Source organism: Secundilactobacillus oryzae JCM 18671, from assembly GCF_000740055.1.
GTDB classification, from domain to species: domain Bacteria; phylum Bacillota; class Bacilli; order Lactobacillales; family Lactobacillaceae; genus Secundilactobacillus; species Secundilactobacillus oryzae.
The window spans coordinates 57,672-115,342 of sequence record NZ_BBJM01000001.1; the positions used below are offsets into that span (position 1 = coordinate 57,672).

The following is a 57,671-nucleotide window of genomic DNA, read 5'->3' on the forward strand; positions in this document are numbered from 1 at the left end:
CGTACGCATCTGAGGTATCATTGTCCGGGGTCATTGCTAGGGAGAAACCATCGTGAACTGGCGTCTTGCCATAAACTTTGCCATAAAAGCGCAAAGATTGACCATCGGATAAGCCCATTTCATTTTTGAACCACTTGCTAGCTTTATTTGTCACTGTTATTTTCATATTCACATGCTCCCTTGTAATAAATATAAAGCGCTTACATTCTATTCTATTTATAACACTTTCTTACCCTAAGGAGCAAGTTTTTTTCATTGCTAAATCTACGATTAATGAAAATTTTACCCTCAAACAAAAAAACCAGCCAAGTTCATGGCTGGTTACTACTTATTAAACGGCTTCGACACTGATAATTTGCACTTTCATGTCGCCACCTGGCGTTGCAATCGCAACTTCATCGTTAACCTTGTGATGGAGCAATGCCTTTGCAATTGGAGAATCGTTCGAGATTTTGCCTGACATCGGATCTGCTTCAACAGCCCCAACAATCGTATACTCTTCTGGTTCTTCATCTGGTAATTCTTTAAAAGTTACTTTTTTACCAATCGTAACTTCATCTTCATCGGTATTATTGCTATCAATAATTTCAGCATATTGTAGCATGTGCTCAACAGTACTAATCCGACTTTCTAGCATACTTTGCTCATCTTTAGCTGACTCGTATTCGGAGTTTTCCGAAAGGTCTCCATATGAACGGGCAATTTTGATACGATCAATCACTTGGGGACGCTTATTTGTTTTTAAATCTTCAAGTTCCTCTTGAAGTTTAACTTTACCTTCTGCGGTCATTGGAAATGTTTCATGTTCTGCCACTTCTTTGCCACCCTTTCTGACTCATAATTGGAATTACCGTACCATTTAATAAATTCGTTGGCAAGGCTAAATTGTTGTATCTTGATTATTGAAAATTTGATCGTTACCATTGGCGATTAAAATTGAACGAATTTTAGTCGTTAAAAGATCAATCGCAACCTGGTTAGCACCGCCTTCCGGCACGATAATGTCGGCGTAGCGTTTCGTTGGCTCAACGAATTGGTGGTACATCGGTTTAACGGTTGCTAAATACTGTTGAATGACGGAATCAAGGGTCCGACCCCGTTCCTTCACATCTCGCTCAATTCGACGAATAATACGAATATCGTCATCCGTATCAACAAAAACCTTGATATCCATCAAATCGCGCAACCGTTTATCATCTAGAATTAGGATTCCTTCCAGAATGATTACATCACGAGGCTCTTGATGAATCGTTTCACTACTTCGTGTAAATTGTTCGTAATCATATACGGGCTTTTCAATTGCTTCATACCGTCGTAACTTTTCAAGATGTTCGGCCAATAAATCCGTATCAAATGCAAGGGGGTGGTCATAATTAACTGCTCGCCGCTCCTCCATTGTCATCTCATCTTGATTATTATAGTACGAATCCTGTTGCAGAATCATGAGCGAGTGTCCCGCCAACTGGTTAAAAACTGCCCGGCTAACTGTTGTCTTTCCACTACCTGATCCACCTGTCACACCAATTACAACAGGACGCTTTGGTTCCTCATTCCCCATTCTCAAACTGCCTCACTTTATGAATTAACTTTTTCTAACTTTTTAACGTACTTCAGATGTTGATCATACGTACTTGAGAAGTAAATTTTGCCAGTTTTTGTATTAGCTACAAAGTACAAGTAATTTTTACTTCGGTCAAGTGGATTCAATACTGCTTTAATTGAATCCAGACTTGGACTTGAGAACGGACCTGGTCCGTATCCCGTATGCAAGTAAAGATTATATGGTGATTTGGTCTTCAAGTCTTTGTTAGTGACCACTTTCTTGTGCGTATTCAATGCATAGAGCACCGAGATATCAGATTCAATTGGCATATCAACATCTAAGCGGTTCAAGAATACCCCCGCAATTTGACGACGTGCGCTTCCAGAACCACCTTCATTTTCGGTTAGTGAAGCTAAAGTCATTAGTTCCTGGATTGACATATCTTCCTTTTTAATCTTAGCAAAATACGGCTTCAGCACTTGGTTCGTCTGGCTAACCATTTGCTTTACCAGGCTCTTAAGTGAATCCTTCTTGCCAACATCGTAAGTTGCAGGTGCAAGATAACCTTCTAATCGGTAACGAACGTTTTTAGCAGCCATCGCTGATTTCAAAAGTGTTGGGTATTCGGTAGCGACTTCTTTAACAAAGACTTCATCCTTCATGAGATTTAAGAAATCCTGTCTCGAGTACTTCGTTCTTGCTGCAACCATATCTGCAATTTGAGAAATGCCATCCCCTTCACGAACAAGTACTTTTCCATACTGGTTCTTTTCGGAGACACTAGCGCCACCCTTTTGAAGATTCTTAGCAATTTGTGAAAGCGTCATTGATGGTTTTAATTCATAATACCCGGCTCTGAAATCAGAATAATTATGAGATTGAACATAGTAGTTAAAAACAGTTCCTGATTTGACGACGCCCTTATCCTGTAAAATCGAAGCAATCTTTTTATTTGATGCGCCCATCGGAATGTGCACTTCCACAACTTTTTTGCTCGTCGCATCCAGTGGTTTCAAGGAAGTTTGTACATAATGATACCCCAAAAGTCCCATCGCAATTAACAGCAAAATTAAAACTGAAACCACTCCGAAAATGATGCGTTTTCCAAATTTTGAGCCCTGGGCCTTCTTATTTGGATTCATTTTTGGATTTGGTGTTTGATTATTATCCAACAAAGTACCTCCGTTCGTCCATATATTGCTGTTTATTATAACTGATATTCTATCAGTTTGCATTATTGCATATGGCAATTATGCTAGTTACACAAAAAAACCCGAAGAATCGGGTTTTTTTAGTTAACGAACTTCAACACTAAATTCTTTTTCTAGAGACGTGATAACTTTGTCAAATGCCTTGTTAACTGTCTCATCAGTTAAAGTAGCTTCTTTGTCTAAGAATGTTAGTGAATAAGCTAATGAACGCTTACCTTCAGGAACATGCTCGCCTTCATAAACATCAAACAAGTGAACACTATTTAAGTAAGCACCCCCACGTTTCTCAATAACGTCAACAATTTGCTGGTTTGTAATGTTACGATCAACTAAAAGTGCCATATCGCGTGAAACGGCTGGATATTTTGAAATGACTTCATATTGTTGATCGTCCTTTGGCATATCAATCAGCATTTGGAGGTTCAATTCGAATGCGTAAGTTTCATTAATTTTAAATTCTGAAGCAATTTGAGGATGAACCTGACCAACAAATCCGACTTCATGACCGTGAACACTAACAGCAGCTGTGCGGCCAGGATGCATTTCAGGATACTTGTCAATTGCTTCAAAGGTGATATCGCCCGCCAGACCAAGTGTTTCAAGGTATGCAGCGACAATTCCTTTTAACTCGTAGAAGTCAGTTGGCTCGGCTTGGACATTCCAAGCTGTTGAACGTAGTGAGCCACTGATTACACCAGCGATGTGTTCTTCCTCATCCGGACGAACCTGATTGTCATCAGTACGGTAGAAAACTCGTCCTTGCTCATAAAGCGCCACATTTTCAACTTTACGGGCGTTGTTATAGGCAACGTCTTTGAGCAGCCCGCTAATCAAGTTCATTCGAATAACAGCATGATCAACCGTCATTGGCCAATTCAAACGAGTTGGCAAACTATCCTTCATTAAGAAGAGCCCTGCTGCACGCTCATTGAGCAATGAATATGAAATTGCTTGGGATAGACCAAGGCCTTCCAATGTTTCGCGAGAACTGCGAATTAACCGTTGCTTTGGCGTCAAAGTTCCAACTGTCATGCGACCAGTTGGCAATGTTGATGGAATGTTGTCGTAACCATAGATTCGGGCAACTTCTTCAATTAAGTCGGCTTCAATATGGATGTCCCAACGACGAGGTGGAATGGAGACCGTAAATAGGTCATCAGCAAATTGAACACCGAAGCCGAGTCGTTCAAAAATTGCCGTGACGTCATCGGCGCTCATATCAGTTCCAATAACGTGATTAATGCGTGAGAGCGTTACCGTAACTGATTCATTTTCAACGGGTGCATTCGCGGCAGTTAAAATGCCACTTGTGACTTCCCCACCTGCAAGTTCGTTAATCATTTGCGCAGCAGCGTCGAGTGCTTCCTCTACACCACCACGATTGACCCCACGTTCAAAGTGTTGGGCAGCATCCGTGTGCAAATTATGACGTTGGGCTGTCTTCCGGATCATAGTTGGTTCGAATACGGCAGCTTCTAGGGCAACTGTCTGAGTCCCTTCATCAATTTCAGAGTCCAGGCCACCCATGACACCTGCAACACCAATAGGCCCTTTTTCATCAGCAATCACGATATCCTGTGGATCTAAATCTAATTCGTCTTCATTCAGTGCAGTGATTTTTTCACCCGCTTTAGCTAAACGAGCTTCAATCTTATTGCCACTAACCTTACCAAAATCAAAGGCATGCATTGGTTGGCCATACGCCGTCAGAATGTAGTTCGTTACGTCAACCACATTGTTGATTGGCCGGAAGCCTGCATTCCAAAGCTTAATTTGGAGCCAAAGGGGACTTGGTCCAATTTTAACGTCCTTCACGAGGCGCATTTTATAAATTGGTGCCACCGCTTCATCTGCGGCAACTGTAATCAAATCATCAGTTGCAGTTTGACCTTCTTGTACCGTCGTTGAAGGAAAATGAGGCTTTAAATCATACATGGCAGCTACATCATAAGTTGTACCACGAACACTCAACATATCCCCACGGTTTGGTGTTACATCGATGTCAATCAAGGCGTCGTTCATACCCAGATAATCATAAACTGGAGCCCCAATTTCAGCATTCTCAGGCAGCACATAAATGCCATCTGCCCATTCCTTTGGGATAACATCTTTTGCAAAACCAATTTCTTCAAGAGAACAAATCATACCGTTTGATACGATTCCTCGCATCTTTGAACGCTTAATTTTCACATTGTCTGCAATTCGTGCCCCAGGTAAGGAAACGATAACCTTTTGGCCCACTGCAACATTAGGGGCGCCACAAACAATTTGTGATAATTCGTCTTCACCGATGTTCACCTGACAGACGTTTAAGTGGTCTGATTCAGGATGAGGCTCCATTGAGTCAACGTAACCCACCACAATCTTCTTCAAACCATCGCTAGGCGCACTCACGCTATCAACTTCGACAGATGATCGTTCAATTTTCTCAGCTAAGTCGGTAGCTGGTACATCGATGTCTAAATATTCTTTTAACCAGTTGTAAGAAATTTTCATTTTTACTACCCTTTCATAGAAAATTGATTGAGGAACCGTACATCATCTAAGTAGAAGTTTCGGATGTCATCCACCCCGTACTTCAACATAGCAAAACGATCAGGTCCCATTCCGAAAGCAAATCCGCCGTAAACGTCTGGATCAACACCGGCCATTTTCAAGACATTCGGATGAACCATTCCGGCACCAAGTACTTCAATCCATCCAGTACATTTACATACTGAACAGCCCTTACCATCACAATTGAAACAAGTGATATCAGCTTCAACTGAAGGCTCCGTAAATGGGAAATAACTTGGGCGGAGACGCACATTGAATCGGTCGCCAAATAATTCGTGCGCAACTAATTCCAGCGTTCCCTTCAAATCAGCCATAGTGATGTGCTTATCAATCACTAACCCTTCTACCTGATGGAACTGGTGAGAATGGGTTGGATCATCAGTATCACGACGATAAACAACACCTGGTGAGATCATCTTAAGTGGTCCTTGACTAAAGTCATGCTTCTCCATCGCTCTTGCTTGCATTGGTGAAGTTTGAGTTCTCATCAAAATTTCGTTAGTGATATAGAACGTATCTTGCATATCACGGGCCGGATGATCCTTTGGTAGGTTCATCATTTCAAAGTTATAACGGTCCTCTTCAACTTCTGGCCCTGTCAAAACTTGATAACCCATCCCCAAGAACAGATCTTCTAACTGATCGATGATTTGTTGAATCACATGTGCATTACCACGAGTCGTTGGCTTTCCTGGTAGTGTGACATCGATTTTCTCTTCTTCAAGCTGACGTGCCAACTTAGCAGCATCAAGTGCTTTTTTGCGATCATCAATGGCCGCTTGTAACTGGTCACGAACTTCGTTGGCGAAACTTCCGACGACAGGACGTTCTTCAGCACTTAAAGCCCCCATTCCACGAAGCACCTTGGTGATTGGCCCTTTTTTACCTAATAAACTGACACGCAAGTCGTTTAATGCAGCTTGATCATTAATCTTTTTCAGATCAGCTAATCCCTGGTTCAATAAATCTGACAATTCATCTTTCAGTGACATACTTTCCAGCCTCCTATATTTTTGAACACAAAAAAACTCCGCCCCCAGAAGGGACGAAGCATCGCGGTACCACCCTTGTTTACTCATAAAACGAGTACACTTAGCATACTTAACGGGTATGAACCGGAATATTTTTGAATTATGTTCAATATTCTGTTCAGGAACGAATTCGATTTGTATAAGTTGAGTAATCTTTCAGCTGATGATTACCTCTCTAGCAACTTACCGATAAAATCTACTGCTTTCCCTCATCACTTTAATTATCTTCTAACAGTTTAACGATTAATCTGAGTTTGGTCAACCACTGTTTCACCTTCGACGTCGTACCACTTCTCAGACCAATCATGGATATTTGCCATTGTATTGGCCAAATCTAGTCCCTTTTCTGTAAGGGAGTAGTCGATTAAGGATGAATCAACATGAGTATTTCGGGTTATAATCCCCTCGTCTTCAAGCTCTTTCAAACGCTCAACTAAGACGCGGTCACTACAAGCAACCACCTTTTCTGCTAGTGTCTTAAATCGTTGAGGTCCCAAATTCAATAAGACATCAATGATTAACCCGTTCCACTTCTTACCTAGAATGGCAAAAGTCTTGGCAAATCGGGGACAGAGTTCAAAGTCAACTGGATTTTGGTATTGCATAGTCTCAGACATATCAATTTCTCCTTCAAATAATCCTAATTCTCAAATTTACGTAATTGGCGTTCGAACCGTGCCCGAACTGGGCTGAAGAATTCGTGGGCCGCCTCATAATCGTCAACAAGTGACACAATCATGCTCTCTCTATACTTGGGAAGTGCTAAGGTAGCACCCCACATATGCTTTAAAATAATATCTTTTTCCATTGGTGACAATGTTGTAATTTTTTCTGCATTTCGCAAAGCGACTCGCGGATGAATAAAAGCGTGTGAGCCTAAATCAAACTTTGTTGTTCGCCAATCGTAGTAGAACAGGTCATGCAAGAGGCCTGCTCGTGCAACAGCGCGCGTATTTAAATGCATGCGCTTCGCAATGACATAACTATCGTATGAAACTGACAACGAATGTTCCAAACGCGTTGAGTGATGATGCTGCGTATAGTTAGCTAATTTTTGAACTGCTTCTGTTTCCAGCAAATCCGCAATCAGGTTAACGTATTCACTGTCTTGACGCCAAGCCTCATTTTTCATGCAAAGATCCTTTTCTATTTAGTATTTTACAGTTATCACTATACTTCGTTTTTGTGAAAAAGCAAAAGGAAATGGCCTTTTACTTCTAAAAAATAAGTAAAATTAATAATTTCTAAAAATTACTGTAACAATTGAAACATGATAACCCCTGCTGCAACGGCAACATTGAGTGATTCGGCCTGTCCTTTAATCGGAATATACAGGTTTGCTGTCGTCTTTTTTAATAATTCGGCCGACATGCCATTTCCTTCATTCCCCATGATCAATCCGAAGTTGGGTTGAGGATCAATCGCCCGAAACGGCTTAGCTTCCGGATTTAGTTCCGTCCCGTAAACGGGTAAATTATGTGCCGTGAACAGATCAATCACTTCATTTAGGTCAGCGTCGATTAGTTTGATATGAAACTGACTCCCCTGCATCGAACGAACGACCTTAGGCGTATACCGGCTAGAAGCACCCGTTCCAAAGATGACACCTTCAAATCCGGCAGCGTCTGCTGTTCTAACCATTGTACCAATGTTACCTGGATCCTGAACCTGGTCCAACATCAGCCAGGCACCCTTCAGCGTCTCCGCCGTTAAAGGGGTGGCAGTTGGCGTCCGTAACACGGCAAATACGCCTTGTGGGGTCACCGTGCTAGCAATATGCTTTGCAATGTCATCCGTAATGATGACCACTTCATAAGTCTTGGGCAAGTCAATATTGTTCAATTCAGTTTCGGTAACCAGAATAGCTTGGATGGGTTCATGATTAAGAATAGCTTCATGAACCAAGTGCCAACCTTCAAGCAGATAGTTTCCTGATTGGCTTCGACCTTTTTTAGTTTTTAGTTTGGCCCATTCTTTGACCTTTGTGTTTTGTTTCGAAGTGATCTTTTCCATTTTTTACTCTACCGCCTTCAAATTTCTTCATTTATTCTAACACATGTCACCCATTCGTTAATCATCATTCATGATAGAATAAAATCAAAGGATGTGATGATATGAGTGCTTATCAATTAACCGTATATGGTCGTGTACAAGGCGTTGGCTTTCGTTGGTCAACACTTAGGTTGGCTACAGAAATGAAAATGGCTGGAACCGTCAAAAACCTTTTAGATGGGTCAGTTCAGATTGTTATTGAAGGCCCAGAAGAAAAAATTGCCGTATTCATTGAAAAACTAGAGCATAATCTAACGCCATTTGCTAAAGTGTCCAGCATCGATAAGCAACCCATTCCCAATCAAAATCTCACTGATTTTCAGATAATCGATTGAAAAAGACCACACAATCAAGTAGTATTTATCTGTTATTATCTTTTAAATCAGAGAGGGTTCAATGAAATGAAAAATATAAAAAGGGCAAGTCTATTCAGTTTGCTCGCGGGACTTGCCATTTTCTTAAGTGGTTGTGTAAGAACCACTAAAAGTGGTAAACCTTATGGCTTCATCTATGATTATTTAGCAAAACCGGGTCAAAACGTGATGGAATGGCTCGCTCAGTTCTTCAACGGATCATATGGCTGGGCAATTATTGCCCTCACTGTTCTGGTTCGCTTGGTCCTTTTGCCAGTCATGATTAGCCAAATGAAGAAAGCCACCATTCAGCAAGAAAAGATGTCAATGATTCGGCCGCAAATGATGGAAATTCAGAAACGGCAAAAAAATGCTAAGACACCTGAAGAACGAAACCAGATTGGTCAAGAAATGATGGCGTTATACCGCGAAAATGGCGTCAGCTTGACTGGCGGAATCGGTTGTTTACCACTACTGATTCAAATGCCAATCTTTGCCGGCTTATACGCTGCAATCCGTTACTCACCAGAATTATCTAAATCAGTGTTCTTAGGAATTCCACTCGGTCATGCTTCAATCGTGCTTGCTATTCTTGCCGGGCTGTCTTATCTCGGTCAAAGTTACCTTTCGATGCTTGGCATGCCAGAGGATCAAAAGAAGCAGATGCGGATGACGCTTGTTATTAGTCCCGCCATGATTCTTTTCATCTCGATTAGTGCACCAGCAGGATTAGGACTATACTTCTTTGTCGGTGGAATTTTCGCTTGTATCCAAACCCTCATCATTAACCTATATCGCCCACGGATTCGGAAGCAAATTGAAGCTGAGAATGCCAACCGCCCAGTTAAAAAAGTAGTCGTTGAAGAAACACCAGTTAACCGCCCAGAAAATGAAACACCTAAAAAAACAGCTTCTGCAGTTCACGAAAAAAATCGTAACCGTAATGCTGGTAAACAGCGACATCATTAAAGAATAGAAAAGGAACGGAGAAAATTCTCCGTTCCTTTTTATTTTGGCTCCGAATCTGAATCGGTTGTTTTCCCTTCCGATGTCGGATTAGCTCCTAAGTTAGTTTCAAGACTATGATGATGCATAGCTTTATTATCCTCAGCTGCCAATTTTTCCAATTTTGCTCGTTTTTCAGGCGTCAAAATTGGTAATGTGATTCTGAAAACCGATCCATGACCTTCTGCACTCTCGATTGAAATCTGACCATGATACGATTCAATTAAGCGTTGGGCAATAGAAAGGCCTAACCCATTACCTCCCTTATTACGACTTCGCGCCTTGTCCACTCGATAAAAGCGGTTAAACACTCTCGCCATATTATCTTGAGAAATTCCCTCTCCGAAGTCTTGTACGGCAATTTCTACGCTGCGACTGCCTAAAGCAAACGACATGTGAATTTCTTTTCGATTAACCGAGTATTTTACGGCATTATCCAATAGGATGATCAATACTTGTTCCAAGTGATTGCGATAGATTTGCACATAAGTCTCTCGTCTAACGTCATCATCCAACGTAAACGTAAAGTCTGGGTGAATCATCTTGAAATCATTGAACACGCGGTTCACAAGTTCTTTGACTTCGGTTACTTGGTTGTTATAGTTAATTTCAACTTGCTCAGCACGAGACAGATCTAACATTTCCTGCACAAGACTTTGCATTCGTTGGGTCTCTTGCAGTGAAGCCTTTAATGACTCATCTAAGACCTCTGGATCATCTTTTCCCCAACGATTGAGTAATTCCATATGACCTTGAATAACGGCAACAGGAGTTCTAAGCTCATGCGAAACATCCTCCACAAATTGTTGTTGCTGTTCGATATAACGCTGCATTCGGTCCAACATATCGTTAAACAAGTCTGCTAAGTCTGATAATTCATCATTGCGGTTCAAATTAGGTACCCGCTTGGTAGATTGCGGTTCGACATTAATTTCATTAATTGTCTCACTAATTTCATCAATCGGTCGTAGCTGATAATAAGCCAAAATGTAACTTAAAACAGTCGAGGCAAAGACTGCAATGAGACCTAAGACTAGTAAGATTGTCGCAAGTTGTCGCGTTGTCGCGTGATAATTGGAAAGTTCGTTAGTCACTTGTACATAGCCAATGATTTTATGGCTCTTATGCGCGCAAATCGGTGAAACTCCAACGAAACCATTGAATTTTCCTTCTTTAATGCGCTTGACCGATTGTTTGCTCGTCCGATCAAACTTAATTGCATTTGGACGGGACGCAAAAATTTCTGCTCCATCTTGATCATAAACGGACACGGCCGTACTATCTCGAGACAAACTAATAAAGATGGAATTATCATAGATATTCTTCAAATGAGAACTACTATTTTCCATCGGGTTCTTACCAACATTATCACCATTAGCTTCTGGCCTCAGAATCGGTGTCACCGAATCAACATCCAGATTTGTATTAAAATTCCCCAGTCGATTTTCAACAACCTTAATCGTATCGTTCACGTGTGATTTTTCAGCACTGATCAACACTGAGGTAAAGCTATCAAAAATTAAAACAGCGAAAATAGCAAAAATGACCAACACGCCAAAAGCAGTGCCGGTCGCCCACTTCCACTTTAAGGAGAAACGGCGACGGCCTTTTTTGGTGTTTGGTCGATTTTCTTGTTGCTCTGTATCATTTATCACGATCTCATCACATACCCGGTACCACGAACAGTTTGAATGTAACTCTTTTCACCAGCTCGATCGATTTTGTTTCTGAGGTAACGAATGTAGACGTCAACAACATTGGTTTCAACTTCAGATTCATAACCCCAAACCTTGTTAAGTAGAACATCTCTGGCCAATACAACGTTGATGTTTTCCATCAATGTAAGCAAGAGCTCATATTCCCGCTTGGTCAAATTAATGACTTCTTCGCCACGACGGACAACACGGTTTTCCTTTTCAATGGTTAAATCTTTGTAGGTTACCGTTGTTTGTTTGAAGCTTTGATTCTTACCCTCAATGTTAATCCGGCGAAGTAAAGCCCGAATACGGGCTAACAATTCTTCAATCGCAAATGGCTTCACGATATAATCATCAGCGCCATGATCAAATCCAGAAACCCGATCAATGACAGAATCACGCGCCGTCATCATGATGATTGGCGTGCTCTTTTCTTCTCGAACGCGACGGGCAACTTCAATTCCGTTCAGTTCTGGCAGCATTAAATCCAGCAAAATCACGTCAAAGTCTTTAGCTAAAGCTGCATCTAAACCTTTACGACCATCGAGCGCAACCTCAGTGTCGTATCCTTCATGCTTTAATTCCAATTCTACGAATCGAGAAAGGCTCTTTTCGTCTTCAATAATTAATATGCGGCTCATGTGTGTTCAACACCTCTATATAAAATATTAGTTTTCTTAGTAAATTATCACTGCAATAATCCAATGGTAATTTTACCATATTAACAGCGTTTTTGCTTATAAATCGGCAATTTTATCGTCATACACTTAGATCTCATTTTTTGTGCTAAAAAAAGTTTAATTTAATCAAACTTTCACTTGATTAGTTTGTGATTTAATTTACAATGTAAATGAACCTAATAAATTTCAAAGGATGGATATATAATGAAAGCAGCAGTTGTTAGAGACCCAGTTGATGGATATGTTGATATTAAAGATGTAACGTTGCGCCCAATTCACCAAGGTGAAGCACTTGTAGATGTTGAATATTGTGGCCTTTGTCACACAGATTTACACGTTGCCGCTGGTGATTTTGGTAAAGTTCCTGGCCGGATCATTGGTCACGAAGGTGTCGGTATCGTTTCTCAAGTCGCCGATGATGTCACAAACCTCAAAATTGGTGACCGTGTCTCGATTGCTTGGTTCTTCAAAGGCTGTGGCCACTGTGAATATTGCTTAACTGGCCGCGAAACGCTTTGCCGTAACGTCCAAAATGCCGGCTTTACTGTTGACGGTGCTATGGCACAACAAGTTATTGTTGACGCTAACTACGCCGTTAAAGTACCTGAAGGCTTAGATCCAATTGAAGCCACTTCCCTTACTTGTGCCGGTGTCACAATGTATAAGGCACTTAAAGTTGGTGAAACTAAACCTGGTCAATGGGTTGAAGTCGTTGGTGCCGGTGGTTTAGGTAACTTGGCTATCCAATACGCACACAACGTCTTTGGTGCCCATGTCGTTGCTGTCGACGGAAACCCTGACAAGTTGCAAGCTGCCAAGGAAAACGGTGCAGAAATTCTCATTAACCGTCACGACAACAATGTTGCCGAAGAAATCCAACGTCAAGTCGGCGGTGTGCATAATGCTCAAGTAACAGCCGTTACTGCGGATGCCTTTACTCAATCCGTAGATGCTTTGCGTCCAGATGGTCGTTTAGTGGCCGTTGCTCTTCCACAAGGAAACATGGAATTGAACATCGCTAAAACCGTTCTCGATGGTATTCAAGTTGCCGGTTCATTGGTTGGGACTCGTCAAGATTTGGCCGAAGCCTTCCAATTCGGTGCCGAAGGTAAAGTTCACCCTATCGTTAAAACACGTCGTTTGAGCGAAATTAACCAAATTATCGATGAAATGAAAGCTAACAAGATTGTTGGCCGAATGGTCATTGACTTTACCAAAGAATAAACTAATAGGAATAGCAATGTTATAAATAGCTATTTGATAGGTAATTAGCCTATTATATTGGACATACGAAACTAAATTGTACGATAAATAAATATTTGGAAAGCGTTTCCGATTCTTTTCTTTCCACAAAGATAGTGCTATCCCATATTTGTATAAAAGAATTTGAAAAGCTCAGTCCTCGTAATGTGAATGTTATGTCACCCATTACTTGGAACACGACCCGTCCTTGATAAAGTCAAGCGGCGGGTTTTTTCGACTTCTAAACGACACCCCAATTTTTGAAATAGGAGATATTTTATGTACCAATACTTTGTCCAACAAATCGTTAACAAGCGTCATCAGTCTGTCATAGGTTACGAATTACTATTGAAGCAACAAACTGATCAAGGTTGGCGTCTACCCGCGAACTTTACGGATATTCCCGCTTCCATCGTGGCCGGCTGCCTCATTGAGGCCTCAAAAGGACTTTCACTTAAGGCAAACTCGTTGTCAGTTAATTTGAATCGCCAGCAAATTGTTAATCGTCAAGTAGTCGACGCATTGCTTGAAGCGCAAAAATTAATTCGGCCTACTCGCTTACAGATTGAACTAACTGAAGATGTATCAGATCTCCAAATCTTGGACAAAGATGTTATCTCGGTATTAAAAGAATGTGTATCCACAGGCATTACGATTTCAATTGACGACATTGATACCGGATGCAATACGGAGCAACAGGTTCAATCATTTATTCCCTTTGCTAGCGAAATTAAATTTGCGCTACAAAATTTTGGCGAATCAGTCTACCGTCCAGACATTCAAGAACGTTTAGTCTTTTGGCGTGATTACGCAAGAAGGAACAAGGTTCAGTTTGTTCTGGAAGGTATTGAAGATAATCATATCAACCAATTAATTGATACATTCAATATCGATGTTCGTCAAGGTTATTTCTATGAAAAGCCACATCAAATTATGACGTGTGATACCTTTCAAAGTGCCTAATCCGTTAGCGATAACTTTAACTAGTGGAGGTTTAAGTTGTGAAAATTATTATTGTCGGTTGTAGCCATGCTGGCCTTATTGCCTCTAAAGAAACCTTAAAGTTTCATCCAGAGACTGATGTTACAATCTACGAACGAACAACCAATATTGCTTTTGAGGCAGGTGGCATCCCCCTCTATTTATCAAACGAAGTCGATCACCTAGAACAAATGGTTGCTAGCATGCCAGATGAACTGGAAGCCTTGGGCGCCCATGTCAAACTTAATCATGATGTTCTTAAAATTGATCAAAAAACTAAAACGATGGTTGTTGAAGACTTAACTACGCACGAGCAATTTGAAGATTCTTATGATAAGTTAGTTTTCACCCCTGGTTCTCGAGCAACACTACCTCCCGTTAAGGGAATTGATAGTTTTAGAGTTCAAGTCTGTAAAACGGTAGCCCAAGCGGAACTCATCAAAAGATACGCCCAGAATAACCACCATATTGCCATTGTCGGCGGTGGGTACTCTGGTGTAGAAATCGCTGAGGCTTTTGCCCATACCGATCACCAAGTAACGTTAATTCAGGACGGTGCACAATTGCTGAAATAATACCTCGATCCTGAAATGTCTGAGATAATCGTTTCATCGTTAGAAGCTCATGATGTCGACGTCCATTTAAACTCGAAGGTTCAATCGTTCGAAACAACGAGCGATGGCAGACAGGTTAGTATCATCACAAATGACGAACCTATTTTAGCGGATTTTGTTATTGTTTGTACGGGATTTGTTCCAAACATTGATCTGCTGGCTTCCCAGGTTCAGCTCGATCAAAACGGTGCTATTGCAACAAATCAATGGCAAGAAACCTCGAATCCAGACGTTTTGGCTGCCGGCGATGTTTGTTCGACTTACGTCACACCTATGAATCAAAAAGAATACTTCGCCTTAGCAACACACGCTATTCGCCAAGGCTACGCAGTCGGTCATAATCTATTTGGCCATATTCATAGTGTCGCTGGTTCACAATTAACAACCGCCCTCCGCTTCTTCAGCCATACACTTGCCGTCTCTGGACTATCACTAAATCGAGCACTTGCGGCTGGCTTTAACGCGCATAGCGTAACTTACAACGGTGCGTATCGTCCTTATTTCATGCCAAGCAATGCGGCAATCAAGATTAAGCTAGTTTACGATGCTGAAACTCGTAAAATATTGGGTGCCCAATTCTTTGGTGACTTTGATTTAACGCAATCTGCCAATGCCATTTCTCTTTGTATCCAAAACAAAAATCGAATCGATGATTTGGCGTTTACAGATATGCTTTTTAATCCATACTATGATCAACCCTTTAATTACTTAAACCTAGTCGCTCAATTAGCAATCGAAAAAGAAGCTAATGTCAATAATGCTCATTGATAACTCAAAACGAGTCACAAGTCCCCCCCATTGGAGAAGCTTGTGACTCGTTTTTGATTTGTCGTTAAGATTTTAGTAATGGTAGTTCCTTAGTATCTAACCCGTCGCCTTCAACGAAATCAACTTCAGTCTGTTGTCTCATCTCAGAAAGCATGGCCTCATTCTTAATACCATCTACAATGAATATCAGAGATTTTTTAGTTGTGATGCCACCCCAGAATTGAATATCTTTTTTGGCTTGAGAAGGAATCCGATCATCAAGCGGACTTGAATCAATTGTTAGCTTAATACCATCAACATCATTTAAAATTGCTTCTACTCTTTCAAAATGACGATTATTACCAATTTGACCAATAATAATACTGATACCATTCTTACGGTAATGCTCAGCCATTGGTGTCAATAGATGCCGTTCTGGAAGTTGTTTTAGTTCAAGGTATAATTTTTCTGGCCCATTCGGACCCTTTGTAAAATCAATTAACTCGGTTGCTAACTCTTCATTTAAAAAACTAGCAACGGATAACGAAATCACAATCGACTGGATCCGACTGTTCACCAAGGCATCTCTAATCAAGGTAATTCGTTCTTCAATTGAAAGATGATACTCTCCAGGATCAATCCAGCGTTGCTGGTCCTGGTCAAAGTGCTGCAAAATTAGCTCATTTGCTCGTCGGCGAAGTTTGCTTCCGCCTAAATCGGTTAGCAGCTTTTGCGTTTCACCATTGATGGTAACAGCATCCCGACCATGCTCCTTACTGAGGTATAGCGACTCATCAGCTCGCTGATACATATCGTTAGGTGATTGATCATCTACTATCATATCGGCCACACCAACGGAAATCGTAATGTCAATATCCGTTTGTCTATAATTAAACGGCGTTTCTCTTACGACACGCCAGCAGTTTGTGATGACTTGGAAAGCCTCGTCAACTGTTGTATCTGGGAAAACAATCGTAAATTCTTCACCGCCCGTGCGGTAAAAACCATATGAGCGACTATATTGTGCCAACGTATCATCTAGAGTTTCAGCCACATGCATCAATACTTGATTCCCCGCCAGATGTCCTAATCGATCGTTAACTAATTTAAAATGGTCAATATCCAGTACGGCGATCACCAATGGCTGCTGCTTCGTACGCGCTACCCCAAAGAAATTAAAAATTTCCCTTTGATAGGTCGAATAATTTTTAACATTTGTCAGTTTATCATAATTCGCCATGTAGGCCACACGTTAGTTATGCGCCCAAAGACTCTGTTGTCGTCCTGTGGATAATTTCATCAAGAAAAACATCAGAACGGCCTCGATAGAGGTACTCATGTTCATGTGCATGCTTGCAGAATGATATGGTAGTGTAAACCAAAAATCGAGCGCAATAATTGTACTAATTAGTAAACGAATTGGAAAATGCGGTTCAATATAGCTGCGATAACGCCAAATGGTAATCATGACGATAATTGCAATGATCATTGAAACTGCAAACTTCATCATCATAAAATCATTAACGTGATGCATCAGCCACACCGCAACTAAAGCAAAGCAACGGACTAAATACTCGCCTATATTGATATCCGCATCCAAAAGTGAAAAAACAAGAATAAACAAGCCGATATTATGAAACATCATGGCACTCGATCCGCTAATATACCCAGCTACGTGCAGAATCGAAGCTAAACCGACACTGAGAACAACTAAAACAACCCGCATGGAAATCCGTTCTCGCCTCGATCTTCTCGGATTTACAAAAGCTTGATCCCAAATTTCAGTATAGAAACTAACAAAACCGGCGATGAAAAAGACGGCTACCAGCAATTGTGCCGCCCATGTCATGACTAATAATAATTCACTTGAATTCATGTTCAACGCAATCTCTCCCCCTAAATCTCTTTTTTGAATAAATATGTACAGTCGATAGAGCCCTATGTATTCGGTTACTAAACTATCATACTCGTTATGGAAGCGATTCAACAATTTAATTTATAATTTTAGCATAAAAATTATTGTTTCAATCATTAATTAGCGTTTTATTCATTTAAAAAACTACCAATCACTACTCCATGAGCAAGATTGATAGTTCAAAAAAAGCAAATAAAAAAACACCTAGAGACCGCGGTTATCGCATAGGTGTTTTTAAAAATTAGTTGTTTGTCTTAACAACTTGACGACCATCATAGAAGCCGCAACTTGGGCAAACATAATGAGATTTACGTAACTCACCACAGTTAGGACAAGCACTCATGCCAGGCACTTGTAACTTGATGTGTCCACGACGCATGCGCTTCTTCGTCTTTGACGTTTTGTGTGTTGGTACTGCCACAATAAACCCCTCCTTTAATTAAAATTATCCACTAGTGTAATTATTTTAATGTCTTGCATCGGATCACTAATGATTGTCTTCCTGATCAGGGAAGAGCTCCTTTAACTTTGCAAGACGTGGATCAACTTGTTTGTTTTCTGCCTTATGAGCCTCAAGCTCGTCTTCGCGGATAACTTCCCAATCGGGACCTTCCGGGAGCTTACTTGAATTAACTTCCTCATCTGACAAAACTTGCATTGGAATCTGCAGTAAAATATTATCCGCAACTGCTTTACTAAAGTCAATGACATCATCTTCTACTACAATGACAACATCATCTTCTTCAAACTGATTCACAGCAGCCGCATCTCCCACGTAGAATTCCGTGAAACTGAAATCTAATGGCAACTTTACTGGCGTCAAAGATCTTGTCGAGGGAACTGTAAGCTGAGTTTTCAACCGAACATATAAAATAACATGTCCCTTATCAACACTCAGTACACCCTTAACGTTAACTGGATCAACATCAAGGACCTGAACAGCATCTCTACTTGTTAAATCAGCTTTGACATCCACGGTTTCGTCGAATTGAAGCGGCTCGTGCTTATGATCTCTTACTAAGTCCTTCAACGACCATTCCATCGCCATACCTCCTAATGCAACGAGTTTCATTATACCTGTCGCTAAAAACCTTGTCAAGGTAATTTCCTTGATAGCTGGGTTCTTTTCCCCAGCCTACTTCAAATAAAATGGGCGTTTGATTTGACTGGTAGATTCATCACGAACCAGCAAACGTCGTAACTCATCCACCCGATTATCCAGAAAATACGGTCCCTGCTGCCAATCATCCGTCAATTTGGTAATCAATTGCAACGACTGAGACGATTTAAGACGATTCAATTGAGAGCGTCCCCGATTGTTAAATGCCAATACTCTGGCGCTTTTAAGCCGAGTCATCATCAATTCAGTTGACGCATTCAAAAGTACATACGAAATCAAGCGTTGAATCCGCGTGTACGTATAGCGTTTTGTTTTGACCAGCGCCAAAAATTCATCAATGGTAATCGCGCGTTGTGCAGCATCCAACAACCGATACTCAATCCCCTCAGTCATTTGATAAAACTGGCGAAGTGTGTCGGGTGTCTCAGTTAAAATTCGATAGCGCAGCAGTGGCCAGAAACTTTGCCAATTCACTAACGAATTTGCCTCCAAAAAACTGTAGGAGGATTCAGGAACCGTTGGCTTCACCAGCTCGAAATTGCCCGCTAAAGCCGCCGCACGGATTGAACTGGCACTGGCAATAGTTGCGCCCGATCGAATGCTTGAATCACCGTGCTGGGCGCCTTCACGCTTCAAAGGCACCATCTCTAATGGTTGACCTAAGCGATCATTAGCCAACGCATAAGTAAATCCCAAAATGTCGTTCGATCCTCGCAACTCAATCCCCGTTTTTTGCGTGAGGTGCTGTTGATAAGCTGTGGCATAAGTCTGGTCGAACCGCTTGAATTGTTCTACCTCAATCGGCCGATTTTGAACTAATCGGGCAAAGTCCATTTCAGGATGCTCTGCACCGAACACTAACTTCTGAACGCCAAGTTGGTGTAACAGGGTTACTGCTCCTTGTGCAAACAAGTGAGCTGGTTGAACCGTTACGTTAAACGGTAATTCCAATACGAGGTCGGCACCGTTTTTTATGGCAGCCTCTGCACGTTGCCATTTATTAATAATGGCTGGTTCACCTCGTTGAGTCCAATTACCGCTCATGGCTACAATAATCGCATCATCTTGGGCAACTTGTCGGGCAAAGTCCAACTGTCGCTTATGCCCATTATGAAACGGGTTATATTCAGCTATAATCCCAACAACTGCCAAAATTAGCCTCCTAACGACAAACAAAGAACCAACGAGTGGCTGTTTCTGTCACCTTTGCCTCACCAAAATTGGCTGAAACATTCACGGTCTCAAAACCAGCTTCGTTTAGTAATCTGCGGTAGGTTTCTAATGAATATGTTCGTTCATGATGCAGCTCACTCACTTTTTCATATGAATCATCCTGTTTTTGGATGAAAAAGGTCAGGTCATGCTCTACAGAATGTGGCACTTCTCCCTCATAGCTACTCCAAATAAACGCACGCGCTTCATCCTGATAGTTATACATATAGCCTGGATAAACGACGTCTGTTTGATATGGTGAGATGACATCAAAAACAAATTGTCCGCCTGATTGAAGATGCGCTTTAGCTTGCTTGAACGCTTTAGCTAATGACGCTTCATTAGGCAAATAACAAAGTGAATCAGCAAAACAAGTGATAGTTGCGTACGTACCGAGTTCTGACAAATCCAGCATATCTCCTTGCATCAGTGGTAACGCGACGTTTGCTTCTTCAGCATGCTGTTCTGCCAAACTCAACATTTCGTTAGATAAATCAAACCCACTAACTGAATAGCCAGCCTGGGCTAATTTAACGGCTAATCTACCCGTTCCACATGCCAAATCAAGTACTTCACCATGCTTATCGGGAACAGTTTTAGAAACAAAAGTTAGCCATTCATCGTACATCTCGGGATCAAAAAGCTCATCATACAGACTCGCAAAAGTCGCATAAATCATTCTTATTCCTCAATCCATTCGCTAAGATCCACGAATGGTGCGTCAGACCACAATTTTTCCAAGTTATAGTATGAACGATCGTCTTCATCAAAGACATGAACAAAGACATCACCCAAGTCGATCAAAACCCAACGACCAGCGTCACGTCCTTCAACTCGTTTGATAGTAATCTGGGCTTCATCCATTTTTTCAATAATAGCATCTGTAATAGCTTGAACTTGGCGCTTTGAGCCACCATTCATGATTAAAAAGTAATCAGTGACGGTACTCATGCCTTCCATGTCCATGGCAATAATATCTTCCGCACGCTTTGAATCCGCAGCTTTTGTCGCAATTTCTAAAATTTGTTTACTTTCCATTTAATATCTCCTTAATGTCTGTTGAGGCGCTGGGCACCCATGCATTGTACGTTTCAATTGTCTTAGGGTAAATCTTAGCTTGGCGTTGAACTAAGTAACTTAAGGTGCTAGCGATCTGATAAACAACACCATCTTGAAGACTGTGATGTGTTAACCGCCGAGCCACCCCAACACCAGGAAAATTTCGGCCGGGTTCAATATAATCAGCCATGAAGACAATTTGCGCTAACGAGGTCATGTACGTGTTCCCAGTGGTGTGATATCTGACCGCATTCAATATATCTTCATCATAAATACCAAGTTCCATTTTAATCAGTTCCGCGCCCACAACACCGTGCCAAATGGCGTTTCCCCAATTTAATAAATCGGGATCCAAGTCATATTGAATAATGGCGTGCTTAAAGTCCTTATCTGAACGTTGCTTGGCATAATCATGAACTAGCCCAGCGACAGATGCTTTTTCCACGTCAACATTATTCTCTTGTGCCAATTCAATCGCCGTTTGCTCCACTCGTTTGACGTGTTCAAACCGTGGTTGATCTAACTTATCGCTAATGCGCGCCATCAACTCTTCACGAGAATATGGACTTAACTTTTCCTGATAAATTAATGAACTATCCAAGATATAATTGATGCTCCTTTATATATTGTTCGACTCCTGGTGCTACTAGGTAGTGAATTGATTGATGGTCTTTTACTTTTTGACGAATCAACGTTGAACTAATATCAATTTTGGGGACATCCACCCAAATAACCGGAAATGGTGATTCAATTGCAAATCCCTCACGACGAACGCCGACGAATTTGACCAACTTCACAAGCTCCTCTATCTGATGCCACTTGGGCAAATATGCCACCATGTCGCCACCAATAATGAAGTAGTAATCGTTTTCTGGATGCTTACGTTTTAATTCAACCATCGTGTCGTAGGTATAACTCACCCCACCACGCATAATTTCACTCAGCTCCAAATTAAATTTCAGATTGTCGTGGATACTAGCTGCAACCATCTTCGCACGATCCTTAGCATCAATGGCTAGCTTTTTATCAACGTGCGGTGGCGTTGCATCCGGCATAAATAATACTTCATCAAGTTCCAACTGATCTGCAACTTGATCCGCAATCACCAGGTGTCCCAAGTGTGGTGGATTAAATGTCCCACCCAAAATGCCAACTCTCTTTTTTTGAATACTTGTGGCTAAGAGCTCGACCGTTTGGGTATTCGTCCGTTCGTAAACGTTAACCACCAGCAATCACTCCTTACATGTTCTCTACAATTGATGAAATCTTTTGGTACTCTTCGTCCTTTGCTGGCAAATACAGCACAAGCACGCGTCCAATAACTTGAACGACTTGAATATTTGAATTAGTTTCAATAAATTGCTTAGTCTCCTCAGTTGAGGCATCCGCATTCTGAAGTAAATTAATTTTGATTAGCTCTCGCTTCTCTAATCCACCAGCTAATTGATCAATCCAATTTTGTGTCAGACCGTTTTTACCAACCGAAAAAAGTGGTCGTAAGTTGTTAGCCTGTGCTCTTAAATATCGTTTTTGCTTACCGCGAAGTCCCATTAAATTCTCCTTTAAGTTCTAAATCATTGAGTTTCTTAAAATAACATCGACACCCTTTGGCGCCCAACCTGCCACCGTCACATCTGCAGGTAACGTAATCCAACCAAGTCCTTCAATCACTAAGTCGCTCTTGCGAGTCGTCTTGAATTCATGTCTGACCAATGGTGGAAAATCAGCAATATCTGCTTCTGAACTAGGTGGTGTCAAAAGTTGACCAAGTTGCGTTTCGTAAAGATGCTCAGCATTTTCTAACTTTGTTCGATGTACGTATAGATTATTCTCAACGTAAACCGTAAAGCCATGTTTTTCACCACTTAAATAATCAAAGCGTGCAACACCACCAAAGAACAACGTCTGCGCTTCATTCAATTGGTAAACTTTAGGCTTAATTTGTTTTTGTGGTGACACAATCTTCAAATCATTGCCATTTAGATAATGTGCCATTTGTTCAGCATGAATAATCCCTGGTGTGTCCACTAAAACATGGTCATCATCCAAAGGAATTTCAATTCGATCCAGGGTCGTGCCAGGGAATCTTGACGTGGTGATTAAATCTTTCCGACCCGTGTTTTGTCGGATAATTTGGTTAATTAACGTCGACTTACCAACGTTAGTCACCCCAACAATGTAAACATCACGTCCCTTGCGATATTTATCAATTTGTTTGAGCAAAGAATCAACCGATTGATTAGTCTTCGCACTTACTAAGGCAACATCAACTGGCTTAATACCAGCCTCGTTAGCTCGTTGGCGTAGCCAATCTTTAAGTTTACTTCTGCGAATTGAACTTGGCAGAATGTCTTCTTTATTTCCCACCAATAAGATTGGATTATTCCCAACAAATCGGTGCAGACCAGGAATTAATGAACCATTAAAGTCAAAAATATCCATGACGTAAACAATCAGTGCATCTGCGTCTCGAATTTGACTCAAAAGGCGCAAGAAATCATCGTCGGTTAAGCCGACTGGAACAATTTCGTTGTAATGTCTCAATCGGAAACAACGTTGACAATAAAGTTCATTTGTCTCAAGTCCTTTTTTTAAGGCAGACATTGGCGTATAGCCAGGTTTTACTGGATCTGTGGTTTGAATCTTGGCGCCACAGCCAATACAATATAAATCTTCTTCAAGCTCAACTGGTGCATGTTCAGTCATATAGGTCCTCCCGGAATGTTAGTTCTGAATCTCTTTTTAATAGTGCTTTCATGACAAATCGTTCAATAAATCGGTTAAGCCAGGTTACCCAAGCATCGGTCCTAATAATTGGCTTCACCAACACACTTCGAACATGACTCGTATTGGCAGCCCAGACGTCTGTCAGTAATTGATCGCCAATCATAATGGTCTCATCTTTTGATCGGTGCCATTGCCGTAACGCTCGATTAATCCCAACTGGTAATGGCTTTAACGCACGGGAGACAAAGGGTAGCTGAAACCCATTTACTGCCTTCCCCACTCGCTTAGCGGAATTATTAGAGACCACAACCAACTGAATGTCGGCCGCTTCTAACTGATCCATCCATTTTTTTAAAGCTGGGGTACCATTAGGATTATTCCACGCAATCAAGGTGTTGTCCAAATCGGTCAACACTAACTTGATGCCCCGTTTTTTTAGTTCGGCCGGCGTAATATTATAAATCGCATTGACCATCCACGTCGGCTTAAAATGATTAAGCATAACTGACCCCTTTTACATCGTTTTCAATACCCATTATTTTACCATTAGTCGGACTGACTTGAAATAAATGATATCTCATACTGGGTAGAATGAACGCAATTCCGTTCACCTCTTAAAACCATAAAAGGCTGTGACATAATCACTTACGTCACAACCTTAAAGTTTTATGCTATTAAGCTAATGCTTTTTTTGCTGTTTCAGCTAAAGCGTTGAATGCTTCTGCATCGTTAACTGCTAAGTCTGCAAGCATCTTACGGTTAACTTCAACGTTAGCAAGCTTCAAGCCATGCATCATTTTGCTGTAGCTCAAACCGTTCATACGTGCTGATGCATTTATACGAGCGATCCATAAGCGACGGAAGTTACGTTTGTTGGCCTTACGATCACGGAAAGCGTACAAACGGCCCTTCATTACTTGGTCCTTAGCAACCTTAAACAAACGGTGCTTTGAACCACGGTAACCTTTAGCTAACTTTAAAACTTTTTTACGACGTGCACGTGAAACTGTTCCACCTTTTACTCGTGGCATAATGAATTCCTCCTAAAATATCTGTTTCTCAATTAAACAGTTAAATAATTATTTTTGAATTAATTGTCTGTATGTCTTCAAAGTAGTAACGTCCATCATAGAAGTACCACGAAGTTGGCGACGTTGCTTCTTAGTCTTACCGTGGAAACGGTGACTAGTGTAAGCGTTGGCGCTCTTAATTCCGCCCTTTGCAGTTACCTTGAAACGCTTTGCTGCGGCGCGGTTTGTCTTTTGTTTTGGCATAATACAAAAATCCTCCTTAAATTTCGGTTTAACCCGATTAACAAATTAATTTAGTTTTCGACTTTTGGTGAAAGCATCAAGAACATGCTCCGACCATCCATCTTAGGTCTTTGTTCCACTGTTGCGACGTCGCTAGTCTCTTCGGCCATCCGGTTAAGAACCGTTCTACCGATTTCCTTATGCGTAATGGCACGACCTTTGAAACGAATAGAGACACGAACCTTCTCACCCTTAGCTAAGAACTTTTTGGCGTTCTTCAACTTGGTGTTGAAATCGTTAGTGTCAATAGTTGGGCTCAAACGAACTTCTTTAACACTTACGGTTTTTTGGTTTTTACGTGCTTCACGTTGTTTCTTTTGCATTTCAAAACGATACTTACCGTAATCCATAATACGAGCAACCGGTGGCTTCGCCTTAGGTGCAACTAAAACAAGATCAAGGTCAGCGTCTTCTGCTAACTGTAAAGCTTCTTGCTTTGTCTTAATTCCTAATTGTTCACCATCGCCTGCAATCAAACGAACTTCACGGGCACGAATGCCTTCATTGACTAACATATCGTTTGCTATGGTCATTCACCTCCAAGTGATTTTGAGAAACGCAGCTTGACTCAATATTAAATAAAAAGGCGAGCGCCTAAGCGCCCGCCAAATTAAGTCCTGTCATTCTTGCGAAAATTCAGGTTTTAATCGTAATTTGCCCAACGGTTTAAAACCATTCAGGCGAGAAGCGGGAGCCTCTACTTTTTCTCAACTTTCTAATAGTACCAAGCTAATCCTATAATGTCAAGGATTAGAAAAAATTAGCAATTAAGCCTCGCGACTATAACTAGCAATATCATCTAGCACGAGCTTTAAGAAGTCGGCACTTGATTGTGATTCTGAGTCTTGTTCACCATACTTACGAACACTGACTGAATCACTAGCTACTTCACTATCACCCACAACAACCGTATATGGAATCTTGTGAGTTTGTGCATCACGGATAAGGTAGTTCATCTTTTCACCACGGCGATCCACGTTTACACGGATACCAGCAGCGGCCATTTCTGCACGAAGTTTTTCGGCGTAGTCACCGTGCTTCTCTTCACTAACAGGGATAATAGTAACTTGCTTTGGTGCCAACCAAGTTGGGAAAGCACCCTTGTAAATTTCAGTTAGGTAGGCGACGAAACGTTCCATCGTTGAAACAAGTCCACGGTGAATCATAACTGGACGGTGATCCTGACCATCGGCACCAACATAGCTTAAGTCAAAACGTTCTGGCAACATAAAGTCTAATTGAATCGTTGAGAGCGTTTCTTCGTTACCAAGTGCTGTCTTAGTTTGAACATCAAGCTTAGGACCGTAGAATGCGGCTTCCCCTTCTGCTTCAACATATTCCAAACCAAGGTCATCCATGGCACCCTTGAGCATTGATTGCGCTTTGTTCCACATTTCGTCATCATCGAAGTACTTTTCAGTATTCTCAGGGTCGCGGTAACTCAAACGGAATGTGTAATCGTTAATGTCAAAGTCTTTGTAAACTTGAACCATTAAGTTCAAGATCTTCTTGAATTCATCTTGAATTTGATCTGGAGCAACGAAAGTATGACCATCGTTCAAGGTCATTTCACGAACACGTTGCAAACCACTTAAGGCACCAGATTTTTCGTAACGGTGCATCATACCAAGTTCAGCAATCCGCAATGGTAGTTCACGATATGAACGAATGTGGTGCTTGTATACTTGGATATGGCTAGGACAGTTCATTGGTCGTAATTCAAGTTCTTCACCATCACCCATATCCATTGGTGGGAACATGTCTTCACGATAATGTTCCCAGTGACCTGATTGCTTGTACAAGTTTAAGTTAGCTAATACAGGTGTATAAACGTGTTGGTATTCGTTGTTAACTTCTTTATCGATAATGTAGCGTTCGATTGTACGACGAATTGTGGCACCGTTTGGCATCCAGTATGGTAATCCGGCACCAACCTTAGGATCAACAAAGAACAAGTCCAAATCGTTACCGATTACTCGGTGATCGCGTTCACGTGCTTCTTGGCGACGCTTCAAATCAGCTTGTAAGTCTGCATCGTTGTTGAAGGCTGTTCCGTAAATCCGTTGTAACATTGGGTTTGATGACTTGCCTTCCCAATATGCCCCGGCAACTGAAAGCAATTTGAAATGCTTCAAAGCACTTAGCTTTGGTAGTTGAACACCGTCACCCAGAACACTAACGCCAGCAATGTTGTAGAAAACAACGCTGTCTTCATCAGCTTCTTTGATAAGTTGAGTTTGGTAAGGGTCGCCGTTAACACGGTTTAAAGCTTCTGCCTTGTCAACAACTTCACGGTTAATGGCTTCACCATTCTTAACCAGCTTGGCCATGTCGCTTGCCAATGCATCTAATTCATCGACACTCACTTGACCGTCAACCTTATCAGTATCAACAAAGAATCCATCTTCATCAGCAGTGCCTTCACCAAAGTTGATTTCAGGATACTTAGCCTTTAGAACAGTCTTCAAAAGTTGAGCGGCTGATTGGCGTAACACTTTCAAACCATCTTCTGAATCTGCGGTCACAATTTCGATTGAACCATCGTGTGCTAAAGGTGCTTCGTAGTCAACTAGTTCACCATCAAAGCGAGCTGAAACTGCTTTTTTGGCTAAACTGATTGAGATCGATTCAGCAACATCTTTCGCTGAAGCATTTTGATCAAATGGTTTAACACTACCATCTGGGAACGTTACGGAAATTTCTGCCATAGTTATCTTCTCCTTCTTATTCGTCGGGCAAACAAAAAATCCCCAGTACGACACATAGCCGTACTGGGGACGTTATTAACGTGGTTCCACCCGATTTTATTCTCTAATTTTCATTAGAAAACCTCTATTGCTGTTAACGATTGCAAACCGGCCTGATATTTCCATCAGGAAGCTACGAGAGTGGTAATACTTAATCAACAATAAACTAACTTCCATTCAAGGTTAGTTCTCTCTGTGATTGTCGAAAAAGAATCATGTCTCTCATGTGCTTTTAACTACAAGTCTCATTTAACCACCTGTTCCAATTTTCGTCAACTGAAAATTGAAATTAGTTAGGACGACGATTTTGGCCGACCATTTCCACCTGTTTAGCGAGGAAGCGTACGCGTTGCATAATTCGCTTTGCTTTCAGTGGTGCTTCACTCTTCTTCGAAACAGTCAGGTACTCTGACTCTAACTTTGCCATAGATAAATTTGAAGAGAAGAACGTTGGTAATTCTTCTTGCATCCGGTATTCCAAAATTACCGCTAACACTTCATCACGAATCCAATCTGAAACGCTATCAGCACCGATATCATCCAGCATTAAAATGGGTGCTCGCTTCACAGCTTCTAATTTATCAGCAACGTTATTCGTTGCAATGGCATTCTTCATTTCGACCGCAAAACTTGGAAAATGAACCATCGTGGTACTGTAGCCATCGTGGGCTAATTGATTCGCAATCGCCCCCAGCAAGTATGTCTTGCCGACACCAAAACTGCCATATAAGTAAAGGCCTTGATGATATGTACGAGGGCTTGCCTCAAATGCAGAAATGAATTGCAAAGCCTCTTTGAGCGCCAGTACCCGATTTTCGTCTTTTTCAAATTCCGTCAAACTGGCGTCTTTAACCAGCTTAGGCATTGAAATGGTCTTTAGTCGTCGTTGCTCGGATTTCATTTTTTCACGCGCAACGGTTTCCTTAGTTGGTGCATAGGCCACATCAATCAGGTGATTGCTCATAATGAGATGGGGCTCATAGCCTGGGGCAAAAGTAGTCTCGCCATTTTCCAGTTTGCGCTTTTCTGTCACGTATTCATAGAGCTTGGCGGCTGATCGATCAATATGGTCTTCATCCAACTCATCTCGATGGTCGTTGATAAACTGTACAACATCCCCATTCCGGTACACATCACTCATGAGTTCAATATAATGAGCAGTTTGGTTGTTCTGATCCATCCACTTTTTCATTGATTCACTGACGTTTTCCATAGACTATTGACCCCCTTTCTCTGTATTTCTTTTTTCAAGTTCAGCTAACTGCTGATTTAATTCATCTAATTCAGTTTTTGAAAGAGATTGCTCTGACGCTTTTGGTTGGTAACCTTCTTTTGCCCAGTCCGGTAACGTTTCTACCGACTTTGCTGGTGTGTTTCTTCTAGGACCACGACTTGAAGCATTTTCTTGGTGCCGATGGATTTCTAGTAACGCATCTTGAGGTGTTTGGACCTTACTGCGTGACCAATCATTCGCCATCGTATCAACCAAATTTTTATTCAGCGTCGGTAGTTTCATATCATTCAAAATATAATAAATCATAATATTCACCGTCGCCGTCGAAAATAATTGTCGACTGACTAATTGACGAAGAATGCGCTGCTCCCCGGCAGTTACAAAGCCGCCAGTTGCCTGCTTAATTCCTTGTAGGAAGTCGATCGGATCATATGCAGAAGCCGCCTTCACCAATTCCTGTTCTGGTGCTGTCAACGCAGCAGTATCTGAGGAATCTTCAACAGGTGCTTGAACGCTTGCTTTATTTTCAACAGCGTTAACCGTCATGGCAGTTCGCTCAAACTGTTCCGAAACAAGTGCCTTCATTTTTTCCGCATCGAATCGGTTGGTTGAAATATCGGTTGCGGAAGTAATTACCTTAGCAATTTCCGTTTCATCAAGACCATAAAGCGCGTGCTCAGTCAAAATTAAGTTACGATACTCGTTCAACTGTTTCAGGTCGACATATGACTTCTTTAAAATATCTGCTAAGAACTTAAAATCAAAATCAGCATCAGTTGTACTTTCAGCCTGAACTGGTTCCTTTTGCTCAGCCAGCATCTGCGATTGAACCTGCGTAATTGCTTTTGGTTGCTGTGTCAGCTTACCCGTGGCAATACTGAAAACATCAAAAAAAGATTTAGTAATATTGGTTGCATGACTATCAATTTTGACGCTGGGTAGGTATTGGTCGGCTAATTCAGAATATGCTTGTTCGCCAATGACATCCAGTAACAGCACACTAAGAAGATCGTCTTTAAAAAACGCATGTGGTGCTAAAGGCGCGATTAACCTAAACTGATAAACTTTGGGATTCGAACCGGTGTCCACAAACGTTTGAACTAATCCTGTTGCTTCAAGTTTAGTTCGAGCCTCATAAAGTGCCGGCAAGTCAACGTTCAAGGTCTTCAACAAAAATGCATGGTCAAAACTACTCATCGCAGGTTGTACTTGTAGCGTTGTCCATAGCAAATTAATTAGAGCAAATCCAGTCGTCCCAATAATGGGTTCATAAAAAGAGGTCAAGACCTGGTGATCCAGATTACTTAACCGCTCAGAACTTTGAATATTAAACCGATCTTTCGGGGTTAAATTTTGCCATGAATCTACCATTTATGCTTGCACCTTCATCAGTTATCTTTCTTTTCCTTTTCCTTTTTCTTCTTATCACGTTCCATAATTTCCTTCAACTCAGTGAAAAAAACGCCCATGTCTTTAAATTGTCGATAAACACTAGCAAACCTAATGTAGGCAATTTCATCAATATCCACAAGTCGTTTCATGACAAACTCACCAATGAGCTGACTCGAAACTTCATTTTCACCAAGTGAGCGAACTTCATTTTCAACGTCATCGACAACTTGAGTCATGACATCCATGCCAACTGGACGTTTTTCCGCAGAACGAATTAATCCTCTAAGGATCTTTTCACGATTAAATTCTTCTCTAGTACCATTTTTTTTAATAACCAAGAGCGGTGTGACTTCCACTCGCTCAAAGGTTGTAAACCGAAAACCACAATTCTCGCATTCTCTTCGACGTCGAATAACTCGTCCATCATCAGTTGGACGACTATCAACCACTCTAGAACCGTTGTGGTGACAGTGTGGACATTGCATTGATTGTCACCTCATTTACTTTTTAATAACCTGAAAGCCTTTACTTTCTAGCCATTTTAACACTTGTGCTTTTGTTTCCGCAACAGTACCCGAGTTATCAATGACCACCGTGGCCCGAGCAACTTTTTCAGCGAGTGGCAATTGACTCGTAATTCGATTACTTGCTTCTTGTTCAGAAGATCCATCGCGCGCCATTAGCCGATTCAGTTGGACTGCCTCAGGAATATTGACCACCATGATGTCATCTGCCAAATCTTCGAAATGAGCCTCAAATAACGTGGCTGCATCTAAAACAACAAATTGAGTTGCTTGTGCCGCAGATTGCTCAATTTGCGCTTTGATGGCTTGTCGAAGCAGTGGACTCATGATGCCATTTAGTTCGGTTAACTTTTGTGCATCCCCAAAAACTAATCTTCCCAATGCTTTTCGATTTAATTGCCCTTCATCAGTGACGTACTCACTGCCAAAATGTTCAGCAATCTGTTGGAGCGCAACGGAGCCTGGGACAACTAGTTCCCTCGCAATGACATCCGCATCAATAATCGAGATGCCTTGCTCTTTGAAAATTCGTGAAACCGTAGACTTTCCAGTTGCAATACCACCCGTTAAGCCAATCACTTCCATGCTAATCAACTCCTATTAATCGCTGACAGTTCGGACAAAAATGGGTCCCCCGTTGCGCCACCTTAATTTTTTCAATCGGTGTCCCGCAACGTTCACATGGTTCCCCTTTGCGACCATAAACGCGTAGATGGTTTTGAAACTGTCCAGCTTCACCAAACGCCGTGGAGAAAGAATGGACAGTCGTCCCGTGCCCCTTAATTGCTTCACCAATTTCGTCAATAATTGCCTCACGCAAATCCACAATCTTGTCTAATGGCAACAGGTTCGTTGGCTGAAGGGGATGAATTTTACTCATCCAAAGGGTTTCGTCGACGTAGATATTACCCAGTCCCGCAATTTTACTCTGGTCAAGCAAAAACGGTTTGATGGTGCGATGGCCCTTAGCAAAAATTTTCTGCATATAGTCCACTGTTAAGTCCTCTGCAGTAGGCTCTGGCCCCATTTCCCGCAAACCAGACACAACATCTTCGTGACCCGTTTCAATTAAGCGCATTCGACCAAACTTTCGCGTGTCCGTGTACCTCAATTGACGCCCATCCTCCAGATGAAAGACCACGTGGGTGTGCTTAGTCAGTATAGATCCTTCCGGCTGAACATCATACTTACCTTCCATCCGTAGGTGGGAAACCATCGTGAGATTATCACTCAATCGAAATAACAAATATTTGCCACGCCGATCAATTTTTTCAATTGTCTTGCCCTCGATCGCCTGTTCAAACAATGGTGACTCTGGTGACACCATTTTAGTGTATCGAACCTCGACATTTTTAATTACGGCATTTTGGACCAAATTTGTTAATCCCCGACGTACGGTTTCAACTTCTGGTAATTCTGGCATTTAAAATCCCCCTATGCTAATTACTTTGCATCGTACCAGGTTGGGCCAAAATGACTTTCGACCTTCAATGGAATGTCTAATTTAATAGCGGAATCCATAATGCTTGGCACAAGCGTGCTTAATTTTTCTATTTCGCTTTCTGGCGCCTCAAAGATCAGTTCATCATGTACCTGAAGAAGCATCGTCGCTTCCATATTTTGCAAAGCCTTATCCATTTCAATCATCGCAACCTTAATAATATCCGCTGCACTCCCTTGAATTGGCGTATTCATTGCTGTTCGCTCAGCAAACGTCCGCTGATTGAAGTTTCGAGCATTAATGTCCGGTAAATAACGACGTCGATGCAAGATTGTTTCAACAAATCCCTGTTCTCTCGCCTGACTAACGATATTTTCCGTATAAGCTTTTACACCTGGATACTCTTCGAAGTAGGTATCGATGAATTCTTTTGCCTGTTTGCGTGAAATGCCGATATTTTGAGACAAGCCATAATCACTAATGCCATAAACAATCCCAAAGTTCACGGCTTTTGCCTGACGCCGCATATTAGGTGAAACTTCATCATCTGGCCCCAGTCTGAAAATACGACGGGCTGTACTTGCATGAATATCTTCGCCATTCTTAAAGGCAAGTTGCAGGTTCTCATCGCCGGTTAAATGAGCTAACACACGTAATTCAATCTGTGAATAGTCAGATGAGAAAATCTGCCAACCCGGTTTTCGTGGCACAAACGCTTGGCGAATTTGACGTCCTTCATCACTTCGAACCGGAATGTTCTGGAGGTTTGGATCCACAGATGAAAGTCGCCCTGTTTGCGTTAACGTTTGGACGTAACGGGTATGAACTTTTTGATCATCCGGATTGATTACCTTCAGCAAGCCCTCGACATAGGTTGATTGAATTTTAGCAATCTGACGATAACGCAAGATATTCTCGGCGATTGGCGCATCTGCTGCCAATTTTTCAAGAACTTCAACAGATGTTGAGTACCCTGTCTTGGTCTTTTTAATAGCTGGCAATTGTAGTTTTTCAAAAAGAATTCGGCTTAATTGCTTTGGCGAACTAATATTGAACTCTTCACCGGCCTCCTGATAAATCACTAATTCAATTTCACTTAGTTTTTCGGTGAAGACACTCTTCATGCTCTCAAGTTTATCAGCATCCACCGTAATACCAGCAATTTCCATTCGTGCCAGTACAAAGGCAACCGGACGCTCCAAATCAAGATAAAGGTCCATTTGATTGTTATCAGTCAGTTCCTTATAGAGTGATGTCTTTAGCGTCTGAATCGCTTGAGCTTTGCGGGCCAAGTGAGAATAGAAGATGTCATCATTAAGTGGGACCTCCCGCTTCGCACCTTTACCGTAAACCACATCATCAGTTTCAACTTCCGAGTAGCCGTGTTGTTTAGCGAGTTTCCCAAGGTCATTGTTATTATCGTTCGTATCCAATAGATATGACACAAGTAGTAAATCAAAATCAACATTGTTTAAAGTGATATCTAACCGATTCAATCCCACATAAGTCCGTTTCGCATCGAAGACGTCCTTCGTAACTGTCTTATCTTCAAGCAACGTCTTCACTTCGGGACGCGTCAGTAAATCGACGTCACGGCCGACATACCAATCGTTCCCTGCGCCTAAAACAAATCCGGTCATAGGTGAAAGATGATAGTTATCTTCCGGCATTTCCAAGTAAAAAGTCACGTCATCTTTGAATTCTGAGACTTCATCGAGATTATCGTCGTTCAACACCGTATAGGTAATTTCGGAAAGTTGTTCAGTCTCTCCTGCACCCGTAATCCCTTGATCATTTAGTTTGTTGAGGAAAGATTGGAAGTTCATCTTCTTATAAAAATCGACTAACTTCTCCATATCAGGACCATCGTACTTAAGGTCATCCAAGCCGATTTCGATTGGTGCATCTCGTTTGATTGTCGCAAGTTCACGTGCTCTAAAAGCTTGGTCGCGATCTTCAATTAAATGCTCTTTAAGCTTCTTAGCCGTAATATCATCAATGTGATCATAAACGCCTTGAATACTGCCGTAATCTTGAATCAGAGAAACGGCCGTCTTCGGACCTACTTTAGCAACTCCAGGATAATTATCAGAATTATCTCCCTGGAGGCCCTTCATTTCGATGATTTGTTCCGGTGTGATGCCTAATTTTTCTTTAACAAATTCGGGCGTATAGTGCTCAACATCCGTAACCCCGCGTTTAGATACAGAAACAGTCGTTAATTCAGAAGCCAGTTGGGTTAAATCGCGGTCACCAGTTACAATCGTGGTTTGAATCCCAGCGGATTCTGCCTCACGTGCCAGTGTCCCAATAATATCATCGGCTTCGTATTCTTTAAGTTCATACGTTTTGATACCTCTACTGGTCAAAAGCTCCTTGATATACGGCATTTGTTCTGAAAATTCGCTTGGTGTCTTGGCTCGCCCACCCTTGTAGTCTGCATACATTTTAGTTCTAAAAGTTGTCTTGCCAGCATCAAAGGCCACCAGCACCTTTGTTGGTTCAACATGGTTCAACATCAAATCAAGCATCGTGTTAAATCCATAGATGGCGTTTGTATGGAGTCCTTCATCGTTAGTGAATCGACTCAGTGAATTGTACAAAGCAAAAAACGCTTTGAACGCGACACTGTTTCCATCAATTAGTAGCAGTTTTTCTTTAGTCATAATTTTCTCCTTCATCGTTTCTTCCTTCTACAAGTGTACCAAATTTATCAGTTAAAAGGCTGATAAAGGCAAAGAAAAAAGCTTCACCAACGTGAGCTGGTGAAGCTTTTTATTGTCAGGTTAATCTCTTGAACCACCAAAGGCCCCAAAGATTTGGACTAAACTTAAGAATAAGTTGACGAAATCTAAGTAGAGCTGAAGCGCACCCATAACGGCAAGTCCAGATACGGAAATTTGGCCTGAATTCTGCATATAAATCTGTTTCATCTTATTGGTATCAGTTGCCGTCAAAATCGTGAAAATAATAACCGCGATAAATGAGAAGACAAGTGAAATCATGCTGCTCTTGAAGATAAACGCATTCAACAGGTTGATTACGATTAAAGCAATCAAGGCTGCAACTGCTTGCGTTCCCACTCGAGTTAAGTCACGTTTAGTCGTAGCACCGATAAAGGCCATCACGAGGAAGACCGCAGCACTCGCGATGAAGGCACTCACAATCGTTGTACTCGTGTAAATTAACGTGTAAAACGAGAAAACGGCCCCCATCAACGCTGCATAAATCATTAGGAGAACTAAACTTAATCCTGAATTTTTCATTGATTGTGAAGAAATCAAGAATGGGAAAACAAACATTGCGATCAGTGGAATCCAAATGCCACCACCGTTAAACATTGCCATGACACTTGGGAAAAATTCTGTGACCGCGTAAGCAGATCCTGCAGAAACGAGCACTGCAAGCCCCATCCAAGCGAACATTCTTGTCATAAAAGCATTTAAGCCAGCGTCGGCATTTACAATTCTCCGACCAGTTCCATCATAATTGTTCATTTGCGTCACCCCTATTATATTCTCACGATAAAATATCACGTCGCGGTGGTGCAGTCAACCGAATCGATTCTAGCGCTAGAGAAACTTAATTATTTTTCAATGATAAATGACTCAGCAAATCTTCATAAGCCCGTTCGTACTTTTGCACATCTCCGGCTCCCATGAAAACGACAACGGCATCATGGTAGTCCAACAGCGGTGACATGTTGTCAACTTTGAGAATCTCGCCACCCTTGGTAATCTTTTTCGCTAAGTCAGCACTTGAAACCGCTCCTTTAGTTTCTCTAGCAGAACTAAAGATATCTGTCAGGTAAACCTTATCGGCCATGCTGAGTGATTTGGCAAAATCATCCATCAGCGCAATCGTTCTGGAGAACGTATGTGGTTGGAAGACGGCAATAACTTGTTTGTCAGGGTATTTTTGACGAGCTGCATCAAGCGTTGCGTTAATTTCAGATGGATGATGCGCATAGTCATCAATAATCGTCATATCAGCCAGTTTACGTTCAGTAAACCGACGTTTAACACCCTTGAAACTCAATAGTTCTTTCTTAATTTCGTTCAAATCAACGTCTTCAAAGTAAGAAACCGCAATAACTGCCAAACTATTTAGGACGTTGTGCTTTCCAAATAGCGGTACTGAATAAGTTCCCAGGAACTCATCGTGATGATAAACATCAAATTGTGAGCCACTAGTTGTTCGTTTGATGTTAACGGCTCTAAAGTCATCATCTTCGTTAGTACCATAGTAATAAACTGGAACCTTCGCTTCTAGCTTACGAAGTTCTTTGTCATCACCCCAAGCAAAAATACCTTTCTTAACCTGGTTGGCTAACGTTTGAAATGCTGAAAAGACGTCTTCGATGCCCGTGTAATAGTCGGGGTGATCAAAGTCGATATTAGTCATAATAGCGTAATCTGGATGTTGCGCTAAGAAATGACGACGATATTCATCTGCTTCAAAAACAAAGAACCGGGCGTCTGGTACACCCTTTCCTGAACCATCACCGATTAAGTAACTAGTTGGCGCAATGCCGCTCAAGACATGAGCTAATAACCCTGTTGTACTGGTTTTACCATGGGCACCAGCAACACCAATGCTCGTATAGCCTTCAATCAGCTTACCCAAGAAATCGTGGTAGCGATACACATCCAAATTCATGGCAAGCGCCTTCTTAATTTCTGGATGATCATCCTCAAATGAATTTCCGGCAATCACCGTTAGGCCTTCAGTAATGTTAGCTTCGTCAAACGGTAAAACTTTGATTCCCGCCTGTTCGAGGCCGCGTTGTGTAAATGTGTATTGTGTAATATCAGAGCCTTGTACCTTAAAGCCCTTGTCATGCAAAATAAGGGCCAGGGCACTCATCCCAGATCCTTTAATTCCAACAAAATGATAAACAGTATCGCTATCCATGAAGATCCTCTTTTCCAACGTTTTTATCACAAGCCATAAATGACGTTTTACATTTTATATTGCTAAATAATAGTGTAGCACACTCGAATCCCTCGGAAAACAACTATGCCAGAGGTTGATGATGGTCATCATCCATGTCATCCGGCGTCAAATAGATGTCTCGTGGCTTGGATCCGTGCTGTTCCGAAATATAGTGTCGACTTTCAAGTTCATCAATAATATTGGCAGCTCGATTATAGCCAATCGAAAAGACACGCTGCAGCTTAGACGTTGAAACCGTATCTTCTTTAGAAATAAAAGCCATCACCGCAGGCATCAGATCATCTTCGCCTGTACTTTCAGTCGCTTGTGCGACCAGTGAGTCGGGTGAAAACTCATATTTTGCTGGTTGCTGTGATCTAACAAATGCCGTAATTGACTCTACTTCAGCGTCAATAAACGCCCCTTGTAATCTAATTGGCTGACTCGCACTGTTACCGAGGTACAGCATATCGCCACGACCGAGTAGTCGTTCGGCACCACCCGTATCAAGAATTGTTCTGGAATCAATTTGACTTGATACCATGAATGCAATTCTGGCAGGAATATTATTTTTGATAATACCAGTAACAACATCAACACTTGGACGTTGCGTTGCCACAAGTAAATGAATACCAGCAGCACGTGCTTTTTGGGTAATTCGAACAATGTAATCTTCGACTTCACTAGAAGCGACCATCATCAAATCAGCCAACTCATCAATTACGACCACGATGTATGGCATTTTTAATCCATATTCCTGATTGGCTTCAGCCTTTTCGTTAAATTGTTCAATGTTACGTGCACCGGCAGCGGCTAATTTTTCATAACGCTGATCCATTTCCTTAACCATCCATTTGAGCGCAGCTGAAGCAGTCTTAGGATCGGAAATCACTGGTGAGAGCAAATGAGGGATGCCATCATAAGGCGCCATTTCAACAGCTTTCGGATCAATTAGAAGTAATCGCAATTGCTCTGGCGTTGCTTTATAAAGTAAAGAAACCAAGACACTATTAATAAAGACTGATTTACCAGCACCAGTTGCCCCAGCAATCAAACCATGAGGCATTTTTCTTAAATCAGTGACTTGTGGTTTACCAAATAAATCAACCCCAAGCGCAACTGTTAATGGTGACTTGCTTGCCTTAAAAGGTTCTGAGTTAACAATTTCAGATAACATAACCGGCCGAGGTTGCGGATTAGGAATTTCAATTCCCACCGTATTTTTACCAGGGATTGGCGCTTCAATTCGAATGTCTTTAGCAGCCAGTGCCAATTTCAAGTCATCCGTCAGGTTCGTGATTTTGCTAACCTTAACCCCTAATGCCAAGTGCACTTGGAACTGGGTGACAGTGGGTCCAATCGTCCAATCGGTCACTTCAGCATCCACATTAAACGCCTTCAATGTCTCATCCAGTTTGGCACTTTGACTTCTCGTCCAGTTTTCCTCGTCAACCTGGTTCACAACTACCGGCGGCTTAAGCAAACTTGTCTCCGGAAAATGATAGGCGTGGGTGCGGACATCCGTCTCCGCTTCATTAGGCGTTGCATTACTTGTCTCAGGTTCTGTGTGCGGTTCTTTTTGAGATTGATTAAACAGGGACAATTTCGTTTCTTGCGCTGCTCGACCTGCTTCATCATCCAATATATTGCCAAGTGATAAGCCCAGCCCACGATTAGGTGCAGCACTTTTCTTATTCTCGGCTCGTTTTTTCAGTCGTTCGGTAAGACGCTTTCGCCGTTTTCGGAGTGCCTCTTGTTTAGCATCTGGATGATTCACTTGGTTAGAAACCGATTGTCGCTCATCGGCTGTTTTTAAAATCTCTACCAGATCCTGCTCTGAATGATCTATTGCATCTTTAGCTGATTCCGAATCTTCCACGGGTTTGACCGGCTCGTTAATTTCACTAGCTTCTTCTGCAGCTGCCATCAACGAGCTCGTAATTGCATTATTCGCCCGACTTGTCTCTGGACGAGGTTCCACGGTTTCCAAACTGGATTCCGGTGTCTGCTCAGGCTCAGTCTGAAGCTCCCGCTGGCTTTCTTCCAATGCTGGCACTGACAAATCGCTATTAACCTCATTCACGTCATCTTCTACCGACTCTAACTGAAGGTCGAGTGGTGAATCAGTTAGTTGTTCATCAACCTCTGAGCCAAATAGTAAATAGCTGTCATCATCTTTACGAATTTGCGCTAGCAATGCATTGTAGTTGACCAAATCTCGTTGTCGATCCTGTCGATTCAGTGGTTTAGGAATACGTGTCGGATGAAAGATTCGATTCTGTTCCCAACTGGCGGTCGCTGCAGGTTCCTTCAGCTCCGGCTGACAAACCGGCTGAATTGGTACCTTAGCTTCTGATTTAGGTTGTGCACGCTTTACCACCGCTCGTCGATTAACATCTGAACTCACTAAATAGCCGTCAGATTGTGACGACTTTTCGGCTTGTTTATTTTGTTGCTGTGCTTCTTCTTGTTGCTTTCGTTTTCGTAGCATTGGATACTTTCTGTAAAAAGCTGGACCATCATAATGTCCCATGATTGACTTTCACCACCATCATTTGAGTATCACAATTCAAATATATGTATATAACAATATGCCATTATTACGGCATATTGCTCATTTTAGTTAAAAATATGTTGTGCCGCGTCACTCGTAACATCAAATGGCGTCCCAACTTCAAAACTATCTGGTAGAATCATTGCCCCCGGTTTATTTGGTGCACCAGGAATATGCATTTCTCTACCCGAAACAATCATGCCGTCACTTTCAACGCCACGTAATTGTCCTGGCCAGATGACGAGACCATCGGGCATCATTGCCCCAACTTTGGCCACCACAACTTTGATTCCCGTTTGCATGTTAGGTGAACCACTCACAATCTGAACGCTTTGACCATTGTCGACCACTGTTGTAGTGATATTTAAATGATCAGAATCTGGATGAGGTTCCATGCTCTCGACATAGCCAACAACAAACTTTGGTTCATTGTCAGTGGTCAACTCAGCTTCAAAACCAGCGTTACTGAGCGCCTGATTCAAGCGTGTAACTTGATCGGCCGCTAAGAAAATCTGACCATTACCTTCAAAGTTCTCTAAAACCTTTGAGACGTTAAGAAAATTATATCCTAGACTTTGATTTGTTTGCGCATCAAAAATCCGAACAACATCACCTTTTTGCTCCGATGCCTGAGTTGCCACGTCTGCATTTAAAATAACGACGAGCGTGTCACCCATTTCACGTGGATTATAACTCGAAATTAGCATTAATAATTACCCTTCTATCACTTGAAATTAGCTAGCTAGTCCATCGATGAACTGCTCGACTTGTTCCTTGGTTTTACGATCTTTATTTACAAAACGACCCGTTTCAGTACCCTTATCAAATGCGATAAAGCTTGGAATCCCGAAAACACTTAATTCAGCTGCCAAGTCAATATTTTCATCTCGATCGACTGCTAAAAAGTGATAGTCTGCATATTCCTTTTCGATTTCTGGCATTGAGGGCTTGATAAAGGCACAGTCTGAGCACCAGGTTGCTGAGAAAAATAACATGTATTTGCCATCTTTAATCTTTTCCATTAATTCATCTTTGTTCATTACTGGTAATGCTTCCATAGGTTTTCGTCTCCTTTATTATTAGGGTTAACAAGAATATATGTTACTACTCCTATTAAAAACTACCTAGTCACAAGCCTCTAAACAGCTAAATGGGCAACCAATTCATAGATTGGCCCCTTTTTACTGAACTTTTCTTCATACTCAGTTTCAACGTTCTCATCATTCTTCGTGCTCTGGTGGAGATCCAACCAGACTTCATCAAATGTTAAGCCAAAATTATTGAAGCTAGTCAGTGAGTATTCAAACAAGAGTCGATTATCCGTTTTAAATTGAATAAGGCCGTTATCTTTTAAGATAGTGATGTAACTCTTTAAAAAGCCTGGTGACGTCAATCGACGTTTTTCATGACGCGTCTTTGGCCATGGGTCAGAGAAATTCAAATAAAGTTGGCTAATCTCCCCTTCGGCAAATAACTCGGCCACATCTGCACCATCAGTTTCCACCAATTGAACATTTGTTAATTCACTTTCAACAACTTTTCTTAATGCCACCGCAATAACGGATTCCTGAATTTCGATTCCAATGAAATTCAGTTCTGGATGTTGTCTTGCCATTTCGACAATAAACTGACCCTTTCCAATTCCAATTTCAATTTGCAACGGTTGTTTTGATGGGAATCGGTCCTGCCAATTACCAATTTGTGCCTTTGGATCAGTGACAATGAGATCAGCATGATCCTTAATGTATCCTGCTGCCCATGGCTTTTTTCTAACTCTCATTTGAACTTCCTTTCATTTACCGTGTGACTACAATAAGAAATGACTGATCCCCCTCTTTAAACTCACGAAGAAGTTCAGCCATCTCGTCATTATTTATTCCGAATGTTATCTAGCAATAAAATTGCCTTATTCATCATGTGATATCTTTGGCTTTCAAATCCATGTTGAATCGTGGTGAGACAATACAAATTACTATACCATCTAATTCGATTCTTGATTTCATTTGTTACCTGGTTACCCGAATAATTTTCGATCCACTCGTCCCAATCTGAAACGGGAACGTAAGCGCACAAGAGCATACTTAAATCGTATGCTGAATCGGCAAACTTTGCCGAATCCCAGTCAACCAAATATAGGCGACCACTATCCGACAGTAACCAATTTTTATGGTTAAGATCACCATGACAAACTTCGTAATGGTCTTCGCCTAAACTATTAATCGTTGTCTTTAGATATTCCAGGGATTGTTTAACTAATGGATGAACTAATAATGATTGTGATAAGCGTGTTTCAAGTTCCAAAAGTAGGTTTTGAGGTGAAATCACCTTGCCACCAACCTTTCGAAGCATTTCTCTTAACAATTCAGAATGATGCACCCGATGTAACAACCGGCCTACCGCTGCATTTTTCATCTCTGAACGCTTTAAAGTACGGCCATTAAGCCATTCTTGTGCGGTTAAAATATCGCCAGATGACATCCGCTTTGTCCAAACCAGCCGAGGTGTAATATTCTCTACGGAAAGGGCCGCTAAGAAGGGAGAGGCATTGCGCTTCAAAAACAACTTTTGCTCGGCGTTGGTACCCATATAGGCCGTACCAGTATCCCCGCCAAGTGGCTGAAGTCGCCACCCTAATTCAAGATCCATGTTCATTTGCCAAACCTCCCCCAAAAGTTGATTCAAGCTTAATTTTATTAGGAGTTTGCCCCAGGGTCAAGCTTATTTCCGGAATTATTTTTTCCGTAACCGAGTTGGCATATAAAAGCGAACTAATAGGAAAATTTCAACCAGTTCAATCACCAGACTCAGCGCAGCTGTCTGCCAGTCCAGACGTGCGATGAGTACGGTTAGTGAGAACAAGATGGCCGTTGCCACTAATGCGATAGTTGTTGTCCGATTAAAGCCAGCAATTTTCTGCTTCTCGGTAACGGGATAAAGATGTGTAAAAACGTTATCGTCAAAATGAAAATAAAACGGAATTAACTGGAATCCGATTAAGTAGATGAACAAAACGGCTAAAGCTAAAACCAACCACTGCTGATCAATGAAAATCAGTAAGGCCATGCCCAAGAGCGTGAGTCGTAGGTAAAGATTACTAAACTCACTGCCCCGCAAAATCCCCCGACTAAATAGATAGCGATAAGTATTTGCACAAGTTGGTTGAATTCTGGCCAACACAAAGTCCAGATACCGACGCCGTTTAACACTACCCGTAATGGATGGTACGTTCGTGAAGAGGTTAAAGAACCGGTAAATGCCAAGCATTCGGTTGTTTTCTAATTGAATGGCTCGTTTCCAATCGATTTGGACGCCTTGCCAGCGCTTATAGCTAATAGCATGCATCCCAACGGTGAAAATGATAGCCAGTAACAAGCCCAACCAAACGTTGACTAGGTACGCCAATGCAATAATTGCAACGGGCAAGATAACCTTAAAAATCAACCCATTTCGAATCAGGCGATGTTGATATTGATAGCGCAAAACAACCTCGCGCTCCATCAAACCATACTTTAAAACGAGTTGAATCACCAACAAGCCGATCAGCATCGGCCAGGAGATGGGATTCGTCACTCGAACAAACGGAATTAAAATGAACCAGCCTAACAGTTGAATCAATCCCGCCATCACCGCACTATAAGTTTTACTCTTGGTGAGATACGCATGCATACTATGTTCTCTGGGTAATAGAAAAACGACATCCGCATCTTCCATAAGCGTGGCCAACCGCCCCAATTGTAAAATAACCGTTAAAACGGCAACAACAGTGTATGGCGCCCACCAAACATCAACCGATAGCTGCTTGAGTCCATTTGAATAACCCAATCCTAGGCCACCGACCATGAACATCAAAGCGATAACAAAATGATCGTTAAAGACGTAGCGTAGGTACCGCGCCATTTCCGATAAATGCTTTTTCAGTCGTTGGCTAAACAAATTGGTCATTCTTGGCCCGCCTTTGTCACGGACATGTAAATGTCATCCAAAGATTCTCCTACGCCTGGCAGCGCTTCTTGAAGTTCTGCCAAAGAACCTTCAATTTTAACTTGTCCGTCATGTAACAGAACAAATCGATCACAATATTTCTCGGCCGTATCGAGCGCATGTGTCGACATCAACACACTCGCACCCTCATGCTTTCGTTCTTCAATTAAGGAAAGCAAATCATGAACCGCTAATGGGTCCAAACCAAGGAAGGGCTCGTCAATAATCATCAGTGGTGCGTCAGTAACGAACGCGCAGACAATCATGACTTTTTGCTTCATTCCCTTCGAAAAATTAGCGGGGAACCAGTCTAGCTTGTTTTCCAACCGGAACGTTTTCAGCAATTTATCTGCCTTTTGCCAGGCATCCTTTTCATCAAGACCATAAGCCATGATGGTCAGATTAATATGCTCACGCAGCGTCAATTCTTGATACAAAATTGGCATTTCTGGAATATAGGCAATTTGCTGTTTGTATGATTGATTATCATCTTTAATCGTCACGCCATTAATCTTAATGATGCCTTTTTGAGGCGTCAGTAGTCCGATAATGTGGTTAATGGTCGTTGATTTGCCGGCACCATTTAAGCCAATCAGGCCGACCAATTCACCATCGCGGACGTCAAAACTAATGTCTTTTAAAACTGGAATTTGCGAATACCCACCTACCAGGTGAGAGATTTCTAACGTCAAAATAGTCACTTCATTTCTTAGCAGTTTATTGTCAGTCATTATAACATAGTCACCCCGCACCTTTCATGAACCCTGCCAACGGATAGTGTATAATGTAACTATTAAATCGAAGGAAGGTTTTTACATGGAACATCATTACGATGACAATTGTATTTTCTGCAAAATTATCAAGGGCGATATTCCCAGTTACACGGTGTACGAGGATGACAATGTTAAAGCATTCTTGGATATTTCTCAAGGTACCCCTGGTCATACTTTAGTGATTCCTAAGACTCACGTGCCAGATCTCTTTGCATACGATGAAGAACTTGCACAAACCGTTTTTGCTAAAATCCCCGAAATTGCTCGCGCGGTTAAAGCTTTCGATCCAAAAATTACTGGTATGAATCTCCTGAATAACAATGGAACGGTCGCTTACCAATCCGTTTTCCATTCTCACTTCCACCTTGTTCCCCGTTATACGGACCAAGACGATTTCCGTATGATTTTCAAGGACAACTCAGCTAACTACGACGCGGCAAAATTAACCGCAATCGCGGACCAAATCAAAGCACAATTTTAGGAGGTTCAGTTATGAATAAGTTGCTAAAAGCGTCACTGATTGTTGGCGGAGCCGCAATCGCAACGGACCTCGCACTAAATCCAGATAAAGTTAAGAAGGTAAGTCGAAACGCTAAGGACTTGAAAGAGGACGTACATCACTGGATGGCTACCAAAGAATCAGTCACTCAAAACGTTTCTCAGCTAGAAAAAGCCGTTTCGAACGTCATGCCTGTCATTGACGATATCAATCGAGACATTGAAAAGTTCCAATTCAAGATTCAACCCTACCTTGAAAATCTCGAATCTTTTTCGTTAGATAGTGATAAGAATGTTACAGACTAATTGTGACGTTTTCGTATCCGACTTCTTGCGATTTATTTAAATCCAGGTCGGAAACTTTATTTTAAAGGTGATTGTGTTATATTAGTCAAAGGATATTCGCCCATAAAGGTGAGTAAATTATAATTTAGGATGTGTTCACACGATGAGAAAATGGTTAATTGCACTTGCTGGTGTCTTTCTCAGTTTGACGCTAGTAGCCTGTGGTAACAAAACTGTTGCCACTACTTCTGGTGGCAAGGTCACCGAGAGTGCCTACTACAGTAGCTTGAAGAAGTCTTCAAGTGGTAAGCAGGTTCTTCAACAAATGATCTTAAACAAGGTCTTGGAAAAGGACTACGGCGACAAGGTCAAGAAGAGCGCGGTTAACAAGAAATTCAACGCTTACAAGAAGCAATACGGCTCTTCATTCAAGAGTGTGCTTCAACAAAGTGGCACAACCGCTTCTGAATTAAGAAGTGAAATTCGTTCTAACCTTCTTCTTGAAGAAGCTGTTAAGGACAACACGAAGATTACAGATAAAGCTTTGAATGCCCAATTTAAGAAATTCGAACCTAAAGTTCAAGTTTCTCAAATCTTAGTTGCTAAGAAGTCAACTGCCGAAACTGTTATCGATGGTCTTAAAGACGGTAAGAGCTTCTCATCATTAGCTAAGAAGTACTCTACTGATACAACGACTAAGAACAACGGTGGTAAGATTTCAGCATTCGACAACACCGATACATCACTTGACTCAAGCTTCAAGACCGCTGCATTCAAGTTGAAGACTGGCGAATACACAACTTCACCAGTTAAGACTGATGCTGGTTACTACGTCATCAAGATGGACAAGAATCCTGGCAAGGGCACAATGAAGGAACACAAATCTGAATTAACAGATCAAATCATCCAAGCCAAGATGCAAGATAGCACAACATTACACAACGTTGTCGCTAAGGTCCTTAAGAAGGGTAACGTTAACATCAAAGATAACGACCTGAAGGATATTCTTTCAGACTACCTTTCATCATCAAGCAGCTCAAAATAATGTAAACAAAAACCGGAAAGCTTTTAGCTTTCCGGTTTTTTTGTGTCCTTATCCGTTAACCCTGCACCTTCAAAATCAAAGAAACGCCGGTTATCCATCCCAAAAATCTTCTCTGAAAATTCACCAGGTTGGGTATAATCTAAACCGGTTTGAATGGCCATAATAGAAGCATCCAATTCATCCAAATCGTGCAGAATTTCAGCTTCTAGCAGTTGCGGCCTAACAGGTGATCCATATTCCAAAAGGCCATGATGAGAAAGAATCATGTGCCGTAACAGAACCACGTCTTCAGCCGTCGGATCCAACTTAAGCGTGTCACAGGCTTCCACAATTTCACCGTCGAGCAACGAAATGTGTCCTAACAGATTTCCCTTCACCGTATACTGTGTCGTAACCGGATCAGATAATTCAACTGTTTTGCCCAAATCATGAATAATTGCAGCCGCATACAGCAATGGTGCATTGACCTTTGGATACTGGTCCGCTACTGAATGTGCCAACCTTAAAATTGAAATCGTATGATAGGCTAGCCCACCCTCGTATGCATGGTGGTTTGTCTTAGCCGCAGGGAATGTGAAAAAAGCCGACTGAAACTTGTTAATTAAGAACCGGACAATTCGATTCCATGTAGGATTGGTGATTTCAAACAGAACTTGGTTAATCTCCTCCACCATATCAGACTTTTTCATCGGCGCACGCGTTACAAACAGACCCGGATCGGTCGGCTCACCACCAGCTGGCAGTCGAAGCTGCAAAATTTTCACTTGAGCCTTACCATTATATTCTTCCCGTTTCCCCGTCAAATGGACAACTCGACCAGCTTTGAATGTCTCAATATCTTGCGCTGAAGCGTCCCAGTACATACCAACCATTTCACCGGAGGTGTCTTCAAAAGTAAATGCGATATATTGCTTATTATTCTTCGCTGTTCGAACATCAGCAGCTTTCAGTAACACAAAACTTTCCATTTTCTCGCCCAGTTGATAGGCCATCAATTGTTTCTCCATCAAGCACACCTCCAATAATTACTGTGTTAGTAAGTTAACTTGTGTGGCATCGAATGCCATTTTCACAGTTTCGCCAGCCGTAAAATAAATCACTTGATTTTGTCGACTAATTTCTTCCAACAATTTCAATGCGGTTTGACGTCTAACACCGTCAAAACTGACAAAGGCATCATCGATTAAAATAGGCATCGGCAGTTGACGTCCAATTGTTACAGCAAAGGCTAAAGCAACCGCGAGATACAACTGCTGTGCGGTTCCCTTTGATAACTCAACCACATCAAACTGTTGCTCATCAAAACGAGTGAGCCTAATCCCCTGCTCTGTGAAGTTAACTTCATTATACCTGTTTTGAGTTAAGAGTTTGAAATATGTTTTTGTTAGCGTCAAAATTTCAGGTTGTCGGTTTTGAACGGCTTGATCAACCACCTGACCAACCAGTTTAGCTGCTAACTGATTACTTAACCACTCAAATACTAAATCATTAATTTGCTCCTCTTTAGCGGCCTGTTGCTGCAAGAGCTCCTCATAGGTCGCATCTTGAGTCAGCCGAGCAACTTGCATTTTCGTCTCGGCTAACTTCAAAGTTGTCACTTGCTGCTGATCATTTAATTTGGATAGCTGAGTTGCCAACTGGTTTACTTTAGTTTGCAAAGTAGCCAGCTGGTCATATTGACCTAACTCCGAGAGAAGATCAGGCGTTAATTCGGTGTTCAGCGCAGATTGTGTGGCCCGATCTTGAACCGCCGCCTGCTGCTGATGATAATGGGTTTCAAAATCAGCCACTGAAACTTCTCGATTTTGCGCCAGTAACGCTTGCATGGCTGCTGTCTGTGTCACGATTGCGCGTTGGATTTCGGCCGAACGTTGCTGAAGAATTTTTTGATTCGTTAGAGACTCCGTATTTGTCCGCTCTTCCACCTCAACTTCATTGAGATGTCGTTTCAGATCGGCAAAAAAGGTAGCCTGTGGCATCGGTTGATTTAAAAGACTCTGCCAACGCTGTTGATAATCGGTCAATTTTTGTTCAGCTAATTTGACTTGTGTTTGGGCATTTGTGAGCTCACCTTGATTCTTTTCAAGCGTCTGCAACTTTGCTTGAATCACAAACCATTGGCTATAAGGAAATGACTGCATCTGAAACGCTGCAGAAATTTCACGTAATCGGGTTTCTGAGCCAGTTTGGTTTCCAAACGAGGTGGATCTAGGTGATTGAACGTTGCCGCCTTGGAGAACACCATATCCGATCAACCATAGGCCGACTATTGCACCAAATACCTTGACACCACCAGGCAGAAACAATAACCCTAGTAATAAAATCGCTGTCCCGGCAATTGACCAGCTATTAACATAAGAGCGTTGAGACGTAATTGATTGATTCGCAGCAACCCGACTCCGACTGGTTTGACGAGAAGGTTGCGTCTCCAATAAACGCGAGACTTCTGCCTCCGTAGCAACGTCAAACGGAATGGTATCCCCCACATCCGCGCTTAACTGTTCTTGCTCCCAGGCCAACTTTTCAACGGTCTGCTTAAAATCTGAAAGCCGTAATTGCGTCTGCAACATTTCAGGCAACTGGTCGACTAATTGCTGCCAGTTCCCCAAATTCTGTTGCTTAATCCGCATTAAACGAGATTGTGTCCCGTTTGGAGCTTGTCTCTGCTCCAAGGCGTTTAGTTGTTGCTGCAGTTGTTCTAAGGCCATTTGTAATTTAAGGAATTGTTGCCAAGTTGATTCCGTAATTTCACTTGTATGACCAGTGTCACTCAATTTTGAGCTAAGCGTATGATAACGTTCATAAGCTGGCCAGTAATTGACTAGTGATTGTAAATGCTGATGCTGATTCGTTATTTGCTGAATCGTTTCATGTGCTTCTTCAAGCTGTTTCTTCAAAGATTCAGCTAACTGCACCAAGTCTTGATAATGCCGATAATCCTGTCTCTTAACTTGAATTTTTTGACCTAATTGATGCTGATTTTCCAATTCAACCGCTATCGGTTGCTTGCGACCTCTCGGGCGATAAAGCTCATCTGAACGAGCCTTGAAGGCATCAATCATTTCGGTCAGCGTATGACTGCCCACCGTCCCTATCAGGCGAATTCGGTTAGCAATATCCTGCTGAGTAAGTTGCAACACTGCATCTAATTTGTGATCAGTTAAATTAAAGACCTCGTCATACAACGCCATATCAATCGGATTAATTAAGGTATGCAGGTCTTGATGGGGTAAATCCGTCTGAGAAGTTATATTTTTTAGCTTAAAATCTCCTCCTGCCTTTCCCGCAACCCGCGTCAATTGATACGCTGTATGATTATGTTCAAAGAAGAGTTCACCACCATATCGGGAGCTATTCTTGGGCTCATAACGATTTAGTGACGATTTACGCGTCGGAAAACCAAACAGCATATCATGAATAAACCGGGCAATCGTCGTTTTTCCTGCCTCGTTTGGGCCAACGAAGGCTTGAAACTGAGAATCAATCTCAATAGTCTGATCGACGAACTTACCATAGCCATAAATCACTAATTTGGTGATTTTCATAAATGTTGTTCCTCACTTTCCGCTCGTTCAATTTGCAGCCGATCAAGTACATTTTGGAAAAGTGCTTGTTGCGTTTGTGGATTTTGAAAATGGTCAGCAATGAAGCCTTCAGAAAAAAGGTTGTCTGCAAGTTCAGCAACAACTTCAGATTTAAAAATAGCTTGCTTGGCTCGCTCAAAGTACGCTTGATCGACATCGGCAAATGGTGTTGCAACCGGGACTGCCTGAAGTTTGATTTCATAGGGCCAATAAGCAACCTGATTGGCCAGCTTAGCCTGAATTCGTTCCAAAAATGAGCCATTCTCCAAGGCAATCAATAGTTCACTCGCCGCCTCTTTTCGACTCCGGAGTTGTAGTTTGAAAAGACTTAGCTTAGTGGTAGGCTGCTGATTCAACACGTTCAATACTTGGCCTTCCAGCTCTGCAGTCGTTTGAATGTCATCAATTGGGACATCCAATGTTCGCCAAACCACTGTATCCGTTTCGAAAAAGTCAACCCGTGGTGCTCTTGATTTGTCCATTTCAACCAGTAAAGCACCTTTTTCACCAGTCTCATTCTGATTGCGTCCCTGAGGCGTTCCTGCATAATAAGCCGGAATAGTAGGATCAAGTTGACCCGCCTTGTGAATATGTCCAAGTGCCCAATAATCAAAATTAGATTGCCGCAGGTCCCCGAGCGAAAACGGGGCGTAATGATCTTGGTCTCCTGAACTCAAGGCACCGTGGAGCAAGGCCACATTATGATCAGCGTCTGATGCCATCTGCATTTGTTGTGCGAAATCGGTACTTAACCATCTAGTGGGATAACTAAAACCCGTGATGGCTACCTGTTCACCACTAGACGTCGTTAACCGTTTAGTGCTAACGTGTGCACCAAAAATCTGAACATTTTCTGGCATTAGAAAATCAGGTTTCACTTGAGCCGAATAATCGTGGTTCCCCCAACTAATAAAGACTGGGATGCCCACCTGGTTAAGCCGTTCTAACTGTTGTGTTAAGAAAACTTGCGCTTTAACGCTTTGCGTCTCTCGATCAAACAGATCCCCCACCATAACCACGAAATCGACTGATTCGCTGATGGCTCGGTCAATAATGGCGATGACCGCCTTTTCACTAGATTCAGTAATCAGCTGCCAGATTGGTGCCGGTGCATTTTTTAAACCCAAAAATGGGCTATCAAGATGCAGATCCGCCGTATGAATAAATTTCAATTTCTCACCCCGCTAATAAAAAGGCCGAAGTTATAAAAACAACTTCGACGTTTTTCAACCACCTAACTTTAATTACGATAAAGTTCTTGAATTGGTTGTGTAATGACTTGATTTAATTGTTGAAGAAGATCGTTAACCTTTTTTTCGTGATCCATTAAGGCTTTAATTTCATCGAACTGACCAACTTTTTCAGCGATGTCATGGGCCTTCTTGATTTCATCTTCCGCTAGTTCTTCACCTTGCATTTGCTTCTTTTGCAAGGTCAATTGAATTTCTTGGAAGTCTTTGAAGATATCGTATGCGGCTTGGTTGGCCTTGATGCTAGCGTACGCATCTGATAACCCCTTAAATTCTTCTGATGCGGCCAAATCTTTTTGGATCTGTCCGGCTGTTGCCATAATGTCTGCCATGGATGCATCCTCCTATTTATTCATTAGTTTATTTTATCATTAATGCCCCAAGATGACTATGAGCCGAGAGGAATCATTCCAAAATCTGCTTAGCTCTACCCCATAAATCTTTCACTGCCTGAGCAGCTCCCGAGGCACCTTTAGCAACCGAATCCCCAACATCGGACGCACTCTTAGAGATACTATCCCAAAGGCTACTTGAGTCATTTTTACCACTCTTCGCTATCGTTGCCGCATCCTGGGTATTGAAGGCTGTGTTGTTTGTATAAGGAAGAATCGCCTGCATCTCATTCTTAAAGAGCGGTGCGACCCCGGTGGTACTGATATTCTCTAGGTGATCGGTCTTGGTTGTATTATCGAACCCTTCCCAGGTGGCCACCACAATATCGGGGGTATAGCCAACAATCCATTTATCTCGAGTGGCATCGCTAGAAGAAATGCCATCCGCTTCAGTACTACCCGTTTTACCGGCAACAGTATAGCCGTACGGTTTAGCACTCGCACCACTCCCGCTGTTGAAGACAACCATCATCATGCTGGTCATCGTCTTAGCTACTTTCTTGGTCATGATCCGTTTAGTTGAAACGTCAGGTGAATCCACCACCACTTTGCCAGATGCATCAACAATCTTGGTAATGTAGTGGGCCTGAGTGACTTGACCGCCATTTGCAAACGCCGTATAAGCTGCGGCCAATTGCTGTGGTGAAACCCCGGTGTTAAGACCACCGAGGGCTAAAGCCAAGTTTTTATCCTTCTTAGTAACCGGGATACCAAAGTTCTTGACTGATTCGTACCCTTTATTAACGCCAATCTTATTTAAAAGCCAAACAGCCGGGATGTTCAGACTTTGAGATAAAGCTTCATACATCGGCACCTTGTCTTGGTAGACCCCGCCATAGTTCTTAGGGGCGTACTTATTTGTCCCAAAGGTCTGCTTCTTATCACTTAATTGAGAATCATAGAAATAGCCCTGTTGCAAGGCTGGCGTGTAAACAGCTAGCGGTTTCATCGTTGATCCGGGCTGACGTCGCATTTGCGTTGCTCGGTTATAGCCTCGGAAAACATGTTTGCCCCGACCACCCACTACTGCCATGACGCCACCATCTGACGGATTCAGCGCAATCGACGCAGCTTGAACCTTAGTTCCATCAGTAGAATTAGCTGGGAATAGGTACGGATTCTTAAACTGCGTTTGCATTTGCTTTTGATAGTTTTGATCTAAATTCGTGTAAATCTTGTAACCACGGTTCATAATTTCTGATTCCGTCAGACCGTACTTATTGATTGCTTCGTCAATGACGGCATCAAAATAATAAGGATAACGATACGAACTCTTATACGTGTATCCATCTACGGTTGTCATTGCCGTCGCTTGATAAGTGGTCGTCTGAGCTGCGGTCAGCTTACCGGTTTCTTTCATAAGACCAAGCACAACATTTCGTCGTTGTTTGGAGGCTTGAGGGTGATCAATCGGATTATAAGCACTAGGCGACGTTAACATTCCTGCTAAAGTCGCTGATTCTGGAACGGTTAACTGACTCGCCGACTTGCCAAAATACTTTTCTGCCGCATCCTGAACACTCCAAATACCATTGCCAAAATAAGCGTTGTTCAGGTACATCGACAAAATATCTTTCTTGGAATAGACATTTTCCACTTCGACCGCTAAGAAAAGTTCCTTGGCCTTCCGCGTGAAGCTTTGCTCTTGAGACAAGAAAGCATTCTTCACCAGTTGCTGGGTCAGCGTACTTCCCCCACCGCTAATGAAATCGCGACCTAATAATTTATTTTTGCTGTACAAGTAAAAGGCCCGCAAAATTCCCTTGATTGAGAAGCCATATTCATGGTAGAAATTGCGATCTTCAGTTGAAATAACGGCATTTTGCACGTTAACTGATATTTTATCTAAACTAACATATGTCCCTTTTTGGGAGAGTAACGTCCCCGCTTTTTTCCCCGCGTTATCGTAAACCACCGTTGGCTGTTCCAATGCCGCTTTTAAATTCTCGACATCGGCCGTTTTGGCTTGGTAAGTCAAAATACCACTCACTAGTAAAACAACTGCTAGAATTGCTGCAATTAGCACTCTGGTTAGTTGGAATCGATACCAAATTTTTTTGAGCCAACTATTAAACGGCGCCATCGCTTTTCGAACCGTTGCGAGAAACTCCCTAAATCCACTCTTTCTCATGTTGATTGCATTTCCTCGTTTACTAAAATAATAGTTTTATTGTAGCATACCGGCTTTTCAGGACCATCCAGTTAATAAAAACATATCATAAATTTTACGAACCCTTAAAAACAAAAAAATCGAGGAAGCTTAAACTTTCTCGACATTAATTCTAGTTAATGGACAATATCTGGATTCATATTATCTGCGATTTGTTCGTTTAGTGTTTTAGCCACCTCTTCAGATGGACTAATAATGAAAATTGTATCGTGACCTGCTAAGGTACCGGCGATTTCAGGCATATCTAAATCATCGAAAATGGCCGCCAATAGATTACCATTACTAGGTAACGTTCTGACGATATTAATAAATTCAACCCGGGTTAACCCTGTGACCACTTCGTTAATTGTTTCTCTAAGGTGTTCCTTTTCACTCTTATTACCAGCCTTAAAAATCGTATAACGCAAGTTGCCTTGTCCGTCCTGGGCTTTAACAATTTGCATCTCCCTAATATCACGCGAGATGGTTGCTTGGGTTGCTTTAATCCCCGTGTCCTCAAGGCGAACCATTAAGTCTTCTTGTGTTCCAATCGGATATTGATTAATCAGCTGTTCAATTCTCGCTTGGCGAATACTCTTCTTCATCACGCTACCCCCTTATGACATAAATCGCCTTTATTATAACAAAATTAGAGAATATAAGCGAATTTATTTTGAATATTTATTAAAACTAATCGGGTTCGTGATTCTTTCGTACCGTTTTCATGAACATTTGCTGAATAAAAATACCCCCGAGGACAAATGCCATCGAGGGTAAATCTTAATCTATTATCATTTAACTACATTTGGTCTGGCGCTTTAACACCTAACAGACGAAGGGATTCCTTCAAAACAATTGAAACACTCTTAACGAGGGCCAAACGAGCTGACTTTTGATCGTCTTCTTCAAGAATCTTTGAGTGCGCATAGTACTTGTTAAACGTCTTAGCAAGACGAATTGAGTACTTGGCGATGTCTGATGGCTCAAATTCTTCTCTAGCTTGGATAACCGTTGCTGGGAAGTCTGCAAGCGTCTTGATTGTATCCCAAGCTTCAGGATCCGTCATAATGGTCTCGTCAGCGCTAACTTCAGTTGCACCGGCTTTTCTCAAAAGACTTTCGGCACGGGCATGTGAGTATTGAACATAAGGTCCAGTCTCACCTTCAAAACGAAGTTGATCGGCTAAGTTAAAGTCGATACTGTTCGTCCGTTCGTTCTTCAAATCACCAAAGACAATGGCACCAACACCAACTTCTTTGGCAACCTCATCCTTGTTTGGTAAGTCTGGGTTCTTCTCTGAAATTTGTTTTTTGGCCATTTCGATGGATTCGTCAAGCACTTCATCAAGAAGAATAATCCGACCTGAACGAGTTGAAAGCTTCTTGCCGTCAACCGTGATCAAACCAAATGGAATGTAGTGCAAGTTTTCGGCTGATGGTAAGCCCATTTCAAGTAAAACAGCCTTCAATTGTGCAAAGTAGTAAGCTTGTTCTGAACCAACCACGTAAAGGTTCAAAGCTGGGTGGTAGGTCTTGTCACGATGAATTGCCGTTGCAATATCACGGGTGATGTATAGTGAAGCACCATCACTCTTTAAGATTAAGGCTGGGTTCAAGTCGTACTTTTCAAGATCAACCACTTGAGCACCTTGAGATTCATGCATCAAGCCTTTTTTGTTTAACCAGTCGATACCTTCTTGCATCTTATCGTTGTAGAAAGCTTCACCATTGTAAGTGTCAAATTCAACACCCAACTTTTCATAAACGGCGTTAAATGATTTCAATGATTCTTCACGGAACCATGACCAAAGTCTCGTTGCTTCGGCGTCGCCTTCTTCAAGCTTCTTGAACCATTCACGAGCTTCATCATCTAATTCAGGATGCTCAACGTCTTCCTTGTGGAAACGAACATAGTAGTCCACCAAATGTTTGATTGGATCTTTCTTAACGTCTTCTTCATTACCCCACATCTTGTAAGCAACGATTAACTTACCAAATTGGGTTCCCCAGTCACCTAAGTGATTATCTTTAATTGGGTTGTAACCATTCTTCTTCAAAATGTTAGCAATTGAATTCCCAATAACAGTTGAACGTAAGTGTCCCATTGACATTGGCTTAGCAATGTTTGGTGAGGACATATCAATTGGCACGTTGCCACCCTTACCAAGATTGTTGCTTCCGTATTCAGAGCCATCAGTTAAAACTTGATGCAAAATATCTGCACTGAAAACGGCCTTGTCCAAGAAGAAGTTAAGGTATGGGCCAACCGATTCAACTTTTTCAAATTGTGATTGGTCAATCTTTTCAAGTAATTCCGTTGCGATTTGTTGTGGTGCCTTTTTTAATACCTTAGCCAATGCAAAAGCTGGAAAGGCAAAATCACCCATTTTTGAATCCTTTGGACGTTCGATTTTGTTGTAAACGTCTTCTGTACTTAAAGCGCCGTCAATGGCACTCGATAATGCTGCTGCAACTTGCTGTTTGTAATCCATATCAATACCTCCAGTATTCAACCTAAGTTCATTATAACAGTGATAAAAATGAATAAAAAAAATCCCTCACAAAATTTACTTTGCAAGAGACGAGAAAACCCGCGGTACCACTCTAATTGATAGTTAATCCACTTAATATCTAATTGTAAATTCTAAAAAGCGCGGTTCATCAGTGCCCTTCCTTGGCTTTCACCGTCCCAAGGTCGCTACATCAATGGCTAACTGACTACTCCTCTTTTATCTTCGAATTAGAATCCAGTCGTAAAATCCTGCATTCTAAGCGGGTGACGGGAATCGAACCCGCGACACAAGCTTGGGAAGCTTGAATTTTACCACTAAACTACACCCGCAATAACAGAAATTACTATACCACACTTTTGGTGGTTTTGTCAGTAATCTCTGGTTGAAATTGCAGAAAAGCTGGATTTTTAAGCATCCATTTTAGCATCTTCAACTGGTACTTCAGGTGATGCTTTGAGTAACTTAGTTACCTTTTTACTAACAACAGCGCGTTCATTAAAATCGGTCACTGTCACACGATCTTCTGGATCGTACTTATCGATATGGACCAACACTGTATTCTCATAGACCTTTTCAATTGTACCTTCAAAGTCGTGTTCCAATGAATTAAATTTTTGCGCCTTAACGTAATCCCCTAATTTAAGTTCTGCCATAATCGGTCACCCACGCTTTCTCGTTTTCAAGATATTATCAAAGTCTCTTTGTGAATTCAAGGCAAAATTTGCAAAAATATTCGATAAAATATGATTGCTTATCCAATCCATCATCGATTCTATTAGGCTAATGCGCAAAAATACGATATAATCAGCTTCAAATGGGGCATTATTAATTTGGAGGGATAATTATGATAACCAAAAAATGGCAACTTATTCTTGGTGGACTCACACTAGTTGGCCTGGCAACTAGCACAGGCCAATCGGCAGAAGCAAGTAGTGCTGTCAACAACTACATCAGTTCACAGGGCTACCAAAACGCTAGCATTACTAAATCCATCTGGAGTGGGTTTCCAAAAAATAGCTATCGCAATGGCAAGCCTGAGGGTGTGGTTGTGCACGAAACGGCCAACCCAAATTCAACTATCTATAACGAAATTGCTTATATGAAATCAAATTACCAAAATGCATTTGTACATACATTTATCGATTCTACGAACATCATTAACATCGCGAATCCAGCTTATCTAAGCTGGGGATCCGGACCAGTCGCCAATGCTCGCTTTGTTCAATTTGAACAAGTTGAAGTTCATTCTAAATCTGCATTTGCTCGTGAGGTTAACAACGCGGCTTATTATACCGCCTACACGTTGCAGCAGTATGG

59 protein-coding genes, 1 tRNA gene, 1 pseudogene and 2 other annotated features (2 of these 63 cut by a window edge) are annotated in these 57,671 nt (G+C 41.8%); of the genes and pseudogenes, 10 read left to right on the top strand and 51 right to left on the bottom strand.

What is annotated here, in order from left to right:
• The 9 genes from LOSG293_RS00315 to LOSG293_RS00355 all read right to left on the bottom strand — a co-directional run.
• A protein-coding gene (locus LOSG293_RS00315; RefSeq protein ID WP_034525645.1) for a HesB/YadR/YfhF family protein crosses the window boundary here: on the bottom strand, positions 1–166 show its 5' portion. Its footprint begins 140 nt before the window's first position; 166 of the gene's 306 nt are visible here — the first part of the coding sequence; the start codon lies at positions 164–166; the stop codon falls past the left edge of the window.
• A 165-nt stretch (positions 167–331) separates the two neighbouring features.
• Positions 332–814: a transcription elongation factor GreA gene (gene greA, locus LOSG293_RS00320; protein ID WP_034525648.1), complete on the bottom strand. Its 483-nt coding sequence runs from the start codon at positions 812–814 to the stop codon at positions 332–334.
• Between the two features lie 66 nt (positions 815–880).
• Entirely contained in the window at positions 881–1,558 is a 678-nt protein-coding gene (gene udk, locus LOSG293_RS00325) for a uridine kinase (RefSeq protein WP_034525650.1), read from the bottom strand.
• A gap of 17 nt (positions 1,559–1,575) precedes the next feature.
• Complete coding sequence (gene mltG, locus LOSG293_RS00330) at positions 1,576–2,718, bottom strand: endolytic transglycosylase MltG (protein ID WP_034525652.1); 1,143 nt, start codon at positions 2,716–2,718, stop codon at positions 1,576–1,578.
• A gap of 120 nt (positions 2,719–2,838) precedes the next feature.
• On the bottom strand, positions 2,839–5,250 hold the full coding sequence (gene pheT / locus LOSG293_RS00335; RefSeq protein ID WP_034525655.1) for a phenylalanine--tRNA ligase subunit beta: 2,412 nt from the start codon (positions 5,248–5,250) through the stop codon (positions 2,839–2,841).
• A gap of 5 nt (positions 5,251–5,255) precedes the next feature.
• Positions 5,256–6,302 (bottom strand): phenylalanine--tRNA ligase subunit alpha, encoded by a 1,047-nt coding sequence (pheS, locus tag LOSG293_RS00340; protein WP_034525658.1) that lies wholly within the window; start codon positions 6,300–6,302, stop codon positions 5,256–5,258.
• 46 nt (positions 6,303–6,348) lie between these two features.
• Positions 6,349–6,563: a binding site (T-box leader), on the bottom strand.
• Between the two features lie 14 nt (positions 6,564–6,577).
• Entirely contained in the window at positions 6,578–6,958 is a 381-nt protein-coding gene (locus LOSG293_RS00345) for a winged helix-turn-helix transcriptional regulator (protein WP_034525660.1), read from the bottom strand.
• A 23-nt stretch (positions 6,959–6,981) separates the two neighbouring features.
• Positions 6,982–7,473, bottom strand: coding sequence for an HD domain-containing protein (locus LOSG293_RS00350; protein WP_034525663.1), 492 nt, complete (start codon positions 7,471–7,473; stop codon positions 6,982–6,984).
• Between the two features lie 119 nt (positions 7,474–7,592).
• A complete protein-coding gene (locus LOSG293_RS00355; protein ID WP_034525665.1) occupies positions 7,593–8,354 on the bottom strand; it encodes a TrmH family RNA methyltransferase in 762 nt (253 codons plus the stop codon).
• 101 nt (positions 8,355–8,455) lie between these two features.
• Between LOSG293_RS00355 and LOSG293_RS00360 the strand changes: the two genes are divergently transcribed.
• Together LOSG293_RS00360 and yidC are read left to right on the top strand one after the other, a co-directional pair.
• A complete protein-coding gene (locus tag LOSG293_RS00360) occupies positions 8,456–8,728 on the top strand; it encodes an acylphosphatase (protein ID WP_034525667.1) in 273 nt (90 codons plus the stop codon).
• A 66-nt stretch (positions 8,729–8,794) separates the two neighbouring features.
• Positions 8,795–9,715: a membrane protein insertase YidC gene (yidC, locus tag LOSG293_RS00365; protein ID WP_034525668.1), complete on the top strand. Its 921-nt coding sequence runs from the start codon at positions 8,795–8,797 to the stop codon at positions 9,713–9,715.
• Between the two features lie 38 nt (positions 9,716–9,753).
• Here yidC and LOSG293_RS00370 read toward each other — a convergent pair whose 3' ends face one another.
• Together LOSG293_RS00370 and LOSG293_RS00375 are read right to left on the bottom strand one after the other, a co-directional pair.
• Positions 9,754–11,406, bottom strand: a complete 1,653-nt coding sequence (locus tag LOSG293_RS00370) for a HAMP domain-containing sensor histidine kinase (protein ID WP_235786771.1) — start codon at positions 11,404–11,406, stop codon at positions 9,754–9,756.
• Positions 11,403–12,089: a response regulator transcription factor gene (locus LOSG293_RS00375; RefSeq protein ID WP_034525669.1), complete on the bottom strand. Its 687-nt coding sequence runs from the start codon at positions 12,087–12,089 to the stop codon at positions 11,403–11,405. Before LOSG293_RS00375 ends, LOSG293_RS00370 begins: the two co-directional genes overlap by 4 nt.
• 243 nt (positions 12,090–12,332) lie before the next feature.
• Between LOSG293_RS00375 and adhP the strand changes: the two genes are divergently transcribed.
• The 4 genes and pseudogenes from adhP to LOSG293_RS10305 all read left to right on the top strand — a co-directional run bounded on the left by adhP (position 12,333) and on the right by LOSG293_RS10305 (position 15,733).
• A complete protein-coding gene (gene adhP / locus LOSG293_RS00380) occupies positions 12,333–13,352 on the top strand; it encodes an alcohol dehydrogenase AdhP (RefSeq protein ID WP_034525670.1) in 1,020 nt (339 codons plus the stop codon).
• 297 nt (positions 13,353–13,649) lie between these two features.
• On the top strand, positions 13,650–14,333 hold the full coding sequence (locus LOSG293_RS00385; protein ID WP_034525671.1) for an EAL domain-containing protein: 684 nt from the start codon (positions 13,650–13,652) through the stop codon (positions 14,331–14,333).
• Between the two features lie 38 nt (positions 14,334–14,371).
• Positions 14,372–15,277: pseudogene (locus LOSG293_RS00390) on the top strand (NAD(P)/FAD-dependent oxidoreductase); the annotation flags it as partial.
• A 42-nt stretch (positions 15,278–15,319) separates the two neighbouring features.
• Positions 15,320–15,733, top strand: a complete 414-nt coding sequence (locus LOSG293_RS10305; RefSeq protein ID WP_369404100.1) for an oxidoreductase dimerization domain-containing protein — start codon at positions 15,320–15,322, stop codon at positions 15,731–15,733.
• 64 nt (positions 15,734–15,797) lie between these two features.
• Here the strand turns inward: LOSG293_RS10305 and LOSG293_RS00395 are convergent, their stop codons facing one another.
• The 31 genes from LOSG293_RS00395 to LOSG293_RS00545 all read right to left on the bottom strand — a co-directional run bounded on the left by LOSG293_RS00395 (position 15,798) and on the right by LOSG293_RS00545 (position 44,558).
• Positions 15,798–16,952 (bottom strand): GGDEF domain-containing protein, encoded by a 1,155-nt coding sequence (locus LOSG293_RS00395; protein WP_051907119.1) that lies wholly within the window; start codon positions 16,950–16,952, stop codon positions 15,798–15,800.
• 12 nt (positions 16,953–16,964) lie between these two features.
• Positions 16,965–17,594, bottom strand: a complete 630-nt coding sequence (locus LOSG293_RS10020) for a hypothetical protein (RefSeq protein ID WP_191976204.1) — start codon at positions 17,592–17,594, stop codon at positions 16,965–16,967.
• Positions 17,595–17,868: 274 nt separating this feature from the next.
• Positions 17,869–18,048 (bottom strand): 50S ribosomal protein L32, encoded by a 180-nt coding sequence (gene rpmF / locus LOSG293_RS00405; RefSeq protein WP_034525672.1) that lies wholly within the window; start codon positions 18,046–18,048, stop codon positions 17,869–17,871.
• Positions 18,049–18,114: 66 nt separating this feature from the next.
• Positions 18,115–18,699, bottom strand: coding sequence for a YceD family protein (locus LOSG293_RS00410; RefSeq protein ID WP_235786772.1), 585 nt, complete (start codon positions 18,697–18,699; stop codon positions 18,115–18,117).
• 63 nt (positions 18,700–18,762) lie between these two features.
• Positions 18,763–19,899 (bottom strand): nucleotidyltransferase, encoded by a 1,137-nt coding sequence (locus LOSG293_RS00415; RefSeq protein ID WP_235786773.1) that lies wholly within the window; start codon positions 19,897–19,899, stop codon positions 18,763–18,765.
• Between the two features lie 10 nt (positions 19,900–19,909).
• Positions 19,910–20,638 carry a class I SAM-dependent DNA methyltransferase gene (locus LOSG293_RS00420; RefSeq protein WP_034525675.1) on the bottom strand — a complete coding sequence of 243 codons (729 nt, stop codon included), beginning with the start codon at positions 20,636–20,638 and terminating at the stop codon, positions 19,910–19,912.
• Between the two features lie 2 nt (positions 20,639–20,640).
• On the bottom strand, positions 20,641–20,997 hold the full coding sequence (rsfS, locus tag LOSG293_RS00425; RefSeq protein ID WP_034525677.1) for a ribosome silencing factor: 357 nt from the start codon (positions 20,995–20,997) through the stop codon (positions 20,641–20,643).
• The gene (yqeK, locus tag LOSG293_RS00430) at positions 20,987–21,619 is read right to left on the bottom strand and encodes a bis(5'-nucleosyl)-tetraphosphatase (symmetrical) YqeK (protein ID WP_439645950.1); all 633 of its coding nucleotides are present in this window, start codon (positions 21,617–21,619) and stop codon (positions 20,987–20,989) included. The genes rsfS and yqeK overlap by 11 nt, the downstream gene beginning before the upstream one ends.
• The gene (locus LOSG293_RS00435) at positions 21,612–22,244 is read right to left on the bottom strand and encodes a nicotinate-nucleotide adenylyltransferase (protein ID WP_034525682.1); all 633 of its coding nucleotides are present in this window, start codon (positions 22,242–22,244) and stop codon (positions 21,612–21,614) included. The genes yqeK and LOSG293_RS00435 overlap by 8 nt, the downstream gene beginning before the upstream one ends.
• Before the next feature lie 13 nt (positions 22,245–22,257).
• Positions 22,258–22,569 (bottom strand): ribosome assembly RNA-binding protein YhbY, encoded by a 312-nt coding sequence (gene yhbY, locus LOSG293_RS00440; RefSeq protein WP_034525684.1) that lies wholly within the window; start codon positions 22,567–22,569, stop codon positions 22,258–22,260.
• A gap of 18 nt (positions 22,570–22,587) precedes the next feature.
• Positions 22,588–23,724: a ribosome biogenesis GTPase YqeH gene (gene yqeH / locus LOSG293_RS00445; RefSeq protein WP_034525686.1), complete on the bottom strand. Its 1,137-nt coding sequence runs from the start codon at positions 23,722–23,724 to the stop codon at positions 22,588–22,590.
• Complete coding sequence (locus LOSG293_RS00450) at positions 23,717–24,247, bottom strand: YqeG family HAD IIIA-type phosphatase (RefSeq protein WP_034525688.1); 531 nt, start codon at positions 24,245–24,247, stop codon at positions 23,717–23,719. The genes yqeH and LOSG293_RS00450 overlap by 8 nt, the downstream gene beginning before the upstream one ends.
• 172 nt (positions 24,248–24,419) lie before the next feature.
• Positions 24,420–24,776 carry a 50S ribosomal protein L20 gene (gene rplT, locus LOSG293_RS00455; protein ID WP_034525690.1) on the bottom strand — a complete coding sequence of 119 codons (357 nt, stop codon included), beginning with the start codon at positions 24,774–24,776 and terminating at the stop codon, positions 24,420–24,422.
• 48 nt (positions 24,777–24,824) lie between these two features.
• Complete coding sequence (rpmI, locus tag LOSG293_RS00460) at positions 24,825–25,019, bottom strand: 50S ribosomal protein L35 (RefSeq protein ID WP_034525692.1); 195 nt, start codon at positions 25,017–25,019, stop codon at positions 24,825–24,827.
• Between the two features lie 50 nt (positions 25,020–25,069).
• A complete protein-coding gene (gene infC / locus LOSG293_RS00465; protein WP_034525853.1) occupies positions 25,070–25,573 on the bottom strand; it encodes a translation initiation factor IF-3 in 504 nt (167 codons plus the stop codon).
• Positions 25,574–25,630: 57 nt separating this feature from the next.
• Positions 25,631–25,767, bottom strand: a sequence feature (ribosomal protein L20 leader region).
• 58 nt (positions 25,768–25,825) lie between these two features.
• Complete coding sequence (gene thrS, locus LOSG293_RS00470; protein WP_034525694.1) at positions 25,826–27,766, bottom strand: threonine--tRNA ligase; 1,941 nt, start codon at positions 27,764–27,766, stop codon at positions 25,826–25,828.
• A 328-nt stretch (positions 27,767–28,094) separates the two neighbouring features.
• Positions 28,095–29,018 (bottom strand): primosomal protein DnaI, encoded by a 924-nt coding sequence (dnaI, locus tag LOSG293_RS00475; RefSeq protein ID WP_034525697.1) that lies wholly within the window; start codon positions 29,016–29,018, stop codon positions 28,095–28,097.
• Between the two features lie 3 nt (positions 29,019–29,021).
• The gene (locus tag LOSG293_RS00480; protein ID WP_034525700.1) at positions 29,022–30,410 is read right to left on the bottom strand and encodes a replication initiation and membrane attachment family protein; all 1,389 of its coding nucleotides are present in this window, start codon (positions 30,408–30,410) and stop codon (positions 29,022–29,024) included.
• A gap of 17 nt (positions 30,411–30,427) precedes the next feature.
• Positions 30,428–30,916, bottom strand: coding sequence for a transcriptional regulator NrdR (nrdR, locus tag LOSG293_RS00485; RefSeq protein WP_034525702.1), 489 nt, complete (start codon positions 30,914–30,916; stop codon positions 30,428–30,430).
• Between the two features lie 15 nt (positions 30,917–30,931).
• On the bottom strand, positions 30,932–31,540 hold the full coding sequence (gene coaE, locus LOSG293_RS00490) for a dephospho-CoA kinase (protein WP_034525705.1): 609 nt from the start codon (positions 31,538–31,540) through the stop codon (positions 30,932–30,934).
• Position 31,541: 1 nt separating this feature from the next.
• Entirely contained in the window at positions 31,542–32,378 is an 837-nt protein-coding gene (gene mutM / locus LOSG293_RS00495; protein ID WP_034525707.1) for a DNA-formamidopyrimidine glycosylase, read from the bottom strand.
• Positions 32,379–32,398: 20 nt separating this feature from the next.
• Positions 32,399–35,062, bottom strand: a complete 2,664-nt coding sequence (gene polA / locus LOSG293_RS00500; RefSeq protein ID WP_034525855.1) for a DNA polymerase I — start codon at positions 35,060–35,062, stop codon at positions 32,399–32,401.
• 120 nt (positions 35,063–35,182) lie between these two features.
• Entirely contained in the window at positions 35,183–35,893 is a 711-nt protein-coding gene (locus LOSG293_RS00505; protein WP_034525709.1) for a Bax inhibitor-1/YccA family protein, read from the bottom strand.
• An 85-nt stretch (positions 35,894–35,978) separates the two neighbouring features.
• The gene (gene murC / locus LOSG293_RS00510; protein WP_034525710.1) at positions 35,979–37,310 is read right to left on the bottom strand and encodes a UDP-N-acetylmuramate--L-alanine ligase; all 1,332 of its coding nucleotides are present in this window, start codon (positions 37,308–37,310) and stop codon (positions 35,979–35,981) included.
• Between the two features lie 103 nt (positions 37,311–37,413).
• The gene (locus LOSG293_RS00515; RefSeq protein WP_034525712.1) at positions 37,414–39,864 is read right to left on the bottom strand and encodes a DNA translocase FtsK; all 2,451 of its coding nucleotides are present in this window, start codon (positions 39,862–39,864) and stop codon (positions 37,414–37,416) included.
• Positions 39,865–39,950: 86 nt separating this feature from the next.
• Positions 39,951–40,592: a YtpR family tRNA-binding protein gene (gene ytpR / locus LOSG293_RS00520; RefSeq protein ID WP_034525714.1), complete on the bottom strand. Its 642-nt coding sequence runs from the start codon at positions 40,590–40,592 to the stop codon at positions 39,951–39,953.
• A 27-nt stretch (positions 40,593–40,619) separates the two neighbouring features.
• Complete coding sequence (locus LOSG293_RS00525; RefSeq protein ID WP_034525715.1) at positions 40,620–40,943, bottom strand: thioredoxin family protein; 324 nt, start codon at positions 40,941–40,943, stop codon at positions 40,620–40,622.
• Between the two features lie 80 nt (positions 40,944–41,023).
• On the bottom strand, positions 41,024–41,665 hold the full coding sequence (gene trmB, locus LOSG293_RS00530) for a tRNA (guanosine(46)-N7)-methyltransferase TrmB (RefSeq protein ID WP_034525716.1): 642 nt from the start codon (positions 41,663–41,665) through the stop codon (positions 41,024–41,026).
• Positions 41,666–41,754: 89 nt separating this feature from the next.
• Positions 41,755–42,537 (bottom strand): phosphotransferase family protein, encoded by a 783-nt coding sequence (locus LOSG293_RS00535; RefSeq protein ID WP_034525718.1) that lies wholly within the window; start codon positions 42,535–42,537, stop codon positions 41,755–41,757.
• A gap of 78 nt (positions 42,538–42,615) precedes the next feature.
• Entirely contained in the window at positions 42,616–43,827 is a 1,212-nt protein-coding gene (locus tag LOSG293_RS00540) for an ABC transporter permease (protein WP_034525720.1), read from the bottom strand.
• The gene (locus LOSG293_RS00545) at positions 43,824–44,558 is read right to left on the bottom strand and encodes an ABC transporter ATP-binding protein (protein ID WP_034525857.1); all 735 of its coding nucleotides are present in this window, start codon (positions 44,556–44,558) and stop codon (positions 43,824–43,826) included. The genes LOSG293_RS00540 and LOSG293_RS00545 overlap by 4 nt, the downstream gene beginning before the upstream one ends.
• Positions 44,559–44,682: 124 nt before the next feature.
• On the opposite strand from LOSG293_RS00545, the gene LOSG293_RS00550 reads away from it, so the two are divergent.
• The 3 genes from LOSG293_RS00550 (at position 44,683) to LOSG293_RS00560 (ending at position 46,467) form a co-directional block, all read left to right on the top strand.
• Positions 44,683–45,120, top strand: coding sequence for an HIT family protein (locus LOSG293_RS00550; RefSeq protein ID WP_034525722.1), 438 nt, complete (start codon positions 44,683–44,685; stop codon positions 45,118–45,120).
• Positions 45,121–45,131: 11 nt separating this feature from the next.
• Positions 45,132–45,443 (top strand): hypothetical protein, encoded by a 312-nt coding sequence (locus LOSG293_RS00555; RefSeq protein ID WP_034525724.1) that lies wholly within the window; start codon positions 45,132–45,134, stop codon positions 45,441–45,443.
• A gap of 142 nt (positions 45,444–45,585) precedes the next feature.
• The gene (locus LOSG293_RS00560) at positions 45,586–46,467 is read left to right on the top strand and encodes a peptidylprolyl isomerase PrsA (RefSeq protein ID WP_034525726.1); all 882 of its coding nucleotides are present in this window, start codon (positions 45,586–45,588) and stop codon (positions 46,465–46,467) included.
• Positions 46,468–46,490: 23 nt separating this feature from the next.
• On the opposite strand, the gene LOSG293_RS00565 is transcribed toward LOSG293_RS00560, so the two are convergent.
• From LOSG293_RS00565 to LOSG293_RS00605, 9 genes are all read right to left on the bottom strand, one after another.
• The gene (locus LOSG293_RS00565; protein ID WP_034525728.1) at positions 46,491–47,474 is read right to left on the bottom strand and encodes a 3'-5' exoribonuclease YhaM family protein; all 984 of its coding nucleotides are present in this window, start codon (positions 47,472–47,474) and stop codon (positions 46,491–46,493) included.
• A gap of 18 nt (positions 47,475–47,492) precedes the next feature.
• The gene (locus LOSG293_RS00570; protein ID WP_034525730.1) at positions 47,493–50,012 is read right to left on the bottom strand and encodes an ATP-binding protein; all 2,520 of its coding nucleotides are present in this window, start codon (positions 50,010–50,012) and stop codon (positions 47,493–47,495) included.
• Entirely contained in the window at positions 50,009–51,223 is a 1,215-nt protein-coding gene (locus tag LOSG293_RS00575) for a DNA repair exonuclease (protein ID WP_034525733.1), read from the bottom strand. Before LOSG293_RS00575 ends, LOSG293_RS00570 begins: the two co-directional genes overlap by 4 nt.
• A 68-nt stretch (positions 51,224–51,291) precedes the next feature.
• Positions 51,292–51,633, bottom strand: coding sequence for a YlbF family regulator (locus LOSG293_RS00580; RefSeq protein WP_034525735.1), 342 nt, complete (start codon positions 51,631–51,633; stop codon positions 51,292–51,294).
• Between the two features lie 73 nt (positions 51,634–51,706).
• On the bottom strand, positions 51,707–53,824 hold the full coding sequence (locus tag LOSG293_RS00585) for a transglycosylase domain-containing protein (protein ID WP_034525737.1): 2,118 nt from the start codon (positions 53,822–53,824) through the stop codon (positions 51,707–51,709).
• Between the two features lie 155 nt (positions 53,825–53,979).
• The gene (locus LOSG293_RS00590) at positions 53,980–54,447 is read right to left on the bottom strand and encodes an arginine repressor (RefSeq protein ID WP_034525739.1); all 468 of its coding nucleotides are present in this window, start codon (positions 54,445–54,447) and stop codon (positions 53,980–53,982) included.
• A 194-nt stretch (positions 54,448–54,641) separates the two neighbouring features.
• Complete coding sequence (gene argS / locus LOSG293_RS00595; protein ID WP_034525741.1) at positions 54,642–56,333, bottom strand: arginine--tRNA ligase; 1,692 nt, start codon at positions 56,331–56,333, stop codon at positions 54,642–54,644.
• Between the two features lie 279 nt (positions 56,334–56,612).
• Positions 56,613–56,683: transfer RNA gene (locus LOSG293_RS00600), tRNA-Gly, on the bottom strand.
• Positions 56,684–56,761: 78 nt separating this feature from the next.
• Positions 56,762–57,007 carry a hypothetical protein gene (locus tag LOSG293_RS00605; RefSeq protein ID WP_034525743.1) on the bottom strand — a complete coding sequence of 82 codons (246 nt, stop codon included), beginning with the start codon at positions 57,005–57,007 and terminating at the stop codon, positions 56,762–56,764.
• 191 nt (positions 57,008–57,198) lie between these two features.
• Between LOSG293_RS00605 and LOSG293_RS00610 the strand changes: the two genes are divergently transcribed.
• On the top strand, positions 57,199–57,671 hold the beginning of the coding sequence (locus LOSG293_RS00610) for a peptidoglycan recognition protein family protein (RefSeq protein ID WP_034525745.1). It continues 766 nt past the right edge of the window; only the first 473 of its 1,239 coding nucleotides appear in the window; its start codon is at positions 57,199–57,201; its stop codon lies off the right edge, out of view.

Coding starts and splice junctions, on each gene's coding strand:
- udk (WP_034525650.1), bottom strand. CDS start 1,558: ATGGGGAATGAGGAACCAAAGCGTCCTGTTGTAATTGGTGTGACAGGT.
- pheT (WP_034525655.1), bottom strand. CDS start 5,250: ATGAAAATTTCTTACAACTGGTTAAAAGAATATTTAGACATCGATGTA.
- pheS (WP_034525658.1), bottom strand. CDS start 6,302: ATGTCACTGAAAGATGAATTGTCAGATTTATTGAACCAGGGATTAGCT.
- LOSG293_RS00345 (WP_034525660.1), bottom strand. CDS start 6,958: ATGTCTGAGACTATGCAATACCAAAATCCAGTTGACTTTGAACTCTGT.
- LOSG293_RS00350 (WP_034525663.1), bottom strand. CDS start 7,473: ATGAAAAATGAGGCTTGGCGTCAAGACAGTGAATACGTTAACCTGATT.
- LOSG293_RS00355 (WP_034525665.1), bottom strand. CDS start 8,354: ATGGAAAAGATCACTTCGAAACAAAACACAAAGGTCAAAGAATGGGCC.
- LOSG293_RS00360 (WP_034525667.1), top strand. CDS start 8,456: ATGAGTGCTTATCAATTAACCGTATATGGTCGTGTACAAGGCGTTGGC.
- yidC (WP_034525668.1), top strand. CDS start 8,795: ATGAAAAATATAAAAAGGGCAAGTCTATTCAGTTTGCTCGCGGGACTT.
- LOSG293_RS00375 (WP_034525669.1), bottom strand. CDS start 12,089: ATGAGCCGCATATTAATTATTGAAGACGAAAAGAGCCTTTCTCGATTC.
- adhP (WP_034525670.1), top strand. CDS start 12,333: ATGAAAGCAGCAGTTGTTAGAGACCCAGTTGATGGATATGTTGATATT.
- LOSG293_RS00385 (WP_034525671.1), top strand. CDS start 13,650: ATGTACCAATACTTTGTCCAACAAATCGTTAACAAGCGTCATCAGTCT.
- LOSG293_RS00395 (WP_051907119.1), bottom strand. CDS start 16,952: ATGGCGAATTATGATAAACTGACAAATGTTAAAAATTATTCGACCTAT.
- LOSG293_RS00410 (WP_235786772.1), bottom strand. CDS start 18,699: ATGAAACTCGTTGCATTAGGAGGTATGGCGATGGAATGGTCGTTGAAG.
- LOSG293_RS00420 (WP_034525675.1), bottom strand. CDS start 20,638: ATGATTTATGCGACTTTTGCGAGTCTGTATGATGAGCTTTTTGATCCC.
- rsfS (WP_034525677.1), bottom strand. CDS start 20,997: ATGGAAAGTAAACAAATTTTAGAAATTGCGACAAAAGCTGCGGATTCA.
- yhbY (WP_034525684.1), bottom strand. CDS start 22,569: ATGGGACTTCGCGGTAAGCAAAAACGATATTTAAGAGCACAGGCTAAC.
- yqeH (WP_034525686.1), bottom strand. CDS start 23,724: ATGACTGAACATGCACCAGTTGAGCTTGAAGAAGATTTATATTGTATT.
- LOSG293_RS00450 (WP_034525688.1), bottom strand. CDS start 24,247: ATGCTTAATCATTTTAAGCCGACGTGGATGGTCAATGCGATTTATAAT.
- rplT (WP_034525690.1), bottom strand. CDS start 24,776: ATGCCACGAGTAAAAGGTGGAACAGTTTCACGTGCACGTCGTAAAAAA.
- rpmI (WP_034525692.1), bottom strand. CDS start 25,019: ATGCCAAAACAAAAGACAAACCGCGCCGCAGCAAAGCGTTTCAAGGTA.
- infC (WP_034525853.1), bottom strand. CDS start 25,573: ATGTTAGTCAATGAAGGCATTCGTGCCCGTGAAGTTCGTTTGATTGCA.
- thrS (WP_034525694.1), bottom strand. CDS start 27,766: ATGGCAGAAATTTCCGTAACGTTCCCAGATGGTAGTGTTAAACCATTT.
- dnaI (WP_034525697.1), bottom strand. CDS start 29,018: ATGGAAAACGTCAGTGAATCAATGAAAAAGTGGATGGATCAGAACAAC.
- LOSG293_RS00480 (WP_034525700.1), bottom strand. CDS start 30,410: ATGGTAGATTCATGGCAAAATTTAACCCCGAAAGATCGGTTTAATATT.
- nrdR (WP_034525702.1), bottom strand. CDS start 30,916: ATGCAATGTCCACACTGTCACCACAACGGTTCTAGAGTGGTTGATAGT.
- coaE (WP_034525705.1), bottom strand. CDS start 31,540: ATGGAAGTGATTGGCTTAACGGGTGGTATTGCAACTGGAAAGTCTACG.
- mutM (WP_034525707.1), bottom strand. CDS start 32,378: ATGCCAGAATTACCAGAAGTTGAAACCGTACGTCGGGGATTAACAAAT.
- polA (WP_034525855.1), bottom strand. CDS start 35,062: ATGACTAAAGAAAAACTGCTACTAATTGATGGAAACAGTGTCGCGTTC.
- LOSG293_RS00505 (WP_034525709.1), bottom strand. CDS start 35,893: ATGAACAATTATGATGGAACTGGTCGGAGAATTGTAAATGCCGACGCT.
- murC (WP_034525710.1), bottom strand. CDS start 37,310: ATGGATAGCGATACTGTTTATCATTTTGTTGGAATTAAAGGATCTGGG.
- LOSG293_RS00515 (WP_034525712.1), bottom strand. CDS start 39,864: ATGGGACATTATGATGGTCCAGCTTTTTACAGAAAGTATCCAATGCTA.
- ytpR (WP_034525714.1), bottom strand. CDS start 40,592: ATGCTAATTTCGAGTTATAATCCACGTGAAATGGGTGACACGCTCGTC.
- LOSG293_RS00525 (WP_034525715.1), bottom strand. CDS start 40,943: ATGGAAGCATTACCAGTAATGAACAAAGATGAATTAATGGAAAAGATT.
- trmB (WP_034525716.1), bottom strand. CDS start 41,665: ATGAGAGTTAGAAAAAAGCCATGGGCAGCAGGATACATTAAGGATCAT.
- LOSG293_RS00535 (WP_034525718.1), bottom strand. CDS start 42,537: ATGAACATGGATCTTGAATTAGGGTGGCGACTTCAGCCACTTGGCGGG.
- LOSG293_RS00540 (WP_034525720.1), bottom strand. CDS start 43,827: ATGACCAATTTGTTTAGCCAACGACTGAAAAAGCATTTATCGGAAATG.
- LOSG293_RS00550 (WP_034525722.1), top strand. CDS start 44,683: ATGGAACATCATTACGATGACAATTGTATTTTCTGCAAAATTATCAAG.
- LOSG293_RS00555 (WP_034525724.1), top strand. CDS start 45,132: ATGAATAAGTTGCTAAAAGCGTCACTGATTGTTGGCGGAGCCGCAATC.
- LOSG293_RS00560 (WP_034525726.1), top strand. CDS start 45,586: ATGAGAAAATGGTTAATTGCACTTGCTGGTGTCTTTCTCAGTTTGACG.
- LOSG293_RS00565 (WP_034525728.1), bottom strand. CDS start 47,474: ATGGAGAAACAATTGATGGCCTATCAACTGGGCGAGAAAATGGAAAGT.
- LOSG293_RS00570 (WP_034525730.1), bottom strand. CDS start 50,012: ATGAAAATCACCAAATTAGTGATTTATGGCTATGGTAAGTTCGTCGAT.
- LOSG293_RS00580 (WP_034525735.1), bottom strand. CDS start 51,633: ATGGCAGACATTATGGCAACAGCCGGACAGATCCAAAAAGATTTGGCC.
- LOSG293_RS00585 (WP_034525737.1), bottom strand. CDS start 53,824: ATGAGAAAGAGTGGATTTAGGGAGTTTCTCGCAACGGTTCGAAAAGCG.
- LOSG293_RS00590 (WP_034525739.1), bottom strand. CDS start 54,447: ATGAAGAAGAGTATTCGCCAAGCGAGAATTGAACAGCTGATTAATCAA.
- argS (WP_034525741.1), bottom strand. CDS start 56,333: ATGGATTACAAACAGCAAGTTGCAGCAGCATTATCGAGTGCCATTGAC.
- LOSG293_RS00605 (WP_034525743.1), bottom strand. CDS start 57,007: ATGGCAGAACTTAAATTAGGGGATTACGTTAAGGCGCAAAAATTTAAT.